The organism is Streptomyces cyaneofuscatus (assembly GCF_042718795.1).
In the GTDB taxonomy this organism is placed as follows: Bacteria; Actinomycetota; Actinomycetes; order Streptomycetales; family Streptomycetaceae; genus Streptomyces; species Streptomyces cyaneofuscatus_A.
Map to the genome: position 1 here is coordinate 1 of NZ_JBHXOX010000010.1, position 54781 is coordinate 54781.

General features: G+C 69.9%; 61 protein-coding genes and 2 pseudogenes (1 of these 63 cut by a window edge). 40 read left to right on the forward strand and 23 right to left on the reverse strand.

What is annotated here, in order from left to right; genetic code table 11:
• Positions 1-299 (reverse strand): annotated as a pseudogene (locus tag ACFWRT_RS13160) (hypothetical protein); the annotation flags it as partial.
• 74 nt (positions 300-373) lie between these two features.
• Here ACFWRT_RS13160 and ACFWRT_RS13165 point away from each other — a divergent pair.
• Positions 374-751 (forward strand): hypothetical protein, encoded by a 378-nt coding sequence (locus ACFWRT_RS13165; protein WP_380949281.1) that lies wholly within the window; start codon positions 374-376, stop codon positions 749-751.
• Between the two features lie 43 nt (positions 752-794).
• Here ACFWRT_RS13165 and ACFWRT_RS13170 read toward each other — a convergent pair whose 3' ends face one another.
• Together ACFWRT_RS13170 and ACFWRT_RS13175 are read right to left on the reverse strand one after the other, a co-directional pair.
• Complete coding sequence (locus ACFWRT_RS13170) at positions 795-1085, reverse strand: hypothetical protein (protein WP_381121270.1); 291 nt, start codon at positions 1083-1085, stop codon at positions 795-797.
• Between the two features lie 295 nt (positions 1086-1380).
• Entirely contained in the window at positions 1381-2073 is a 693-nt protein-coding gene (locus ACFWRT_RS13175) for a TetR family transcriptional regulator (protein ID WP_380949279.1), read from the reverse strand.
• A gap of 663 nt (positions 2074-2736) precedes the next feature.
• Between ACFWRT_RS13175 and ACFWRT_RS13180 the strand changes: the two genes are divergently transcribed.
• Positions 2737-3708, forward strand: coding sequence for an ATP-dependent DNA ligase (locus ACFWRT_RS13180; protein ID WP_380949278.1), 972 nt, complete (start codon positions 2737-2739; stop codon positions 3706-3708).
• Between the two features lie 434 nt (positions 3709-4142).
• Positions 4143-4910, forward strand: a pseudogene (locus tag ACFWRT_RS13185) (transposase).
• A gap of 26 nt (positions 4911-4936) precedes the next feature.
• Here ACFWRT_RS13185 and ACFWRT_RS13190 read toward each other — a convergent pair.
• Both ACFWRT_RS13190 and ACFWRT_RS13195 read right to left on the reverse strand, forming a co-directional pair.
• Positions 4937-5494 (reverse strand): immunity 21 family protein, encoded by a 558-nt coding sequence (locus ACFWRT_RS13190; protein WP_381121272.1) that lies wholly within the window; start codon positions 5492-5494, stop codon positions 4937-4939.
• 359 nt (positions 5495-5853) lie between these two features.
• On the reverse strand, positions 5854-6384 hold the full coding sequence (locus tag ACFWRT_RS13195) for a hypothetical protein (protein ID WP_380949277.1): 531 nt from the start codon (positions 6382-6384) through the stop codon (positions 5854-5856).
• A 716-nt stretch (positions 6385-7100) separates the two neighbouring features.
• On the opposite strand from ACFWRT_RS13195, the gene ACFWRT_RS13200 reads away from it, so the two are divergent.
• From ACFWRT_RS13200 to ACFWRT_RS13225, 6 genes are all read left to right on the forward strand, one after another.
• Positions 7101-7655, forward strand: a complete 555-nt coding sequence (locus ACFWRT_RS13200; protein WP_380949276.1) for a hypothetical protein — start codon at positions 7101-7103, stop codon at positions 7653-7655.
• Entirely contained in the window at positions 7652-8848 is a 1197-nt protein-coding gene (locus ACFWRT_RS13205) for a M20 family metallopeptidase (RefSeq protein WP_380949275.1), read from the forward strand. Before ACFWRT_RS13200 ends, ACFWRT_RS13205 begins: the two co-directional genes overlap by 4 nt.
• Positions 8849-9217: 369 nt before the next feature.
• On the forward strand, positions 9218-10336 hold the full coding sequence (locus ACFWRT_RS13210; RefSeq protein WP_380949274.1) for a 3-dehydroquinate synthase family protein: 1119 nt from the start codon (positions 9218-9220) through the stop codon (positions 10334-10336).
• Positions 10333-11268: a hypothetical protein gene (locus ACFWRT_RS13215; protein WP_380949273.1), complete on the forward strand. Its 936-nt coding sequence runs from the start codon at positions 10333-10335 to the stop codon at positions 11266-11268. The genes ACFWRT_RS13210 and ACFWRT_RS13215 overlap by 4 nt, the downstream gene beginning before the upstream one ends.
• Complete coding sequence (locus tag ACFWRT_RS13220; protein WP_380949272.1) at positions 11265-11807, forward strand: flavoprotein; 543 nt, start codon at positions 11265-11267, stop codon at positions 11805-11807. The genes ACFWRT_RS13215 and ACFWRT_RS13220 overlap by 4 nt, the downstream gene beginning before the upstream one ends.
• 67 nt (positions 11808-11874) lie before the next feature.
• Complete coding sequence (locus ACFWRT_RS13225) at positions 11875-12450, forward strand: uridine kinase family protein (protein WP_380949271.1); 576 nt, start codon at positions 11875-11877, stop codon at positions 12448-12450.
• Positions 12451-12803: 353 nt separating this feature from the next.
• Here the strand turns inward: ACFWRT_RS13225 and ACFWRT_RS13230 are convergent, their stop codons facing one another.
• The 9 genes from ACFWRT_RS13230 to ACFWRT_RS13270 form a co-directional block, all read right to left on the reverse strand.
• Complete coding sequence (locus ACFWRT_RS13230; RefSeq protein WP_380949270.1) at positions 12804-13067, reverse strand: hypothetical protein; 264 nt, start codon at positions 13065-13067, stop codon at positions 12804-12806.
• Positions 13068-13069: 2 nt separating this feature from the next.
• Positions 13070-13297, reverse strand: coding sequence for a hypothetical protein (locus tag ACFWRT_RS13235; protein ID WP_380949269.1), 228 nt, complete (start codon positions 13295-13297; stop codon positions 13070-13072).
• A gap of 14 nt (positions 13298-13311) precedes the next feature.
• Complete coding sequence (locus ACFWRT_RS13240; RefSeq protein ID WP_380949268.1) at positions 13312-13482, reverse strand: hypothetical protein; 171 nt, start codon at positions 13480-13482, stop codon at positions 13312-13314.
• Positions 13483-13484: 2 nt separating this feature from the next.
• Positions 13485-13613, reverse strand: a complete 129-nt coding sequence (locus ACFWRT_RS13245) for a hypothetical protein (protein WP_380949267.1) — start codon at positions 13611-13613, stop codon at positions 13485-13487.
• 2 nt (positions 13614-13615) lie between these two features.
• Entirely contained in the window at positions 13616-13903 is a 288-nt protein-coding gene (locus ACFWRT_RS13250) for a hypothetical protein (protein ID WP_380949266.1), read from the reverse strand.
• A gap of 274 nt (positions 13904-14177) precedes the next feature.
• Positions 14178-14339 (reverse strand): hypothetical protein, encoded by a 162-nt coding sequence (locus tag ACFWRT_RS13255; protein WP_380949265.1) that lies wholly within the window; start codon positions 14337-14339, stop codon positions 14178-14180.
• 11 nt (positions 14340-14350) lie between these two features.
• The gene (locus ACFWRT_RS13260) at positions 14351-14602 is read right to left on the reverse strand and encodes a hypothetical protein (RefSeq protein WP_380949264.1); all 252 of its coding nucleotides are present in this window, start codon (positions 14600-14602) and stop codon (positions 14351-14353) included.
• An 11-nt stretch (positions 14603-14613) separates the two neighbouring features.
• Positions 14614-14832 (reverse strand): hypothetical protein, encoded by a 219-nt coding sequence (locus tag ACFWRT_RS13265; RefSeq protein ID WP_380949263.1) that lies wholly within the window; start codon positions 14830-14832, stop codon positions 14614-14616.
• 14 nt (positions 14833-14846) lie between these two features.
• Positions 14847-15164: a type II toxin-antitoxin system Phd/YefM family antitoxin gene (locus tag ACFWRT_RS13270; protein WP_380949262.1), complete on the reverse strand. Its 318-nt coding sequence runs from the start codon at positions 15162-15164 to the stop codon at positions 14847-14849.
• 90 nt (positions 15165-15254) lie between these two features.
• On the opposite strand from ACFWRT_RS13270, the gene ACFWRT_RS13275 reads away from it, so the two are divergent.
• The 3 genes from ACFWRT_RS13275 (at position 15255) to ACFWRT_RS13285 (ending at position 16914) form a co-directional block, all read left to right on the forward strand.
• Positions 15255-15401: a hypothetical protein gene (locus ACFWRT_RS13275; RefSeq protein WP_380949261.1), complete on the forward strand. Its 147-nt coding sequence runs from the start codon at positions 15255-15257 to the stop codon at positions 15399-15401.
• 16 nt (positions 15402-15417) lie between these two features.
• Positions 15418-15837 (forward strand): hypothetical protein, encoded by a 420-nt coding sequence (locus tag ACFWRT_RS13280; protein WP_380949260.1) that lies wholly within the window; start codon positions 15418-15420, stop codon positions 15835-15837.
• 120 nt (positions 15838-15957) lie between these two features.
• Positions 15958-16914 (forward strand): transposase, encoded by a 957-nt coding sequence (locus tag ACFWRT_RS13285; RefSeq protein ID WP_381121274.1) that lies wholly within the window; start codon positions 15958-15960, stop codon positions 16912-16914.
• 359 nt (positions 16915-17273) lie between these two features.
• Here the strand turns inward: ACFWRT_RS13285 and ACFWRT_RS13290 are convergent, their stop codons facing one another.
• Together ACFWRT_RS13290 and ACFWRT_RS13295 are read right to left on the reverse strand one after the other, a co-directional pair.
• Positions 17274-18197, reverse strand: coding sequence for a methyltransferase domain-containing protein (locus tag ACFWRT_RS13290; protein ID WP_380949259.1), 924 nt, complete (start codon positions 18195-18197; stop codon positions 17274-17276).
• A 9-nt stretch (positions 18198-18206) separates the two neighbouring features.
• Positions 18207-18347: a hypothetical protein gene (locus ACFWRT_RS13295; RefSeq protein ID WP_380949258.1), complete on the reverse strand. Its 141-nt coding sequence runs from the start codon at positions 18345-18347 to the stop codon at positions 18207-18209.
• Positions 18348-18993: 646 nt separating this feature from the next.
• On the opposite strand from ACFWRT_RS13295, the gene ACFWRT_RS13300 reads away from it, so the two are divergent.
• Both ACFWRT_RS13300 and ACFWRT_RS13305 read left to right on the forward strand, forming a co-directional pair.
• A complete protein-coding gene (locus ACFWRT_RS13300) occupies positions 18994-19947 on the forward strand; it encodes an SAM-dependent methyltransferase (RefSeq protein WP_380949257.1) in 954 nt (317 codons plus the stop codon).
• Between the two features lie 12 nt (positions 19948-19959).
• Positions 19960-21189 (forward strand): cytochrome P450, encoded by a 1230-nt coding sequence (locus ACFWRT_RS13305; protein ID WP_380949256.1) that lies wholly within the window; start codon positions 19960-19962, stop codon positions 21187-21189.
• Positions 21190-21197: 8 nt separating this feature from the next.
• Here the strand turns inward: ACFWRT_RS13305 and ACFWRT_RS13310 are convergent, their stop codons facing one another.
• Positions 21198-21407 carry a hypothetical protein gene (locus ACFWRT_RS13310; protein WP_380949255.1) on the reverse strand — a complete coding sequence of 70 codons (210 nt, stop codon included), beginning with the start codon at positions 21405-21407 and terminating at the stop codon, positions 21198-21200.
• Complete coding sequence (locus ACFWRT_RS13315; protein ID WP_381121276.1) at positions 21365-22132, reverse strand: terpene synthase family protein; 768 nt, start codon at positions 22130-22132, stop codon at positions 21365-21367. The genes ACFWRT_RS13310 and ACFWRT_RS13315 overlap by 43 nt, the downstream gene beginning before the upstream one ends.
• A gap of 553 nt (positions 22133-22685) precedes the next feature.
• On the opposite strand from ACFWRT_RS13315, the gene ACFWRT_RS13320 reads away from it, so the two are divergent.
• The 3 genes from ACFWRT_RS13320 to ACFWRT_RS13330 all read left to right on the forward strand — a co-directional run bounded on the left by ACFWRT_RS13320 (position 22686) and on the right by ACFWRT_RS13330 (position 25222).
• The gene (locus tag ACFWRT_RS13320) at positions 22686-22850 is read left to right on the forward strand and encodes a hypothetical protein (protein ID WP_380949253.1); all 165 of its coding nucleotides are present in this window, start codon (positions 22686-22688) and stop codon (positions 22848-22850) included.
• On the forward strand, positions 22843-23916 hold the full coding sequence (locus tag ACFWRT_RS13325) for a response regulator (RefSeq protein WP_380949252.1): 1074 nt from the start codon (positions 22843-22845) through the stop codon (positions 23914-23916). Before ACFWRT_RS13320 ends, ACFWRT_RS13325 begins: the two co-directional genes overlap by 8 nt.
• A gap of 616 nt (positions 23917-24532) precedes the next feature.
• Positions 24533-25222, forward strand: coding sequence for a GntR family transcriptional regulator (locus ACFWRT_RS13330; protein ID WP_381121278.1), 690 nt, complete (start codon positions 24533-24535; stop codon positions 25220-25222).
• Positions 25223-25349: 127 nt separating this feature from the next.
• Here ACFWRT_RS13330 and ACFWRT_RS13335 read toward each other — a convergent pair whose 3' ends face one another.
• The 3 genes from ACFWRT_RS13335 to ACFWRT_RS13345 form a co-directional block, all read right to left on the reverse strand.
• Complete coding sequence (locus ACFWRT_RS13335) at positions 25350-25856, reverse strand: hypothetical protein (RefSeq protein ID WP_380949250.1); 507 nt, start codon at positions 25854-25856, stop codon at positions 25350-25352.
• A 154-nt stretch (positions 25857-26010) separates the two neighbouring features.
• Positions 26011-26913 carry a phosphotransferase family protein gene (locus ACFWRT_RS13340; protein ID WP_380949249.1) on the reverse strand — a complete coding sequence of 301 codons (903 nt, stop codon included), beginning with the start codon at positions 26911-26913 and terminating at the stop codon, positions 26011-26013.
• Positions 26914-26944: 31 nt separating this feature from the next.
• The gene (locus ACFWRT_RS13345; protein WP_380949248.1) at positions 26945-28330 is read right to left on the reverse strand and encodes a helix-turn-helix domain-containing protein; all 1386 of its coding nucleotides are present in this window, start codon (positions 28328-28330) and stop codon (positions 26945-26947) included.
• A 280-nt stretch (positions 28331-28610) separates the two neighbouring features.
• Between ACFWRT_RS13345 and ACFWRT_RS13350 the strand changes: the two genes are divergently transcribed.
• From ACFWRT_RS13350 to ACFWRT_RS13360, 3 genes are all read left to right on the forward strand, one after another.
• Positions 28611-29123 carry an ATP-binding protein gene (locus tag ACFWRT_RS13350; RefSeq protein ID WP_380949247.1) on the forward strand — a complete coding sequence of 171 codons (513 nt, stop codon included), beginning with the start codon at positions 28611-28613 and terminating at the stop codon, positions 29121-29123.
• Positions 29120-29674, forward strand: a complete 555-nt coding sequence (locus ACFWRT_RS13355) for an AAA family ATPase (RefSeq protein WP_380949246.1) — start codon at positions 29120-29122, stop codon at positions 29672-29674. The genes ACFWRT_RS13350 and ACFWRT_RS13355 overlap by 4 nt, the downstream gene beginning before the upstream one ends.
• 198 nt (positions 29675-29872) lie before the next feature.
• Entirely contained in the window at positions 29873-31705 is a 1833-nt protein-coding gene (locus tag ACFWRT_RS13360) for a glycoside hydrolase family 15 protein (protein WP_380949245.1), read from the forward strand.
• A 562-nt stretch (positions 31706-32267) separates the two neighbouring features.
• On the opposite strand, the gene ACFWRT_RS13365 is transcribed toward ACFWRT_RS13360, so the two are convergent.
• Entirely contained in the window at positions 32268-32759 is a 492-nt protein-coding gene (locus ACFWRT_RS13365; protein WP_380949244.1) for an SAM-dependent methyltransferase, read from the reverse strand.
• Positions 32760-32831: 72 nt separating this feature from the next.
• Positions 32832-34220, reverse strand: a complete 1389-nt coding sequence (locus ACFWRT_RS13370; protein ID WP_380949243.1) for a Tat pathway signal protein — start codon at positions 34218-34220, stop codon at positions 32832-32834.
• A 562-nt stretch (positions 34221-34782) separates the two neighbouring features.
• On the opposite strand from ACFWRT_RS13370, the gene ACFWRT_RS13375 reads away from it, so the two are divergent.
• The 20 genes from ACFWRT_RS13375 to ACFWRT_RS13470 all read left to right on the forward strand — a co-directional run.
• Complete coding sequence (locus tag ACFWRT_RS13375) at positions 34783-35898, forward strand: ATP-binding protein (RefSeq protein WP_380949242.1); 1116 nt, start codon at positions 34783-34785, stop codon at positions 35896-35898.
• Positions 35898-36341 carry a roadblock/LC7 domain-containing protein gene (locus ACFWRT_RS13380; RefSeq protein ID WP_380949241.1) on the forward strand — a complete coding sequence of 148 codons (444 nt, stop codon included), beginning with the start codon at positions 35898-35900 and terminating at the stop codon, positions 36339-36341. Before ACFWRT_RS13375 ends, ACFWRT_RS13380 begins: the two co-directional genes overlap by 1 nt.
• On the forward strand, positions 36328-36699 hold the full coding sequence (locus ACFWRT_RS13385; protein WP_380949240.1) for a DUF742 domain-containing protein: 372 nt from the start codon (positions 36328-36330) through the stop codon (positions 36697-36699). The genes ACFWRT_RS13380 and ACFWRT_RS13385 overlap by 14 nt, the downstream gene beginning before the upstream one ends.
• On the forward strand, positions 36665-37291 hold the full coding sequence (locus tag ACFWRT_RS13390; RefSeq protein ID WP_380949239.1) for a GTP-binding protein: 627 nt from the start codon (positions 36665-36667) through the stop codon (positions 37289-37291). The genes ACFWRT_RS13385 and ACFWRT_RS13390 overlap by 35 nt, the downstream gene beginning before the upstream one ends.
• The gene (locus tag ACFWRT_RS13395) at positions 37288-38616 is read left to right on the forward strand and encodes a cytochrome P450 family protein (protein WP_380949238.1); all 1329 of its coding nucleotides are present in this window, start codon (positions 37288-37290) and stop codon (positions 38614-38616) included. Before ACFWRT_RS13390 ends, ACFWRT_RS13395 begins: the two co-directional genes overlap by 4 nt.
• A gap of 59 nt (positions 38617-38675) precedes the next feature.
• A complete protein-coding gene (locus tag ACFWRT_RS13400) occupies positions 38676-39926 on the forward strand; it encodes a cytochrome P450 family protein (RefSeq protein WP_380949237.1) in 1251 nt (416 codons plus the stop codon).
• Positions 39923-40783, forward strand: a complete 861-nt coding sequence (locus tag ACFWRT_RS13405; RefSeq protein ID WP_380949236.1) for an SAM-dependent methyltransferase — start codon at positions 39923-39925, stop codon at positions 40781-40783. The genes ACFWRT_RS13400 and ACFWRT_RS13405 overlap by 4 nt, the downstream gene beginning before the upstream one ends.
• A gap of 74 nt (positions 40784-40857) precedes the next feature.
• Positions 40858-41769: a Scr1 family TA system antitoxin-like transcriptional regulator gene (locus ACFWRT_RS13410; protein ID WP_380949235.1), complete on the forward strand. Its 912-nt coding sequence runs from the start codon at positions 40858-40860 to the stop codon at positions 41767-41769.
• A 195-nt stretch (positions 41770-41964) separates the two neighbouring features.
• Positions 41965-42843: an SAM-dependent methyltransferase gene (locus tag ACFWRT_RS13415; RefSeq protein WP_381121296.1), complete on the forward strand. Its 879-nt coding sequence runs from the start codon at positions 41965-41967 to the stop codon at positions 42841-42843.
• 235 nt (positions 42844-43078) lie between these two features.
• Entirely contained in the window at positions 43079-43915 is an 837-nt protein-coding gene (locus tag ACFWRT_RS13420) for a hypothetical protein (protein WP_380949233.1), read from the forward strand.
• A complete protein-coding gene (locus tag ACFWRT_RS13425) occupies positions 43912-44772 on the forward strand; it encodes a Scr1 family TA system antitoxin-like transcriptional regulator (RefSeq protein WP_380949232.1) in 861 nt (286 codons plus the stop codon). Before ACFWRT_RS13420 ends, ACFWRT_RS13425 begins: the two co-directional genes overlap by 4 nt.
• A 142-nt stretch (positions 44773-44914) precedes the next feature.
• Complete coding sequence (locus ACFWRT_RS13430) at positions 44915-45607, forward strand: hypothetical protein (RefSeq protein ID WP_380949231.1); 693 nt, start codon at positions 44915-44917, stop codon at positions 45605-45607.
• Positions 45607-47544, forward strand: coding sequence for a helix-turn-helix domain-containing protein (locus tag ACFWRT_RS13435; protein ID WP_380949230.1), 1938 nt, complete (start codon positions 45607-45609; stop codon positions 47542-47544). Before ACFWRT_RS13430 ends, ACFWRT_RS13435 begins: the two co-directional genes overlap by 1 nt.
• On the forward strand, positions 47541-48317 hold the full coding sequence (locus tag ACFWRT_RS13440; RefSeq protein WP_380949229.1) for a Scr1 family TA system antitoxin-like transcriptional regulator: 777 nt from the start codon (positions 47541-47543) through the stop codon (positions 48315-48317). The genes ACFWRT_RS13435 and ACFWRT_RS13440 overlap by 4 nt, the downstream gene beginning before the upstream one ends.
• Positions 48314-49279 carry a hypothetical protein gene (locus ACFWRT_RS13445; RefSeq protein ID WP_380949228.1) on the forward strand — a complete coding sequence of 322 codons (966 nt, stop codon included), beginning with the start codon at positions 48314-48316 and terminating at the stop codon, positions 49277-49279. The genes ACFWRT_RS13440 and ACFWRT_RS13445 overlap by 4 nt, the downstream gene beginning before the upstream one ends.
• A gap of 16 nt (positions 49280-49295) precedes the next feature.
• Entirely contained in the window at positions 49296-49550 is a 255-nt protein-coding gene (locus ACFWRT_RS13450; RefSeq protein WP_380949227.1) for a hypothetical protein, read from the forward strand.
• A 62-nt stretch (positions 49551-49612) separates the two neighbouring features.
• Positions 49613-50644: a Scr1 family TA system antitoxin-like transcriptional regulator gene (locus tag ACFWRT_RS13455; protein ID WP_380949226.1), complete on the forward strand. Its 1032-nt coding sequence runs from the start codon at positions 49613-49615 to the stop codon at positions 50642-50644.
• A gap of 420 nt (positions 50645-51064) precedes the next feature.
• A complete protein-coding gene (locus ACFWRT_RS13460; protein ID WP_380949225.1) occupies positions 51065-51304 on the forward strand; it encodes a hypothetical protein in 240 nt (79 codons plus the stop codon).
• 119 nt (positions 51305-51423) lie between these two features.
• Positions 51424-52842, forward strand: coding sequence for a hypothetical protein (locus ACFWRT_RS13465; protein WP_380949224.1), 1419 nt, complete (start codon positions 51424-51426; stop codon positions 52840-52842).
• Positions 52839-54781 carry the 5' portion of a hypothetical protein gene (locus ACFWRT_RS13470; RefSeq protein ID WP_380949223.1) on the forward strand. It continues 232 nt past the right edge of the window, so the window shows 1943 of its 2175 coding nt (coding positions 1-1943); its start codon is at positions 52839-52841; the stop codon falls past the right edge of the window. The genes ACFWRT_RS13465 and ACFWRT_RS13470 overlap by 4 nt, the downstream gene beginning before the upstream one ends.

Genomic DNA, 54781 nt, shown 5'->3' on the forward strand with positions numbered 1-54781 from the left:
TTAAAAGTGTCGGGGGCCCCGGGCGGGGTGGGGTTGCGCGCCACCCGCCCCACATCCCCCGCGGGGGGGGGGGCCGCCGCGCCCGCGCCCCGCGACCGCACCCCGATCCCCTTCCGTCCGAAGGTGACCGCCGCCGGCGCCGACCACGGCCGCTCCACCACCCCCGTACTACGCAGCATCCGCAGAAACGCCTTCAGCTTCGGATGCGCGAACCGCTTCTTGATGTCCCGCTCCAGCTCCTCAGTGCTCACCCGGTGCGGGGCCCGGACCACCACCGGCCTGCCGATCACCACGTCCATGCCCAACCCCCTCCACCCAACGAATCCGCGTGCGGCCACCGTACGCACACCGCCCGAACACCGAGGAGAATCCCGTGCACCGCCGTCTGACCCACCCCAGCCTGCTGCCCGCCGTACCCGTCCAGGAGGCCCTGCGGCGCCCGCTGGACCTGGGCGTCCACGTCCAGCGCATCCAGATAGACGACCTGGTCGTCACCGACCACCGCCGAGTCCTGGCCCACGGCCGCGACGCCGCCCGCCAGGACCCCGAGACCGCCGCCCTCCTCGGCTACCGGCCCTCCGCCCCGCTCACCCTCCAGGCCGCCGCAGCCCTCCTCGCCGCCCTCCACACCCCCGACGAGCTGGCCGAGATGGGGATGCGTACCGCCCGGCACCTCACCCGCACCACCGCCGCCACCCAGCACCGCGCCTCCGTCGTCCTCGAACTGGCCGACGCCACGGAGGACGACTGACCCCCTCGCGTTCCGCTCAAGGCCCCGCCAGGTGTCCGGTCAGTCAGTGAGGGGCTTGGTGTCGTTGTAGATCGCGTAGTCGCCGTCCGCGTGCCACCTGTCGTCCCACAGGCACAGGCCGTGGGCGCGCAGGCCGCTCGACCACCTCGGCCTTGCCCGCCTCCAGGGCGCTGACGCTCGTACCGGAGGGGGTGGCCAGGGTCTCGTGGAAGATGTCGCCGCCCTCGATCTCCTCGTACCCGCCGGGGCCTTCGCCTTCGTAGCTGACGCGGCGTACCTCCAGCTCCATCCGGCCGTGTGTGTAGTCCGAGTGGTAGGTCAGCAGGGCCTGCACGGACTCCAGAAGGCTGAAGTCCTCCTCCAGGTCCTCCAGGTCGTTGCCTTCCGGGCCGTCTGCGCCGTCAGGCGCGGGGGTCGGGGGCCCGGCCAGCGGGGCGGTCAGGGTGGCGTACTGGTCTGCGGTGATCAGGGGCTGTATGACGGGCGATGGGAGGAACGTTCCTGGTACCCCAGGTTGAGCCGCCGCGCGGGCGACTGCCTGGATACGGGGAGGCCACGAGGGCAAAGCGGCGTTCGGCTGGCGCCGGGCTCCGGAAAGCCCCTTGGGCTGAGGACGTGCGCCGTCCTCCTCAGTCCGCGTGCGGCGGTGGCGCGTTACTGGAGGATGTGAGGAGGTGCTCCGGATGATGATCTTCTGGAGTATCGGAAACCGGCCGCCCCAGGCTGAGGTCGAGAGTGTGGACCAGGCCGGGTTTCGCGATGGCAGGCAGGAGGAGGTGCCACATAGTGGTGATCCGCTCGGCTTCGCCCTCTCCAGCGGTCGGGACTGGCGTGTATCGGCGCATACCTGCCAGGATCGTGGTGAGCAGCTCGGCTGCCTTGGCCGGCTTGACGTGACCCAGCAGTTCTCCGGCGTCGGCGGCTTCGCTCAGGAGCCCGCTGATCGTGAGCTGGAGCCGTTCCTGCCAATCGCCGCCCTCGTATTCCTGGAATTCCTGCTCGAGGGCAAGGCGCAGGGCACCGTGCAGGATGGGATCGGTGGCGGGTGGAGCTGCGTAGCCGTTGAAGAGCGTGATGAGTGCCTGCAGCCGCACGGGATAATCGGCGGCCGCTGTGGGGTGTGCATCCTGAAGTCGGGCCAGGAGGGACTCAGCTATTGCTGCCTTGCCGGGGAAGTGGAAGTACACGGCTCCCTTGGTCATGCCGGACCGCGCGATGATGTCGTCGACAGAGGCCCGATGGTATCCAAACCCGGCGAAGACTTCTCCTGCCGCGCGCAGGATTTGCTCCCGCGTGATAAGCGCTCGTTGCTGTTTGGCCACGGTGGTTCCTGCCGATCATGCGGATGGACGATGGGGGCGGACTGTGCCCCGGGGGTAGCGGACTCGTCCTGAGCGGGCGTCGCGGGTCCGCAGGGAGTGTGGGTGGGCATGGCGGAACAGCGCGGCCTTCTCCGTCAAGGGTGGCGCGTGCTGGTGTGTGCAGTCGTGGTTCGCAGGTGCACTGCCTGATCCGCGCGTGGTACGCAGCGGCCCGGTTGATGGGTGCTGGGCTGCCGGTGCAGGATCGTGGACCATGAGTCGAGCGTATCGGGCAGGTCGGACATCGGGCTGGGTGTTGGTGCGGCGCCCGGGCGGGCTGCACCTGTACCTCGACCAGAGGGTGACACCTCTGTTGTCGCCGCTGACTGGTGGCTGGCCGAAGCTGTGGAAGCTGTGTTTGCCGCACTGGGCTGCTATCTCGTCGGAGCGGAGCAGGACCTCGACGGCGATCCGCACTGCAGCGGCGGGGGCTGGACCTCACCTCTGTGGTAGCCCCGACTGCGAGCTGTGTCACCTCGGGCGACGGAACGGGCGGAAGAGGCGCAGGCGCCGGGGCCGGTGCGGTCGGCTTGGTCGGTGACGCCCGTCGACTGGCAACACGCTCGTTGGGGCGGTAGAACCCGAAGGATGAGCCCCGATCCTCTCCGCCCGCCGGTGGAGCCCATGTTGGCCCAGGCCCGAGAGACAATGCCGGGCCCGGGCGCGCTGCGCGGCGGAATGGCCATAGAGCTCAAGTGGGATGGCTACCGCATCGTCCTCTTCACGTCGAGCCGACCGGGCGGCCCGGTCCTGCTTCAGACGAGAAAGGGCGCGCTGATTCAGGACCGGTTCCCCGATCTGGTGGCGGCTGCCTCCCAGCTCCCGCCCGGCCTGGTCCTCGATGGTGAGCTGCTGGTGCTGACCGGCGACGGAGTTATGGACTTCGGGGCACTCCAGCGTCGAGCCGCGTCCGGAGCCCCGCGGACGGTGCAGGCTCTTGCGACGACGTTTCCGGCGTACGTCGTTGTCTTCGACATTCTCCAGGTGGATGGGCAACCGGTCCTTGCCGAGCGGTACGAGCGCCGGCGCAGCCTGCTGGAGTCGCTGTTCGCCGACCAGGCGCTGACGCCGCCGTGGACCCTGTGCCCGTCGACCAGAGACCCGGCGGTCGCCCGGGAGTGGCTGGAAACGTGGAGCCGGACACCGGGGATCGAAGGAGTGGTTCTCAAGGGCCTTCGCCAGCCCTACCGGCCCGGCGCCAGGGGGTGGCTGAAGGTGAGGGCGCGGGAGACGACCGAGGCCGTGATCGGGGCGATCACCGGCACCCTGGGCCGTCCTCACTTGCTGGTCCTCGGGCGCTACGACTCTGAAGGACGGCTGCGGCACGTCGGCAAGACGACCGTCGTCTCGCCAGCTGCCGCCCGGCAGCTCGCCGACCAGCTCACTGCGGCCGGCCCGGGCACACACCCGTGGGAGGGGGCGCGATTCTCGGCAGGGTGGGGGTCCAGCAGCGTCCTTGATACGACGCTCGTTGTTCCGGACCGGGTGGCAGAGGTCAGCGTCGACACCGCCCGCGACCGCGGGGTCTGGCGCCACCCGGTCCGACTGATCCGTCTGCGATCCGATGTACCGGTGCAGGACGTGAGCACCTTCTGATCGCGTTCACTCGGAGAAGGGGAGCCAGCGGTTTTGCGTGGGGGGGGGTGCTCGGGGCCCGAGACGGCGATCCCAAGAGCCCAGGGCATGATGGTTCCCAGGGTCGGACCGGCGATCACTCCTCGCCGGTCCGATTCCGCGAGTGCTTCCCGGGTCCGTTCTGAATTCAACGCCCAGGCCTCCACTCCCATCCCTCTTCGGCGCGGCCTGGCACCTTGCGTGGGGGCCGCCGCGCGCCTGGCCGTAGAGCAGGTGGTGCCTCTTGGGCGCTGGTGTTCGGTGCCGAGAGAGCGGAACCGCGAGAGGGGGTGGCGCCGCTGGAGCCGCGGCAATCCGGTCGCCAAGGTTGGGTTGGTTGGTGCGACGTTCGGCGGCAGAACATCGCGGCTAAGGGCTGTCCCGTAACGGCTGACCACAGGTGAGATGATCTTGATGTGGCTGGTGTGATCACGGCATCGGAGCCGTCTTGGATAGGCCCGTTCACCGGCTTGAGCCCGCGCTGTTTCCGTATGTTGGTCACTGCGCTGCGCCGCGAAGGGGCTGATGCAGTGCGTCGGGGTCGGCCGTGGAGCCTGTCGTGGGAAGACCGGGTGTTGCTGGTCACGACTTACTGGCGAACGAACTTGACGATGCGCCAACTGGCTCCGCTGTTCGGGATCTCGAAGTCCGCGGTTGACCGGATCATCGATCAGGTTGGCCCCCTTCTCGCGCTGCGGCCCCGACTTCGCTTCGCCAAGGGCACCGTGCTCATCGTGGACGGCACCCTGGTTCCCACCCGCGACCACACGGTGGCCGAACAGTCCAAGAACTACCGGTACTCCACCAACCACCAGGTCGTCGTCGATGCAGACACCCGCCTCGTCGTCCTAGTCGGCCGGCCCCTGCCGGGCAACCGCAATGACTGCAAGGCATGGGAAGAATCCGGCGTGAAGGCCGCCGTCGGCAAGACCATGACCATCGCCGACGGCGGCTATCCCGGTACTGGTGTCGTCATGCCACACCGTCGACGGCCGGGTGAGGAACTACCCGCCTGGAAGCAGGAGCACAACCGCTCGCACAAGCAGGTCCGCGCCCGCGTCGAGCACGCCTTCGCACGGATGAAGACCTGGTAGATCCTCCGCGACTGCCGGTTGAAAGGCGAAGGTGTCCACCACGCGGTGCTCGGCATCGCCCATCTGCACAACCTTGCGCGCAGCACGTGACCGCACTCAACCAAAGCAGCTGCCGCTCAAGATTCGATGGGCAGCATCTGGACCAGGCCGACCCAGTTCTCTTCGTCCGCCTTGGTATGGGTGGCTCGGACCCTCCAGCGGCCGGCGGGCAGCGCAACCGACGCCTGGGAGGGCATCCCGCCACCGGGATACTCGCTGTCCAGCGCGGAACCTGCTTCGTCAGAGTCCATGAGTGTGGCTGGACCGTCCGATGACCACGTGCCGCACTCCTCCCACTCGGTGGCGGGGTCTGCAAGAACAGCCCTGGCCGCCGCCTTCAGCTCGGCCTCGGAGTCAGCCGCAAGCCACCGCAGGAAGGCCCGATGCTCGGGTAGAAAACAGCTAGTGGCTGGCTCGTCCGCCAACACCAGTGCCTGCGCACCGTTCTCGCCAACGGTGATCACACCGGCCAGACCGTCCACCGCGCAGGCCCGGTCGTAGTCGTCTGGAGCGGTGGCGTCTCCCACCATGACCCCGGTCTCAGTACACCCACGCCATGCAGCCAACGCGGAGACGGGGACGACTATCAAAGGCCCGCCCATCGACTCCACCCAGACAGGAGGTGCTGGACGCATGGGCTTCGGGAGACGAAGAAACGCTCATGACATCAGTGTGCCCTAGCCCACTGACAACGCCCACGGTGGCGACCGGCACCAGGGCAAAACGGCCCAGGGCCCGCCGCACCTGCAGTTACGGGACAGCCCTTAGGCGACCATTGTCGCAACGTCATAGGAAGTGCCGGCCGGTGTGGAGCGGCCGCCCTTGCGGGCGATCTGGGTGAGGTAGCGGCCAGGGCCGCCGGTCGCCGCTTGCTGGTGGTTGCGACACAGAGCGCCGGGCTGTGCTGGTCGCCGTCGCACGGCGCCCTGTCAGCTCCGCGAGCGGACGGCGACCTTGCCGCCGAGACAGCGCGCGCGTTCCGCTGACGGCGAGCTCAGCTTTTGGCGAGCCACTCCAGGGGGTCCTTGTACCAACCCTGGCCAAGTTCGACGGCTTCCGGCTCGGAAAAGGGGGTGACCAGGAATGGTGTGCAGATCTCCTGCGGCTTCCCCTTGGCCACCTTCTTCTCCGCATTGTGTTCCGGGCAGTTGGGCCATGTTGCTTCGCCCCAATAGACGAGCAGGGCCTTGGTGCGGTCACCCTGGGTGGTCCGAATTGCCAGATCGCCGGTCATCACCCGAATCCGCAAGGGATCCCCGTCCGTGACGGTGAGAGTGGACCGCACGAAGATCGGGATCCTGGGGCCCTCCAGGTCGTCCAGGTCTAGGCCGGAGTTCTTCATGTCGGCCTTTGTGCCCGTCTCGACCCGAGTCGGAGTGACCGTGTAGGTCGTCGTCTTACCCTCCTGCGAACTCTCGTGTTCCTGTGGGGGGCTGGCCTCGCCGAGACGGAAGCTCGTCTGCTGCTCCGTCTCTTTCGGCTTACTCTTCGGGTCTTCCGTGTCGTTACAGCCGGTCAATGCCACGGCCAGCGCTATTGCGCTCGCGGTTGATACGACTCTATTCCACCTACGCATGTGTTTGTGCTCCCCGTTGATTGGTGCCCGCCACACTCGACGGCGGCCTGGCACCGCCCTGTCGTCACGACGGGCGGCCCAGGTCGATCATTCCAGAGCTTAAGCGACCGCCGCGGGCGAGGCGAGCCTAGGAATATGGGCTCTGCTCTGCGTTGGGCGTATCTCGCCCGGTGGTTTCATGCGGGCGTCCGGCCAAGGAGGCGGCGTTGATCCTGCGATGCACCACCTCCGCAGCGGCGTCCGCTCGCTCCACCGGGCGCGGTCGCACAGCTACCCTGTTGCCGAAATGGCTCAGAGCTCCGCCGATCGCCGGGCACATGGTCATGATGGGTGTCGGGGCCGATGGGCGACACGGGGTGGAACGTACGAGCGCCTAGCGGCAACCCGCCTTTCGCCTGACAGGCGCTCAACTTGGGAGAGGGGTGCGCAGATCGATGGGTGTGGAGTCAGCACTCAAGCGAGCGCGGCTGGCTCACAGCCTGACGTTGGAGGAGGCTTCCGCCCGTCTGAACGAGCTCACCGGTGGCGGGACGGACGCGAGTCAGCTCAGCGCGTGGGAGTCCGGGCGCAGGCGCCCGGGAGCGAAGAATCGGCGCGGGCTGAGCGAGCTCTACGGAGAACGCCAGGATTCCCTCTTCGGTCACCCGGAGGGTCAGGGCACTTCCGTGCTGGAGAGCACCGGCACGGGTGTGGTCGTGCGGGAGCTCACCCGGTACACCGAGCTCGTCGAGGCCATGGTCGAGGTCGCTGTTAAGGCTCGTGAGTATCTGGTTGTCACGGGGTCTCGCAGCCGGGAGAGGCTGTACCTGGAGGCGATCGAGACCGCCGTGGCCCAGCAGCCTGATCTGGTCCACTACCGGGTGCTCTACGGGCCGCCGCGCCACGAGGAGCTGACCGATCATCTGGTAAGGCTCTTGAAACTGCGCGACCCCGGTGTGCGCCGCAACGGCCTCAGGACGTTGCGCATCGGAGTCGTCGAGCAGCGTGAGGTCATGGAGCGGTACTTCGTGGCCTCGGAGTCGGCGGCGGTGGTGCCGTTGCCGAGTTTCTATGGTGCTGAGGGCTTCGACTGCGGGGTGCTGCTTGGCCGCGAGGCTGCGGCGGGTCTGGTTCAGCATGGTCGGGAGGTGTTCGCCTCGGCGCGGGCGGTGGAGACGTTGGAGGCTGTGCGCGCGCTGCGGGGCTGGCGCGGCGCGAAGCCAGGGCAGGGAGAGATGTGACGGAAGACCTCGTGGTTCATGCCGCAGCGCGGTCGGCGTCGGTGGTCAGGCTGGCCCAGGAACTGATTCGCAGGGCCAGTCGCGGAGGGCTCGACGGCTACGGGCCCGTCCTGAGCGTTCTGGAGAACTGGCTCTCCGCGCACTCCCTGCCCCACCGGCGCCTGCATGACGAGGCGGGCGATCTGGTCGGGCTGCTGGTCGAGATCGCGGGCGGGCAGCCGGGACCGTGGTGGACACTGGACGCGTGCGTCGATACCGCGCCCTTCGGTGATGAGGAGGCGTGGTCCTTCTCGCCGGTGGCCGGAGACATCGTTGGTGGGTTTCTCCGGGGGCGAGGGGCGGCCGACTCGAAGCTGGCGGCGGCGATGTACTGCCACATCGCCGCCGACCTGCTCCCGGTCGCGGACGGTATGTGCGGTGGGCTGGCGGTTCTTCTGGACGTTGATGAACACACGGGCGGCTTCGGAGGCGCGCGCGCGTACCTGAATGACCCGCAGGCCGTTACGCCGGCGGGGGTGATGATCGGCTATCCCGGCATGGACGATGTGGTGGTCGGTGGGCGTGGCCTGTGGCGTGCCACGCTCACGGTGGCGGCGGAGTCCGGTCATTCCGGCTCCAGCAGGAAGGTGCTTGGCGCCGTGTCCCGGGCCGCGCGCCTGATCCGGCTCCTGGATACCGCGGACCTGCCCGGCCCTCCGGGAGCCGGCACGCTGTTCGCCTTGCCTCCGAAGCTGTCCGTCACCGCCGTCCACGGTGGCGAGGGATTCTCCGTGACGCCGGATCGATGCGATGTGAACGTCGACGTACGTACGACTCCGGCATTCGGCGCCGACGACGCCGAAGCTCTGGTCCGTCAGGTGGCAGCTGAGCTCGACGCCGAGCTGCCCGGCCCTGCGGCAACCCGGGTCACGTCCGTGGCCAGCTGGCCGCCGTTCCAGCTCCAGCCGCACGAGCAGCCGGCAGCCGCCATGCTGGACGCCGCAGCCTGCTTGGGTATCACGGTGCGGGCCAAGACGGCCGGACCGTCCAATATCGGCAACTTGCTCGCCGGACGGGGCATTTCAGCCACCGCTGGCTTCGGCGTTCCGTACTCGGGGCTCCACGGGATCGACGAACGCGCGAGCCTCGCCGAGCTCCCCCAGGTCTACGCGGTCTACCACCGTGCCGTCCTCACACTGCTGCACACCCCCTGACCTCGGCACACTCCAAAAAAGCATCAAGTTTCTCCCAACCCACCCACCAAAAAGTCTCCAACTTTCGCTCTGGTGCCTCTAGTTGAGGCGCGGTGTCATGGAGGCGTCCGAGAGGCCGCACGGGCGCTGCAGGACACCCCGTACGGCCGGCGGACATCCGAGTGAGCCCTCCCAAAACCGCGCGAAGACGACGCGGGCCGGGGCCTGGGTTCCCTTCCACGGCACGTAGCGGAGGAGGTGTTGGCCATGTTCTCGATCGATGAGGAGTCCGCGGGTGCGGGACGCCCCTGCTGAGCAGGCATGACCCGCCGGTGGGGCCGATGAGCGGTCTCACCGGCGGGCAGGACGACACGGGATGGAACTGTGAACATGGACCACACCGAAGCCACGGGTGAAGGTGTCACCCTGACCCCGGCGGAGCAAGGGGTGCGCGCCGACATCGTGCGCCGTGACACGACCCATCTCTTCGTGCACAACGACGGTTTCGCGGCCGCTGTACACGAACGCATCCGGCGCGGAGCGTTCGTCCTGATGGACCGAAACGTGCGTGACGCCTGGCCCGAGCTCAGCCTCCCCCCGGGCCGGCACCTGCTGATCGACGTCGGCGAGAAGAGCAAGGCACTCGGCCATGCCGAAGACCTGATCGGCCAGCTGCACGCGCTCGGTGTCCACCGCTCGCAGCCCCTGGCCGCGGTCGGCGGCGGAACCACGACCGATCTCATCGCCCTGGTCGCCGCCCTGTACTTCCGCGGCGTCCCCCTGGAACTGATGCCGACGACCCTGCTCGGCATGATCGACGCCGGCATCGGCGGGAAGTGCGGGGTCAACCACCCCGAACAGAAGAACCTGATCGGCACCTTCTACCAGCCTTCCGCCGTCCACATCCACCTCGATGCCCTGCGCACACTGCCGCGCGAGGATCTGACCAGCGCCCTTGGCGAAGCCGTGAAGATCGCGGTCGCCGATGACCGCGAGGGGCTCTTCGCGCGCCTCCAGCGCGGAACGTCGGTCCTCGACGATCCGGCCGAGCTGCGCAGCATCGTCCTGGCCTGTGTAGCCACGAAACTGCGGCTCCTGGGACCAAACCTGTTCGAACGCGATCTGGCCAGGGTGCTGAACTTGGGACACACCGTGGCCCACCCCCTGGAAGACATCACCAAGTTCCGCATCCCCCACGGCACCGCCGTAGCCATCGGCGTCGCCGTCGCCTCCCACATCTCCTGGCAGCGCGGCCGGCTCCCCCACGAGGACCTCCACCGGATCCTTGCCCTGCTGCGCGCCCTGGGCCTGCCCACCATGGACGACGGCTTCGCCGTCGACGAGCTCATCGGGAAGGTCGACCGCCTGCGCCTGCAGCGCGGTGGAGCCTCCCTGCACTACGTCCTGCCCACCGGCATCGGCACAACCGAGTTCACCGACACGGTCGAAGCGGACGAGCTGCGGCGCGCCGTCGCCGGCCTCACCGACCACCGAGGAATCCCGCGATGACGTTCACCACCGACCGGTCCGCACTGCCATACGTTCCGGAACTGATGGCCCGCCCGGAGGTGGAGGGCATCGCGCTGTGCGGATCGCACCGCCAAGGCAGCGACGACACCTTCTCGGATCTGGACCTGTGGGTATTCGTCGAGGACTCGGTGCCGCTCAGCGAGGCGTACGTACTGGAGCAGATGCTGCCCGCCACCGCCCGGCAGGAGATGCTCTTCGAAGGCCGGGACGACACCCTCACTCCCCACCTCGTTGTCAACCTCCTCGCCGAGGACGGCGTGGTGAACATCAAGGCGCTACACACGGGTGTGCTCAGGAAGTTCGCCGAGGAGGCGCGGCCCAGCCTGGACCCCCAGTTCCTGGAGGATCTGGAGAACTACGCCACCATGCATGTCCTGCACGACCCCCACGCGATCCTGTTGGAACACCGCACCGCCCTGCGGGAGCGGTTCGTCTCCACCACCGGCGAGTGGCTCGTCCCCGCCCTCACCGCCCGGTACGCCTCCCTGTACTGGCGGAGCGTCTACCAGGGCTACCTGCGTGCGGAGGCGGCGTGCTGGCACCACCTGCTGGGCGAGATGGTCGAGCTCCTCGCCCAGTTGGAAGCCGCGTGCGACGGGAGGCTCCCGTCCCCGGCCAAATGGCTGCTCTCCGAGACCGTGACGGGGCGCGCTCCGCTCGTCCGAGCGCTGAGCACCATCCAGGCCGAGATTCGCTCGGTGAACTGCGCCGAGAAGCCCAGCGTGCTGCGCGTCTACCATTCACTCGCACGAGTGGAATCCGAGGTGCTGGCGACCGCGCTTCCGCCCCACGGCCTGTGGTGGCGCAAGGTCTTCACCGAACGGCTGCCGAACCTCGCCCTGCTCCCCGCCCACCAGGCGCTGCAACAGCGGGCGATGGCCGCCGCGACGCTCTTCAGGGACCTGGTGTGAACCGCAGGCTCCTCCTCGGAGTGTGCGGCTCCAGCTCAGCGCAGAACACCCCCGCGCTGATCGACGAGTCCGGCCGCCTCGGGTGGGAGACCACTGTGGTTGCGACCCCGGCGGCTAAGCGCTTCCTGCCGCCCCTGCCCGTGCGCCTCTACACCGACGACGACTGGCACACCAGCCCCTACCCGCTTCACCTGGCACTTCCCGAAGACAGCGACGCGATCCTGATCGCACCCGCCACCGCCAACACCTTGGCCCACTGCGCGACAGGACAGGCCCAGACCCTCCTGGCCGCCATCGTCCTCGGATCCGAGCACGTGTACTTCTGGCCCTCCATGAACCGCCGCATGTGGAACGCCTCCGCCGTCCAGCGAAACGCTGCCCAGCTCTGCATGGACGGCCACACGATCCTCAGCCCCGACGCCACCGACACCCTGACCGATCCGGACCGCTCCACAGGCGTCGGACCGATTCCCGGCACAGCACTCCACCAGCTGCACGCCAGCCTCACAGCCGTCAACCGAACGGCCCAGCGAACCTGAGACCCCCGCGCTGCCCCCTACGCTGTGCCCTCCCCCGACCTCAAGCTCAGCCTGGGAGGGCACCCCCTTGCACCCCGACGCCCCGCCCCGGAATCTCCTCGCCCTCGCCGGCGGCGCGGGTTCGGGCAAGACCACGCTCGCGCAGTCCCTCGCAGGATCCCGTTCGACGACCGTGCTCCTGCACCTCGACCGCCTCTTCCACACGCAGGCCGACCGCGCGCCGTCGGTGCCCAACCTCAACGGCACCGGCCGTGTGATCGACTTCAGCGATCCCCGGTCCATCGACTGGGACCGCGTCCGCCAAGTCATCCACGCCACGTCGGACGACGAACTGCTGGTAGTGGAGGGCACGTTCGCCCTGGACGAGCAGATCCGTCGCATCGCGCGCTGGACCGTCTACCTTGACACCCCGGCTGATCTACGCCTCGCCCGCAAGACGCTTCGCAAGATCGATGCAGGTGCCGACCCCCGGGTCGGTCTGCTTGGCTACCTCGCGCGCGGCCGAGACGGCCACCATGAGCACGTCGCCCCCATAAAGCACCGTGCAGACCTGGTCCTCGATGGCACCCTGCCTGTGAAAGAGCTGACCGACCAGCTGAGCGGCCTACTGACTCCCGCCACTTCACCTACCGGGGCCCGCTAGCGTCGCGGTCTCCGACGCCGCAAGCCGGGCGGTCGTCCTGCAGATGAACCGGGGCACTGCGAAGGGCGGCGGACGTGCCGACGCGGCCGCCGCCGGGGCAGGCGGCGAACGGCTAACCGGGCGGCGGCGTCCGGCGGTCGGGCAGGCGGCCGCAGCTCAGCTCCCCCTCCCCCGGCACCGTGGCAGCGTGGTTTCCCGTGCGGCGAAGTCGCCGTCGGTGAGCGGGCCACCTCATCACGCCAGGTCAGCTCGGTGAGTACGGTCGAGGCGGACAAGGTCTAGCGGGCCACCTCATCACGCCAGGTCAGCTCGGTGAGTACGGTCGAGGCGGACAAGGTCTGCCGAGCGGAGCGCTAAGGAGCTGTCGCCTCGACGGGTGGGACCCCGTCGAGCGTCACGTCCGGTCGGCAGGCAGTGCACCAGCGCTCCCCCGGCTCAGAAAGCGCGTCGGGTACGTCGCGCAGGCCGCCGGGCACGCTGATGCCCGGTTCGCCGCAGGCAATGGGGTGGTAGTCGCAGTCACCGTCGCACGAGGCGGGGTCGGCGGGCCGGTGCCAGATGATCTCCACCGGTCCGAAAGGACCCTCGGGGTGAAGGCGTTCGGCGGTCGCGAGCATGCTCAGTCCTCCGGGCAGGTCGGTGCGGCAACGGCCTGATCCGGTGCCAGGGCACTGCTGGGCAGCTCAGTGCGCAGCACTTCGTTCAGCTGTGTTCGCAGAGGGTCACGGCCGTAGGTCAGCACAGCGTCGTCGCCGCGCACCTGGCGGTGCTCGGTGCGGAACTTCTCGGCCAGCGGCAGACCCCAGTACAGGGTGGCGAAGCCGTCCGGCAGTGCGGGGTCGGCCACCAGGCCGTCGGTGGTCAGGCACCAGTAAGGCGGGTGATGTCACCGGAGACTTTGCGTCCGTCGATGGGCGGGTTCGCGGCGATGTACGCGGCCTGCGTGGCCAGCCGCTCGGCCTCCTCGGAGAACTGGGACTGTTCACGCCTGAGCGTGTACTTGAGGGCGTCGTGGGCGGTTACCAGTGCCATGGTCAGCTCTCCTTGGTGGTGGGCCCGTACCGGGCTCCGTCGTCGTAGATCGGGTCGGTCGGAACGTCCTGCGGGGACTGGGCGTCCGGGTTGGGGCCATAGGTGGCCCCGTCGTCGTAGATACCGCTCATGGTCAGCTCTCCTTCACGGTGCGCTCAGGGTCGATGTAGGCGCAGCTCGGCTGGTGGGCGGTTGCGCAAGGGGCGCTGCGGTAGTCCTCCGTGCACGTGGGCTGCGGGTCCCTGGTCTCGGTGACGGGCACCCAGGGCGTGCCGCCGGTGCGCTGGACGAGGTAGACGTCCGGCCAGGCGTCGCGACTGTCGGCGATGCGGGCTTCGGCGGCCTGACGGTTCAGCCGGCCGAGGGGCTCGATGTCGTCGGGGCGGGACGGGGAAGCGATGCCGTACTCGGTAGTCGGCATGGTCAGTTCTCCTTGTAATTCGGGTTCTTGCGGTCGCGGGGCTGACCGTGCTTCTCCATGACGCGGTAGAGCCGGGAGGGGGCATGGCGGCGGCGGTGGCGATGGCCTTGCGGTCGGCGGCGGTGATGGCCAGCTCGCGAAAGGCTTCCAGGTGCTGGACGGCGCCGCACCCCCCCTGATGGGCCGTCCTCGGGTCGTCTCAACGGACAAGCAGCAGCACTTAGACTGACACGACGTTGCCCCCTGGCCGGGGCAACGCGCTACGTGGGGGTCCTCACTGCTCGGTGGTGATGGGTGCCGGGTCCCAGACTTCGACCCCGCACTCGGGTCGGGCGCAGTGCCACTGGATGCCGTGCTTGCCCTCGTGGTCGATGACGACGTCGTGGTCGTAGGCTTCGCCGCAGACCTCTTCGTTCGCGCTCGGCTCGTTCTCCATGGTCGTTGTCCTCACTGCTCAGTAGTGGCCTGGTTGTGCTGCTGCTCATTCCAGTCGACCCGCAGGTTCCGCAGGTCATCGCAGATCCCGTCGTACAGGGACTTGGCCCGGATGTAGGCCTTCTTGGCGTCCGCAGCGTTCGCCTCCAGGCGGCGGTACTGCGCCTCGTACTCCTTGCGGGTCATCGGCCGCGCTTCCGGAAGGCCTTCCACAACGTCACGCGCGGCCTGCAACTGAGAAACGGCGGGCTGTTCACTGCTCATGGTCGTGGTCCTCACTGCTCGGTGGTGGCCAGCTGCTGCTGGATGGCCCGCAGGTCGTCGAGGGTGATGCCGGTGCGAACACCACTGCCGTAGATGTTGTTCGTCGCCTCGACGATCAACCAGCTGCCGTCCGTGTCGGCGTGAGCGGCGAGCGTGTGGGCCAGCCGCTCAGCGGGGGTCGTCGGCTCGGGGCCGAGCCGCTCGATCGTCTCCTGGCGCGCACGGTTCATGGGCGAGGCCATGGTCAGCCCCCCTCGGTCTCGGTGATGGCGGCGGCTTCGTCGACCGGCAGCTCCTGGCGGTGTCCGTCGTCGAGCAGCACAACAACGGTCTCGTCGTTCAGCTCAGTGATCTCTCCGGTGCAGGCCCAGTCCTCGGGTACGGCGTAGTCGGGGATGGTGACGCGGGTGCCGACTGTCATGCCGGTCTCCATGGGGGTGAGTTGGGCGATGGGCTTGCCGTGTCGGGTGAGGGTGATCGTGTTGCCGGTGTAGCGGACTTCGTTGGCGAGGTCTCCGAGGGTCTTGCGGGCTTCCTCGATGCCGACCATCCTGTTCGTCATGTAAGAACCTTAAGATTCTAGAGGATTCGGGTCAAGGGGGTCACGGCCACCCGGGGCGGCAACTCGCCCCACCAGGCGCACCCTTGAACCATGAGCACCGACCTGATTCCCCGCGAGGTCGAGGCGCCCAGCCCCGACACGGACACCGCCCACCCCGGCGAACCACCCGACCCGCCGGAACGCCCGCACGAACCGGGCGCTCGGCCGGCCCCGCTGTCCCGGCTGCTGTACCCGTGACGCGGATGCTGGGCGCGTGGTCGACGCCGTGGTGCCCGTACTGCCGTGGCCCGGCGCGGGTCGACTGCCCGGCCCGGTCGTGGTCGAAGAAGCAGCAGCGGGCACGGGAGAAGCGGGCCTGGCGGCGGGAAGCAGCCCGCCACCGGATCCCCCTGAGAGCTGGGCCGAACGGCACGGCATCGACACCGCCCGCCGGCTGGTCGATGCCGAGAACCTCGCCGACGCAGTCGCGCGAGAGATCACCCCTGACAACACCATCGACACCTACGCCAAGTCGTGGCGCGTGTGGGAACGGTTCTGCGCGGACCAGAACTTCCCCCTCACCGAAGGAACCCGCGGTTCCCTCGTCGCCTTCGCCGTGTGCGGTCTTCTGCGGGGTACGGGCGTCAGCCAGGTTCCGTACGGGCGTCAGGACTGCGGGGGTCGAGTCGGCTGAGGGTGTGTCGGATCGGAGGTGGCCTGGCCGGACTGCAACAGCATCATTAGCAGCTCGCTCAACCGGAAGCTGCACCAAGCCTCCTGGGCGCAGCTCCACCGCTTCCCTCGCGCGTGGTCCATGCTGACCACCGCCCTGCCGGAGACGACGGGCGGCGGCGCGCCGGTGCCGATCTGGTCGGGGGATGCCGTCGTGCTCGCAGGGCGCTGGTCGCCTCAACAAGTGGTCCAGGCAGTGGAGATGATCACCCTGCCCTCCCTCATCGGAGAGACGGTACCTACGGTCGTACTGCCGACCCTCAGCGATACCCCGGATCCCGCGCTGGAAGAGGGGAGCCGCGCTCGGGTTCTGCGGGCGGCGGTGACGGCAATGTCCGTGGCAACCGCTCGCATCCAGGGCTCCCGTGCGGTGAACGGCACCCCATCCTCGGGACAGCAGGATGATGACGACGTGCCGTTCGTCGGCATGAGCGATGCGCAGTGGCGGATACTCCGTCGCGTTCTCCCGCCCGAGCCGGTACGGCCCCGGAGCGGACCCCCGTGTGATCTGCGCCCGTACCTCGAGGGCATGCTCTGGTACGAGCGGACCGGACTTCCCTGGAAGTGCTTGCCCGCCCAGCTCAGGAGGCCGAAGGCCACCTTTCGGCACCGCAACCGGTGGAGGGCCGACGGCACCCTCGAAGCTCTCTACCAGCTGCTCGTCCCCTACCGTGCTCCGGCCGCCGACGGCGGGATCACCGGCGGGGAGATCACGGACGCGGTGTGGTCGGCGCTCGAGCCTTTGCTGCCGCCGCCTGCGAGGTGCTCATACACCCGCCTCCGGGACCACCGGCAGGTCCTCGAAGGCATCATCCACAAGTTCCGCACCGGGCAGTCCTGGTCGAACCTTCCGGAGCGGTTCGGCCCGGGCACGACGGCCCAGACGGGGTTCGCCCGCTGGGCTGCCGACGGAACGTGGGACCGTCTACGGGCAGCAGCAGAGACGATCCCCGACGCGACTTCGTTGGCTGCGATCGACCCCACCTCACTCCGCGTTGCCCGCAAACCCGCCACCCCGGCCTCCCTCTCCGCCCCCTGACCGGAAGCATTCTCAGCGGCCGCATCGGGCCCGGGTGCCACACCGGTACGTACGGGCCCTACCGGCCGTGCAGGGATTCTGAGCTCTCTGCAGCCGAAAAACGCTGAACGGATGCTCCGCCGTCTGGTCAGGCGGCGCGAACAGGAGCGGGGCACGGATGAGTTGCCTGAGCCCAGTCCTCAAGAAGGACCGTGTACCTGCGGGCGCGTTCGACATCGTCGAGGTCCGGCCGGTCCATGAGCTCGCGGATCCTCGCGTTCACCACGGCAGCCTGGGAAAGCGGCTGCATCGGGCGGCCGGCGGCGTACGGGGGCTTCATACGAACAGAATACCGACGGGGTATGACAGGAATCTGAGAATTATGGCGTGGAGCTCTCCGCTCGGCTCTGTGCGAGGGGTCGCGGGGGTGCGGAGTCGATGATCTGCTGGCGGTGCGGTCCCGCCTCGACGCGCAGCTCCTGCCAGCGCTCGACGCTGGCACTCTCAGGCCATCCCAGCTCGGCGTACGGACGGGGCTCTCGCTGGCCGCGGAAGCGCATGAAGTCGGCCGCCGCTACGAAGTGCCCGTGGGCGGTGCCGTTGCCCGCTCCGGTGAGGCGCACCAGGAGGTCGCAGCCGAAGGGGCTGTCGAGGGGGGCGAGGAGGACACCGCCGGGGCGCAGCTGGTCCAGCCACGGCTGGGGGATCTGGCGGACTGACGCGGTGGCGACGACCCGGTCGTACGGGCCGGCCGCGGGGTGTCCCAGTTCGCCGTCGCCGGTGATGACATGCACGTCCAGGCCCAGCCCGTCGAGGGCCTGGCGCGCACCGTCTGCGATGGCGGGGTCGATCTCGATGCTGACGACGGTCCCTGGTCCGGTGCGGGCGGCCAGCAGAGCAGTGGTGTACCCCGTCCCGGTGCCGAACTCGAGAACTCGTTCGCCGGGCTCCGGCGCCAGGTGGCGAAGGAGTTCGATGATGACGCCGCTGGAGGAGATGCTGGAGGTCAGGGCGCCCTTCGCCGGGCCGTCCGGCGAGATGAGGCCGTCGTCCATCTGAGTGATGAGCGCGACGCCTGGGCTGTAGAGGGCCTTCAACCAGGCGTTTGGGCGCTCGTCCCGGTCGATCAGGCTGTACAGGCCGTCCTCGCGTGGTGAAGGCCACCACACGCGCGTGGGCGCGAAATGCTCGCGGGGCACGGTGAGGAAAGCGTCGCGGAGCCAGGAGGCGTCCCCGAACCCGCGGGCTGCGGCGCCCATTTCTTCCGCGCAGCGGCGGCGGAGGGTGTCAGCGTTGATTGGCATCCGCAGGGCCTAGTCGTCCGAGTCGGAGTCGTCGGGTTCGGGCATCGGGTTTCCTGGATCGCCTGGGCTGGAATAGGGGCCGCCGACCTGGCCGTCGCCGGACTGCCGGTCGCCTCCGTGGGCCAGGACGCACATCCGTGGGGGCTTCATCTGCTCTCCTCCGCCTGTAGGCCTCGCAGTCAACGGTAGTGGTCTGTCGCCGAGTTCGTGGCCGTCTTCTTCGCTTCGATCGGCAGGGTGCTGAACCGCGGCTTCGTCGGAGGACGGGCGCGGCCCAGGGGCCCCCGCATGTCGATGCTCGCTCTGTCACGACACCCGGACTCGGCTGACCGGCAGGCGCTCTACTCGCCCATCAGCGCTGTCGCGCCCTGCCTACCAGCCAGCCGACGGTGCACGCGTCGCCGGTAGACACGTGCGGTCCACGGTCCACGAGAGGTGGCCAGCGCTGAGGGATGTCCGCGGGCGGCCGGTCGCCCGCCTCTCCAGGCCACGGATCGGACGGTCGTGGAGGTTGACCGCGCGGCGTCCGCCCTCCACGCGCCGATCGCCCGCATTCGGGTGGCGTCGACGGCGGTCGTGGCGGCCATCCCATGCAGGCCGCGGCGAGGGCTCTGCGGGACGGCTGTTGGATTCTGGCGGTCAAGCGGCTGTCGCGGGCGGCGCGAGCGCAGCGCGGTGAAGCGCTTCCGCGCGCCCTGCCGATGCGCTCCTGCGCGCCTCCCTTGCGGGTATAGGCCTGAACGGGAGGCGGGCTTGTCGCCGATATGGACCAGCTGGGTGTCCCGGAGGGACTGCCGTGGAGATATACGAGGTGGCCGCGGAGCGTCCGAACCCGTACCGGCCGAAGGTGGAGAGCACGTACGAGGACCCGCCGTGGATGTGGGAAGCGGCGCTGGGTGCGGACAATCTCCTCTTCCAGTTCGGCCTGTTCGACACCTCGGAGCTCGTGTCCGGTCCGGTAGCGGGTTCGGTGGGGCCGTCCGAAGTACGTCACTTCGCGGCGCAGTTGACGATCGCCGGTCTCCATGCGGCCGGGGGACGCGATGTGCGGCGCATCATGGATCTGGGAAGCGGCTGGGGCTTTCTCACCGGATATCTCGCCGAGCGTTTCCCTGAGGCCCGGAGGGTGGACTCGGTGAACGTGAGCCGGCGGCAGCTGGAGTACGCGGCGGTACGGCTGTCCGGTTCCCCTGCCGCGGACCGTATCCGGCTGTACCAGTGCGACGGGCAGGACATCGGCCTTCTGCCGGAGCCGGAGACACCGTACGACCTGGTGGTCGTACGCGGCGTGTACACGCACTTCCCGGACGATGTGTTCGAAGCGTCGGTGGCGGCCGTCGCCGCACGGATGCGGCCCGGCGGCCTCCTCATCATCTCCGACACCCTCTATAAGACGGACATCTCCCGGTACCGCTCTGCGGTGACGGACACGGTGGACCGGCTGGCCTGCCGCCACCGGAAATCACCGGCTGCCTTCCTGTCGGTGCTGGAGCGCAACGGCATGATGCTGGAGGACATGAGGGTCCTGCCGAGCAACCGCGAGGTGATCCACTGGTTCGGCAAGGTGGCGGCGAACATCGATGCCCGGTTCCCGGAGGGTGTGGGGGGTCCGATCGGTGAGCTGCGGGAGATGTGTGACAGCTTCTCCGCCACCCTCGCCGCGGGCCGGGCGTCCGTGTGCAGCGTCATCACCCGCCGGGCACCGGACGCCGTGTCGTCGCCTCTGCTTCGCGCAGAGCATCACGCCTAGGGAGAGCGGGCGATGGCCGAGAACGCGGACCAGGGCGCGGAGCCGGCCGCGGGGTTTCCGTGGGAACGTGAGCACGCGCTGGACCCGCCGCTGGAGCTGGCTCGGTGGCGGGAGCGGGGCGCCGTCGCTGCCGCGGTGTTGCCGGACGGCACACGGGTGCTGCTGGTGCTGGGGTACCACGAAGCACGGCAGGCTCTGAGCGATCCCCGCCTCAGCCGCGAGGCGCTGTCCCGCAGCGGACCCGGTGAGCTGGTCGCGGGCTCTGCGCGCCTGCCGGCGACGAACGGCGAGGCGGAAGAAGAGCACTCGACACCGTACGAACTTGTAGCGGGCATGGTGTCGCCGCGCGGGGCCGAGCGGCTGCGGCCGACCGTGCGGCGTGAGGTGGCCCGGCTGCTCGACGGGATGGACGAGGCCGGCCCGCCCGTGGACCTGATCGCACACCTGGCCCGCCCCCTGCCCGCCGTGGTGACCGGGGAACTGCTCGGCATTCCGGTCCCCGACCGGGCCTGGGTACAGCAACTGGCGTCCTCCACGGTGGTCTTCGCCCCGACGGCGGACAGCCGCGGCGCGGTGGCGCAACTACGCACCTACCTCGGCGGTCTGCTCGACGCGGCGAAGCGGACCTCCCCCGGACCGGCGGAGCAGGAGCGGCCCGGCATGATCCGGCAGCTGGCCGGTGCCCAGCGCGGCGACGGCACCCCGGTGCCGGTGGAGGGCCTGGTGACGCTGCTGCTGCGGGTGGCTGCGGCGGGCGGTCACTCCGTCCAGGTCAGTCTCGGCAAGGGTGTTCCCCTGGTGCTGCGCGACCGGGCTCTGTACGCGGCGCTCGCCGAGCCCGGCCCGGTCCGGGACGGCCTGGTGGAAGAGCTGCTGCGCCGCACTGCTCCGGCGCCCGCCGCGCTGCCCCGCCTCGCGGTCGAGGACGTGCGGCTCGGCGGCGAAACCCTGCCGGGCGGCTCGGTGGTGCTGATCAGTCTGGAGTCCGCCAACCTCGATCCGGCCCGCTACCCGGACCCCGGTCATCTGCGGCCGGAGCGTGGCGACAAACAGCATCTGTCCTTCGGCGCCGGTTCGAACTACTGCATCGGCGCAGGGCTCGCGCGCATGGAATTGGCCGAGGCCCTCGCCGGGCTGTCCCGCCGGTTCCCCGCCCTGCACCTGGCCGTCCCCGAGGAAGCCCTGCGGCTGAGGGAGGGCGGCATCGCCCCGGACCCCTTGGAGGTGCCGGTCGGCTGGTGACCGCCAGATCAGAGCATCCCCTGTTTCCGGCACGTGTCGGGGTCGTGGAGCCACCACCAGCCCACCGGGCCCCAGGCTTCCCTCGGGATAGCGCCGCCCGCGCCGGTGCGCAGCGCGGCCGGGTCCTCACTGACCTGGACCGCGGCACCCGCGTCCTCGCGGTAGCGCAGGGAGCCTACGGCCCAGTCGACACCGCCGCGCACCAGTCGCTCCAGCATCCCCACGTACCTCGTCGCCTCGCTCCCCTGCTCGTCGAGCACATGACGACGAAGGCGAAGGAAGAGGCCCCGAAGGTGTGCGCCACCACGTCGATGGCGTTGTGCCCGTCACCACCCGCCCGCTGTTCCCTGCGCCACGACAGCAGCCCGGTGTCCCAGGACAGCAGCCAGCACGCCATCTCCGTCAGCGCCCGGACGCGGCGGTCCGCGCGCACCCGTCCGGGGACGCCGTACCCCTCGGCCCAGGGGGACAGCACGGTCCACACCTCCGCACTGCCACTGATGAGCACAATCGCGGAATACTCGCCGAGGCGCGGTAGGCGTCCCTCGGCGACGTTGCCCGACTTCCACGCCTCGGCGAGGAACCAGCCTCGCATCGACGCGGCCCAGGCCGTCACCTGTTCGGGCGGACCGAGGTGCTGCAACCGCATCCTCAGGTCGTGCAGCGCGACGCCGTAACGATCGCCGAACACCGCTTCCTCCGGCACCTCGACCGAGCGCTGGAGCAACCCCAGAACGCGGACGAACCTCCCCGGAGAACGGCCCAGTTCGCCCTCGTCGCAGTACTCGTCGTCGAACGCCACGTTCCATGTCGCGAAGTCGGCGGCCAGCTGGAGCTGCTCCTGGTCGGCGTCGGGGACGAAGTATCCGCCGAGCAGCCCGCACTCCGCCGCCACCAACCGCTCCCGGTGCGCGGCGTCGGCGTACAGGCCGAAGCGGTCCATCCAGACCACGGCAGCCGCCTGCGCCTGCCCGGCCCCGCTGTTCAATCGGGATGGAAAGGGTAAGTACAGCACCACGCCAGCCAGTCCCATCGCACCCGCCCCTCCTCCGTACCGTCCGGCCCACAAAATCCCTACACCGGGATACCCATCCAGGGCGCCGCCCAGTGCGCTGCGGGCCGATCCGCCGATCTGATGAAGGGCGGAGCGCCGGCATTGCACGTGAGGTCGGCTGCCCGAGGCGGCAGACTCGCTCTGATCGGACGACTGTTGCCAACGAGGCCGCCAACATTGCACGACCACGAAATGGCAACGGGCTGTCCTGCGGCTCAGATGACCTGGGCGAACATCAGGATTGCGTGATGCGGAGCCCTGCTGTTCCGTTGCCACCGTCACGATCACGGAACGCAACGGTCGCGCCACACTCCATGCTGGTCCTCACCCACCTGGCGCGGTGCCGGGTAGGGCGATCCCGCTGTCATGAGGGCGGGATGGATGAGAGGGGTGAGCTGTGTACCAGCCGTTATTGCCGCTGAGGTCGGCGTTGGTGTTTCTGATGGCGGTGATCAGCGGCCTGGTGGCGGGGTTGCTGTGCTGGATGGCGGAGGGAAGTGTTCCGGGCGGTGTTCTCGCCGGGCTCGGCGTAGTCGGGCTGGCGGTCCCGTTCTTCAACTGCCTGATCGCCTCCGAGGCCGCCGGGGAGGTGCACGGCCGTGGGTGAGTTGCGCCCCCTGGGAGAGGATCTGACGCAGGAGTCGCGGGCCCTCGCGCTGGCCCTGCGCGAGCTGTTCGAGGGCCTGGGCGTGTCCGTCCGCCGGTATGCGGCCCGGCACCGTCGCGACCCGGGCACGTTCTCGCGCTACCTCAACGGGACCCGGTTGCCCCCGTGGGAGGTGATCATGGGGATCATGACGGACCTCGCCGAGCACCGCGGTACGACCGTTACCGCCGAGGCCATCGAGCTGATCCGCGGCCTCCACGGCTCCGCGTTCGACTCCAGTGCCTCCCCGATGCACGCGGTGGAGATCATCGAGCGGCAGCTGGCCGACGCGGATCACGTCTCGCGGCGCTCCACCGTGCGCGGCGATGTCCTGGGCGATGCCCTGCTGGAACGTCAGAACCGCATTGCCAGCCTGGAAGTGCGCCTCAACCAGATGGAGGCGGCCCTCACCTCCGAGCGCGAGCACGCCGGCCAGCTGGCAGCGGACCACCCCGACGTGTCGGAACTGCTCGGGGAGCGCGAGGTGCTGCGTCAGGAGGTGACGCGCCTGGGCGGCGAGCTCCAGGCGGCCCAGGCGCAGAGGGATGCCGCCGAGGCGCGCTGCGATCTGCTGGAGCGGCAGCTCGCCGCCGTCGAGCACCCCGTCCCTCTCCCGGCGGCCCCACCGCTGCGGCTGCCCAAGGTGCTTGTCATGGACGACCAGCCCGACAACCTGCTCGCCCTGACCGCTGTGCTGGAGACGCTGGACCAAGACCTCGTCACCGTCTCCTCCGGACGCGACGCCCTCAGGGCGCTGCTGGACCACGAGGACTTCGCCGTCATCATCATGGACGTGCAGATGCCCGGGATGGACGGCTACGAGACCGCCGCCCACATCAAGCGCCGGCCCCGTACCCGGGACGTGCCGATCATCTTCCTCACCGCGATGGGCATCGACCCCGAACACACCGCCCGCGGATACGCGGCCGGCGCGGTCGACTACATCAGCAAGCCCTTCGACCCCTGGGCCCTGCGCGCCAAAGTCGCCGTCTTCACCGAGATCCACCTCGAACGCCGGATCGCCTAGTAGCGGGCGACCTCATCGTCGCGGATGAGTTCCCTCACGCCCCTGCCCCGCTCGGCGGCCGGCGGGCTCTTCGCGCGACCTGTTCATGCGTGGCCGGACGGATCCACCTTGCCCGCGGCCAGCTCGCCCACGTGCAGCCGGACGCGTACCGGCGCCAGTCGCACCAAGCCAGCGCCATGGCCCGCCACTCGGTCACCGGGCCGATCCGTGGACAGCACCTGACCGTGTTGCTGGACGTGGCCCGGGAGAACCTGGGCTCGCCGAGCAGTACGAACACGCAGCGCCTGCACGACGCCGTCCACGAGTTCCGCAGCGCTTCGTCGTCACAGGCTGACAGGGCGGCGGAGCCGTCTTGCACAGTTGCGCCCTGCACAGCCGCCCTCTTCGGATCGTCGGGTGTCACCACGCCGCTCGTGAAGGCACCCTGGGAACCCTCGATGGCCACGCGTGCGGCCAGCGCGCCAAGGAACTCGCCCGCTTTAAAGGCCAGTTGGCACCAATCCCCGAAGTATGCTCACGAGCGGGTTGCGCCTGGCTATGCTGACCGCTCGTGGCAGAGTTACAAGATCTACCAGACATCATGTACAAGCGTCTGAGCCCCGATGATCATTTCCGGGTGCACGCTCTGTACGAGAACATCCGCGACTGGATCAAGCGCGGCGAACTTCCACCGGGGACCAGGCTCACCTACGCGGAGCTGTACACCTGGCCCGGCTCTCCGTATTGCCCCATCGTGTCGAGCGCGCTGTGGCTGCTGCGCAGAGACGGCCTGGTGGAGACCAGGCGAGGGGTCGGGTCACGGATCGTGGTCCCTGGTCAGGAGTGGTCGACCCCCGAGGAGGACCGGTACCTGCCGCTCAGGCTGTGGGTCGAGAAGACCATGCGCCAGCGGCTCGCCGACGGGGTGTACCCCCCGGGCACGCGAATACCGCCGCTGAGGGAGTTGCACGAGGAGTTCGCAGTTTCCATAGGGACGGTCCGGTTCGGTCTGGCCCCGCTGATCAGGGCGGGTTATCTCGTCACGCAGAGCTTCAACCAGCCGGGGAAAGCGGTCACCTACCGGGCTTCGGAGGTGGGGACCGTCGTCACCGAGGCCGTCACGAAGACTGACCGCGATGAACTGCTGCGACCTGAGCAACGAGACGACCTCCCGCCGGACAGCATGTTCAAGGCGTGGGGCGAGTCGAACACCCTGATCGCCTGGAGCCGACACCGGCGCTGCAAGGTCTCCTACCACGTCTTGTACACCCGGATCCATCGGTACTACTGGCCCTTCGAGGCCGCGATGACGACGCCGAAGAACTGACGGCACACAGGCTCGCAGGATCCGGTCGCTGTGACAGGACCGCGGGGCCTCCCCTTCGCCGCCAGTGCCGACTCCGGCTCACTGGCCGTGAAAGCGCAGGAGATTCGGAGCCCGCTCGTCGCCCAGCTCAGCGCTTGCTGGGGTAGCAAACGGTGGTGTACTTGTCCTGCCCGGCCTCGGCCCACGGGGTGTGGCGCAGGGGCCGGTGGTATTCGAGGCCGGGCACTTCGAATCCGGCCTGGATGAGCTGCCGGGTGGCCTGCGAGGCCGAGAACGGGTCTTTCGACGCCCCGTAGGGCTGGCTGGTCCCGTCGTCCACGACGAGGGTCCACCGGCCGTCGTCGAGCCGTACGTGGGCGGTGTGTGAGGCGGCCTGGGTGACTGGGTGAACCGGTGTGGTGTAGGAGTCGCCGTCCTCGGCCCGGTCCCAGGGGGATCCGCCGTTGAGAACCGGGTGAACGTTGGAGGTGTAGTAGCCGAGAAGTCGCCGGAGATGTTCGGTGAACGTCTGCGGGTCGAAGCCCTCCCGGTGCTCCACCTCCACAGTGGTGGTGGTGCCGTCTGTCACGGTGATGGTCCACCGGCCCGGTGCTAAAGGGGCGGCGCTGGCGGACTGGTCCTGGGCAATGGTCATCGTCGAAGTCCTCATCGGAATAGTCAGGCGGGAGCCGGTAGGCCTCATTGCGATCGGCATTATGCACTTCATCCTGCTCCCGACGGTCGGCGTTGTGCCACGCGGGACGGGTGGGTACGTGCTGGGCGCGCCGATCTCGGCATGGGCGGCGAGCTTAGAGAATGTGCCACCGAAGCTCGGTGTCGTTGTCACGCAGTCCCTGCACACGCCGCTTCACTTCAGTGATGGTCTCGGGGGCGTGGTGAATCTTGCGTGCGTTGGTGGTCACCATGCGGAGCTCGCGGATGGCTGCGAGGGTCTTGTAGCCGGGGTCCAGGATGATGTCGTGGCCGTAGGTGTCTGCGAAGGCCTGGTAGTGAGGCATGCCGTAGCCGAAGCGGCGGCAGTGCACTTCGACGGTGATGAGGTCCCATTCCGGCTGCCCGACGGCGAGGGTGTCCCAGTCGCATAGGACGACGTCGTCTGGGGTGCGCAAGGCATTTCGGTGCTGCGGGTCACCCTGGATAAGGGCTGGTGGAAGGGCGAAGTGAATGGTGCTGAGTTCGGCTTCCAGTTCGTTGACGCGATCGGCCAGGAAGCTGGTCTCCTCGGCTCGGAGTGCCGATATCGCCGAGAGAGACCTGCGGATAGCCCGGATGTTGTCGTGTGCTGGCAACTTCATCTGCGGGATGTCCAGGGAGTGGAGCGCCCGCAGCGGCCGCGCCAGTTCCTCGGCCGAGATCGGTGGGCCGGGCTGGGGAAGATACGTCCAGATGGTGACGGCGTGCTCATCTACGAGGATCGGCTGCTCGACAGCGTGGAGGGAAACCGTCGGGAAACCGAGGCGGGAGAGGTGACGTACGGCTTGCACGGTGCGCGAGACATGGGCCGCAGGGGTGCCCCTCCGGGCAATCTTTACGACGACTCCCTCGTTCTCCAGCAGGATGACCGCGTTCGTGTGACCCCGAAGGAGTTGTGGATTCGAGCCGTTCAGGCCGGCGGCCGCGCATGCCCGCGCGAGAATTGCTTGTACTTCAGGACCGTCGTATCCGCCGGGCGCCGGCGTCGGGTTGCTCATGGCTCCAGGCTGACGGACGCGGCGGCTGCTGTCACATCTCGCCTGGGGGCAGCGCGAGGAGCTGGTTGAGGTCGCGGGCTGAGCGCGACTTACGGACGGCGGGGGGCAGAGCCGTCAGAACGTCGCGGGCGCGCTCGTCCACGATGGACGTCCGGTGCGCGGCGGCCATCCGGAGGTAGGTGCTGCCGGCCATTTCGCAGGCTTCGGCGGGGCTGCGGTCCTTGGCGAGGCAGATAGCTCCTTCGAGAAGAAGCAGCGCGGGGTCGATTCCCGTCTTCGCCGGGTAGAGGGCAAGGGCCTGCGTTTGGGCCCGACGGGCCTGCCTGGTGCGCCCGAGGGCGGTGTAGGTTCCGCTCTCGTAGAGGTGGAAGCGTCGTTCCGGGAAGCTGAAGGCATCGGCGTCGTGCCCGCCCGCGCCGCTCTGCTCGAAGACCCGGGTGGCGTGGTTGATGGCTGTGAGAGCGGCCTCTTCATTTCCGAGTTTTGCGTGTGCACGGGCTTCCGCGGCTGCGGCGAAGGCTCCGGTTGCGCTCGGGCGCCCGTGGCAGAGCATGCGGGCCTCTCGTGTGAGGGCTACGGCGGTTTCGACGGGGCCGTAATAGAACGGCAGCATCGCAGCCTGGGCGCGCACTCGGGCCCGGAGTTCGTTGTTGCCGCTGTCGTCGGCGGCCGCCCTCGCGGTGCGGTACCAGTAGCGGGACTGGCTGAGCCTGCCCAGCTTCATCAGGCCGTCGGCGATGAGCGTGGAAAGCATCGCCGTCAGCTCCGATAAACGGACCTGCACTACGGCTGGTTGGCGGTCGGCAGCGAGGCTGTTCACCTCTCCCAAGTGGGTCAGGAGCGCGGTGAGCATCGGCGCGGGTGGTGTGTACACGTATTGGTGCCGGGCTTCGAGGACCTGTTCGTCCAGAAGGTCGAGCTGCCCGGCGCTGACACTGGAGGCGGCCAGTGTCCGGTCAACAGCTCGGCGGGCCTGGTCGAACTGTCGGTCGAACATGCTGTCGTCGTCTTCTGCTGGCGCCGCGCCGAGGCCCGGGGCACGCATAGCGACTGGAAGGCTCGCGGCCGTGTCCGTGAATCCGAGATCTTCGGCAGAGCAGCCGTAGAAGCGGCAGAGGAGACCGACGGTGGCGGCCTTCGGCGTGCGATCGCCGCTTTCCCAGTGTCCCAGCTGGATCCGATCCAGCCTTGGCGCGCCTCGGCTCCCGGCTCCCGGGAGAGCGCGCAGAGCTGTCGCTGCTTTCTCCAGCGTCAGGCCGAGGGCGAGGCGTTGGGCTCGCAGAAGTGAGACGCCGCAGTGACGGTGGATGTTCTTGGCGATCTGCAGCGGCGGAAGCCCTGCCTCCTCGCCGTCCCGCCGCAGCGCTTTGGCACACCCCGGCCCGTGGGGCGTCGAGAGCGGTACAGGCTCCACCATGCGGCCCTCCTGATCGATCGCGAGATAAAGCCTAGTCTCACGCCAGCTCGACGGCGTCAAGAATGTGCAACTTCCTCTGTGGATTGTGTAATCGGCCTCGCCCTGACTCACACATGTGTAAGCGGTGGCACTTGGCGAAGGCTGCCTCGGCGCAGAACTCTTACCTCCGATTCGGAGACACTCCAGACCCGTGAGCGACGGGCCCGCCCCGGAGCCCTCCGAATGTCAGAGCGTGAGAGTGCGCAGAGCACGGCGATCGTTGGCATCTGGAGGTTCTGTCATGGTATTGACCGCAACAGCACCTGATACACCGGCGGAGTTCCTCTCGTATTTGGCCCCCACCGCCGCCCTGCGGCAGTTCTCGGTCGACTTTCCTCATGAGCCCCGTTCCGCCGGCCGCGCCAGGCAAATCGCTCGGGAGCGACTTGCTGCATGGGAGGTCCCCCATACCGGCGGTCTGGTGGATCGCGTCGTTCTGACGATCAGCGAGCTGATGAGCAACGCGATTCAGCATGGAGCCTCGGGAGTCGACGGTAGGCCGGAGATCGCGTTCTCGATCCGGTTCCTGCCAGGTGTGGCTATCGGCGTGAGGGTCGAGGACCGGTCGTCGGCCATGCCGGTCCTTCGGGAGCACCGGTCGGCTGAGGCCGTTGACGGACGAGGAATGCAGCTGGTGGCGTTCGAATCCACCTGCTGGACGGCCGAGCAGCTGGGCGAGGGCCGCGGCAAGGCGGTATGGGCGTTCTTCCGATGCGTCTCCACCTGTCCCTCCTCGGCGGTGTGCGGCCTGTGATCATCTACCTCCACGGATCACGCGGCACCGGGAAGTCGGTCCTCGCACGGGGGCTTGCTGACAAGCTCGGCGCCCATCTGTTGAGCAAGGAAGAGCTGCACAGGGTTCTTTTCCCTCGCGATGGCCATCCGCTGTCTGAGGAGAAGGACGGCTGGCTGTGCGACCTCCTGCTGCAGGCCACGGCCTGGAACCTGGACATCGAACCGACGCGGACCATCGTTCTCGACGCCCAACGGGCCGGACGCACGGCAGAGGTCGTTGGATTGCTCCGCTTCTCCCGAGCACTCGGCCAAGAGCTCCACGTCGTGGAGTGCGTCCACCCGGGCAGGGAGAGCGAGCGACGACCGCGAAGCCGTCGCTGCCAGCCCGTAGAAGGCCACCTCGACGCCGTACCCCGAGACCGCACGCACCTGGTCGACATGAGTGCACCAGCGTCGGCCGCTCTGCAGATCGCACTGTCCTGTCTCGGCGCTCCAACCCGCGTCGAACCGTCGCACGACGGAAGCCAGGGCCCCGATGGAGTGCGTGCAGCCATGTCCGAGGCGCACTGACGCGTTCCGCGTGCACCTCCAGCCCGCCCGAATCCTGCCGCTCCCCCAACCTGGTGTGCCCATTCGCCAGGCATCATACGAACGAGATCGGATCTCATGAACAGCCGTCTCCTCCCCACGAGCAGAGCCCTTCCTCAGGCGGTCGCTACCCAAGGAGGACTCATCCCCTCCCCCAAAGCGACCGGCGCGGGCGCTCCTTTGGGACGACCCGGCACGACGCAGCGCGCAACGCGCATCGAGGACTACGGCCTGATCGGGAATCTCCGTACGGCCGCGCTGGTCGACCGGGCCGGCAGCATCGATTGGCTGTGCGTGCCCAGGTTTGACTCAGCTGCAGTCTTCGCTCGCCTCCTGGGCTCGGAGAAGCACGGACAGTGGACCCTCGGACCCGTGGGCCTCAACGGGACCACGCCGACGCTGAACCGTCGGCGCTACCTCGACGGCACACTGATCCTGGAATCCACCTGGCTCACCCCGGCAGGCACCATTCAGCTCCTGGACTTCATGCCCGTCGGCGACGAGACCGCCCAGCTGGTCCGCATCGTGAAGGGCATCAGCGGGTGCGTGCCGATGCGGTCCCTCCTGCGCGCCCGGCCCGGTTACGGCTGCCGGGTGCCGGACCTGGCATCGGACGGGGTCAGGGCCAGTGTCGACCTCGGAGTCGGCAATCTGTGGCTGGATGCTCCCACTCCCGTTCTGATCTGTACGGAGGGCGGAGATCTGAGCTCGGATTTCACTCTCTCGGAGGGGGAGACGCTGGCCTTCTCTCTCTCCTGGCAGCCGGGGACCGACGCCCCTCCGGTGCCGGACGGCAACCGGCTGCTGAATCAGACGCAGGCGTTCTGGCAGGACTGGATTTCGCGGAGTACCTACGCCGGGCCCGACCGTGACGCTGTCGAACGGTCGCTGATCACGCTCAAGGCCCTGCAGTACGAGCCGACGGGCGCATTCGTGGCGGCGCCCACGACGTCGCTGCCCGAGGAGATCGGCGGGGTCCGCAACTGGGACTACCGGTTCTCCTGGCTCCGCGACTCCGCGCTGATGGGCGAGGCCCTCCTCAGCTGCGGCTACGTGGAAGAGTTCACGAAGCTGGTCAAGTGGCTCCAGCGGGTCTTCGACGGCCGCCCGGAGAGCCTCCAGATCATGTACGGGGTCGGGGGCGAGCGCGACCTCACCGAGCAGGTCCTCGACTGGCTGCCGGGGTTTGCGGGCTCCGCGCCCGTACGGATCGGGAACGCCGCAGCCGGGCAGCTGCAGATCGACGTCTACGGCGAAGTCGTCGATGCCCTCTTCAAGGCGCAGCTGCACGACCCGAGCCTCGCGCCTGTCGTGGCTCCGCTCGTCACCGGACTGGTCACCTGCCTGGAGGACGTCTTCGAGAAGCCGGACATGGGGATCTGGGAGGTCCGCGGGCCCCGCCGGCACTTCGTCCACTCCAAGATCATGGCCTGGATCGCCTTCGACCGCGCCGTCCGGCTGATAGCAGCAGGCCACGGTGACGGCCCCGTCGACCGGTGGATGGGGATCCGCGACCGGCTGCACACGCAGGTCTGCGACCGTGGCTACGACCCGGACCGGAAGACCTTCACCCAGTCCTACGGATCGCGGGAGCTCGACGCGTCGCTGCTGCACATCGTCACCAGCGGATTCCTGCCGCCGCACGACCCGCGGATCGTCGGCACCGTCAAGGCCATCCAGAGGGAGCTGTCCACCCAGGGCGGGTTCCTCCTGCGCTACCCCACCGAGGGCGATGACAAGGGCGTGGACGGCCTACCGGGAGACGAGGGCGCGTTCCTCATCTGCATGGGATGGCTGATCGCCGCCCTGGCCGCGATCGGCCGCCCGGAGGAGGCCGAGATCTTCATGCATCAGCTGCTCCAGATCCGCAACGACCTCGGCCTGCTCGCGGAGGAATGGGATCCGGAGACTGGCCGCCAGCTGGGGAACTACCCGCAGGCCTTCTCACATGTCGGGGCCGTCCTCGGAGCGATCGCAACCGTCCCTCGTCCGGTCAGCAGCGGGAAGAGGTGATCATGGCATGAACGTCGGCGACTCGATCGATGACCTCTTCCCGCTGGCTCGTACGGCCACCATCCCGTTCGAGATGCCGGTCGGCAAGAAGTTCACGGCGCTGCGGCTGCCCCTGGCTCTGGCTCTGGACCTGTTCACCAACCCCAGTCCCACCCGCGACCAGTACCTGGGAGCGGCCATCTGCGAGGGTGACGCCTGGACCCTGATCCTGCCCCCGTCCTCCCACCTCTTCATGGACTGGGGCCCGCAGGTGGAGATCCTGAGCAGCGGGATGATGTTCGTGCCGCCGCTGAGGTTCACCGACGAGCACGCGATGTACTGGGCGAGGCGCGGGAATCTCCACGGCCGCGCTTTCAGCGCTCCGTTCTGTCTCCACCCCTTGGTTGGCGGAGTCGTTGAACCCGTCCAGGACGTTCCTGGTGAGCGGCAGTCGACTCGGCTGGCCGATGGGCCCTTGCCGATGGTCTCCGTCGTGCGGTCCCAGCCAGATTCGGAGTCGCGTGACCTGCTGAACTCCCCCAGGTGCGGTGCACTTGAGGTGGCCGAGGTGTCCGTCGGCGGCTTACCGGCTCTCCGCGTCCCGCCAGTAGTCCTTGAGCATTTCGCCGGGCCACGCGGGCTCCTTGACCGGTCCGCGTGGCCCCATGGCAGTGAAGTACGGGCCGATGTCGACCACGGGGGTGCCGTCGACGGCGTCGAGATCGGTGACGAGAAGGTCGCGGCCGTCGATGTCGAGCAGGCGCGGGTAGGTGATGGCGAGCTGGTTGGGCCGGCGGTGGTTGCGGTGGGCGAGGGGGCCGGTCGCGGGCCAGCGGGGGTTGTTGCGCGGGCTGCGGGCGTGGAGATGGACGTCGTCGGGGCTGGCGCGGTGGAAGTGCCATGTCACCGTGATGTGGCTGAATTCCTCGAGTCCTTGGAACATCTCGTCGGGCGGGTAGGTGTCGTGGAGCCGGATGATGGACTCGACGCCGCCCTGGTAGTCGTCGAGGACCTCGGTGTGCCCCCCGACGACGGTGGCGATCGGGACGACCTGGAGCGGTTGCTGCGCGGTCAACTCGGTGCTCTCCCTGCTTCAGCCCTGGCCGCTCCCGTAGAGCTGGCACGGGGTGGTGTTCCCTTGATGCGCTCAGCCTATGGCGCGGAGCATCTCCCGGGCGCGCTGGTCAAGTTCGGTGAGCTGCCGTCCGCCTCGGCGGCGGACCGGGGAGAGGTCGCGCTGCATCTGGACGATGACGTCTCGGGCGCGGCCGGAGCTGATGCCGTCCATGGCGTCCATGGCTTGGCTGTACGTGGCGCATCCTTCGTCGAGTCCTCCTCGGCGGATCTGGACAGAGCCGAGGTAGCCGAGGGTGACGCTGTGGGTGCGGGCGAACTGCTGCCTGCGGCGTGTGGCGACGCTCTCCTTGAAGTGGGCCTCGGCGTCGCGGAGGCTGCCGAGGTCGCGCAGGGCGCAGGCGGTCTCGTGCGACAGCGAGGCGCTGGCGAAGAAGGAGACGCGGTCGGGGGCATCGCCGGTGTCGCGGCTGAGGTCCCGTTCGGCCTGGCTGATCGCGGCGAGGGTGCCTCTGCGGTCGCCGGTGGCTGCCAGGGCGCGGGCGTGGACGATGCCCAGCAGGGCTTTCTCCCGCCAGCTGGCCTGCCCGTACCGGTCGGCGGCCATGGACGCTACGGCGAGGTCGAGTGCCTGGCTGGGGTGCTTGAGGTCGACCGCCTGGTGGGCCATGGCCCGCAGTGTGTGTCCGGCGAGCGGACCGTCGCCGGCCTCGGCGGCGAGTTTCACCGCGAGGGTGAAGTATCTCTGGGCGCGGCGGTGTTCACCCGCGTCGAAGGCCATCCAGCCGGCGAGGTAGGTCATCTCGGCGGTCGCGGAGTACAGCTCGCGGCGCAGCTGTTCGCTGGGGAAGCGGCTGGAGAGGAGCGGGGCGGCTTCCAGGCTGAGGTGGGCGGCGAGCGCCGAGCGGCCGGCGGCGCCCCCGCGGCGCTGGTCGCGGGCGGAGAAGAACGCGGTGGTCTGGCGGATGTCGTCGACGTCGGCCGGGGTGACGGTGGTCTGGGAGTGGACGCGGCGCTGCGCGGCTACGGAGGGGGCATCTTTCCACCAGGAAGTTGCCGGGACGGCGAGTCCGGCGACGGAGTAGGCGGTGTCCGCCAGGAGTTGGCGTCGGTGGAGCATGTCGAGGTCGTCTCTTCCCAGCTCGGTCAGCGCGGTCAGGGTGTCGGCCTCCCAGTCTTCTTCCCCGGTGACGTCCTGGCTCTGCACGCCGGGCAGCCCGATGTCGGTGAGGGTGATGGTGCGGCCGAGCTTTCGCGTCAGCGTCTCGCAGAGGATATGCGGCGCCTGCCCGCTGGGACGCGTGCCCATGATCCACATGGCGATGTGAGAGCGGCTGACCGCGGCCAGGTCCCGGGCCCCGACCTCCTCGGCGACACGGCGGACGGCCGCCGCGGCCTTGGGCTGTGTCCAGCCGGCCTCGGTAATCCGGGCGGCCAGCGCCTCGTTGCGCATGCGAGCCATGGACGATCCCCGACCTCGAAATGATCTTTGACGCCTTTGACGGGGTCCACCCCCCACGAAGGCTGTTCGCCAAGGGTAGTTGGCGGTTTCCTCAACGTAGCCGGTGCGTGCAACCCGCACTGCTGGACATGATCGCCCGCCGTCGCCCGTCCTCTGGACGTTCCCCGTTTTCTTCACCTCTTGGAGTTGCCGTGTTGTTCCCCAGCCATCAGGTCCACCCGGGCCTCCCGTGGGCGATCTGCACCGGGCAGGTGGGCTGATGTTGGTCCACGCCGTCTACGCCGCTCTCGGGCTGGCCGTTCTCGCAGCGGTGGTGTTCGGGATACTTCTCCGCCGTGCCCGCGCGCAGGCGGTACGGGCCAAGGCGGACGCGCAGGCCGGGCGGCAGACGATGGAGGCCACCGCCCAGACTCTTCGCAAGGCGGCCGAGCAGGCCCGGGCGCAGGCGGCCCGAGCGGAGCAGCACAGTCAGGCTGTGGTGACTGAGGTGAGGCACCTTGCCGCTGTTCGGCTTCCTGCAGCGGTCGAGGGGCTGCGTCGCCCTGGTGTTCCGGTGTCCGGCATGGCAGATGAGCGTCTGCTGGCCGGCCCGGTGGCCCGGGCGTGCGAGCAGGTCTTGGCCGTGGTGACCGAAGCGGTACGGGAGGACCGGATCCGCACCGACCAGTCCGCCCAGGAGGTCGTTCGGTCCGTGATGGGCACGACGCGTGCCCTGGCAGCCCAGGCGGTACAGCTCGTGGAGCAGGCCCAGTACAAGGCGGTGAACGCCCCGGACCTTCTGGGAGACCTGTACGGGATCGATCACCGGCTCGTGCTGCTGCACCGGCAGGTACAGCGCACTGCGGTGGTCTGCGGTGACCTCCCGGGCACCGCGCGGGAGGACACCACGATCATGACCGCCCTGGAGACGGCCCGCTCGCGGATTGTGAAGCACCAGCGGGTGTCGGCGGTCAGCCACGTCCCTGCGGAGCCCGACGGCCGGGACCTGGGTCTTCAGGCTCCGGTTGCCGAACCGCTGATCATGGTGCTCGCCGAGCTGTTCGACAACGCGGTTTACTGCTCGGTCGGGTCCGGGCTGGTCAGCGCCGAGGCCCACCCGACCGCTACCGGTGTGCTGATCACCATCGCCGACAGCGGCCCGGGGCTCGACACGGTGGAGAAGCAGCTGTTCGTCCGGCAGATGCTGGAGTCCCCGCGCCTGCTTCTGCGGGATGCCGGTTCCCCGCCGCGGCTGGGACTGGCGGCGGTCGGCCGTCTCGTCAGCCGGTTCGAGGGGCTGAACCTCACGCTGGACCCCTCCCCGGCCCGCGGCCTGCGGGTGAACCTGCACATCGACGCGAGTCTTCTCGTTGCGGTGAGCGGGCGGCAGCGCCCCGAGGGGTCCGGTGTGCGGCTGGACCCGCTGCCCCAGCCGGAGCCGGCACTGGTCCAGGCTCCGCAACTCCAGCAGCCGGCCGACCCGTCCCGTACCGCGCTTCCCACGCGCGACGGCTTCCCCCAGCGCCAGCGCAAGAGCCCCGGCGCGCCCGTGGACCACGAGCCCGAGCCTCTGCCGCTCCGGGACGCCGCGGCCGTGCAGTCCGCCTATGCCTCCCTCCAGTCCGGAACCCAGCGGGCCCGTCACGAGCCCTCCCCCCACACCGATCACCCGTCCGACGTCGATTCCCGGGAGTCCTGATGAACACCAGCCCGCGGTTCACCGCGCCCACCGAACAGACACCCCTGCAGAGCAAGTACAACGGCCACGCCCAGCGTCTGCTGGAGACAACCGACGCGCGGCACGTCGTGCTGTGCTCCGGGGACGGTCTGCGGCTGGGCACCGACGCGGGCGCCGACCGGGACCCGTCCGACGGCGCCTCCGCCCTGGGCGCCTCGGTCTTCGGCACCATGCAGGCCCTCGCCGAGCTCTTCCCCGCCTCGGATGACAAACAGACGGCGGGTCAGGTGACCGTCGAACTCCATGGTGGCGGCGGCGGATACCTGATGCTGGAGCGGGTCGGCCCGGGCGTGCGGGCCTTGCTGTGGCTGTCGGCGGGAGCGGACCTCGGCAAGGTGGCCTACGACATCGTCAAGTTCTCCGAGTGGTTCGCCCCGGAAGTAGCGGACCGTGCCCAGGCGTGAGCGTCCCCGGGAGATCCCCACCTACCTGGCGACCGAGGGGCGCACGCAGCCCCGCAGGGTGATCAAGGGCCTGGAGGACCTGCTGACGCGCCTGGTGTGGCTGCGGGGGGAGCCCCGACCGGACCAGCGCCTGAGCCCCGCGCAGCAGGACCTGTTCGACGCCGTGCGGGGCGGCTCGCTGACGCTGGTCGACGCCGCGGCGTATCTGCGTCAGCCGCCCCTCGCGATCCGGATCCTCGCGTGCGACCTCGCGGACCTTGGCCTCGTCCAGGCCGTCCCTCCCGCCGCCCGAACCGACATCGATCTCATGGAGAGAGTCATTCATGGCCTCCGCAAGCTCAAGGACGCAGCCGCCTAGTGTCCCCGGCTATGTGCCGGAGGAAGCGCCCCTGGTCAAGATCGTCGTGGCGGGCGGCTTCGGGGTCGGCAAGACCACCATGGTCGCGTCCGTCTCGGAAATGCGGTCGCTGCACACCGAGCAGCCCTTGACCGCCGTCAGCGCTGCGGTCGATCTCCTCGACTACACCCCGGAGAAGACCACCACGACCGTGGCCACGGACTTCGGACGCCTCACGCTGGACCCTCACGATCCCACCGCACCGGTGATCTACCTGTTCGGCACCCCCGGGCAGGAACGCTTTAAGAGCGTGTGGGACGACGTGACCTTCGGGGCGCACGGGGCGCTTCTGCTACTGGACCTGCGGCGTCCCGCGGCGTCCTTCGAGGCCATGGACCTCGTCGAGCGCTCCGGCCTTTCCTACATCGTCGCCGTCAACGAGTTCCCCGGGGCCCCGTACATCGAGGACTCCGCGGTGCGCGCGGGCCTGGACCTGAGCGGGGAGACCCCGCTCATCCACTTCAACGCCTGCGATCGCAATTCCTCCATCGATGCGCTCATCCAGCTCGTCGAGCACGTCATGACCACCTACCCCCGGGACGCCGCCCGATGAGCACACCGCCCCCGCCGCCGTACTACCGACTGCACACCGACCACTTCGCCCAGGCCGGCAACCGGCCCGCCTACTACTCCAGCATGCGCGAGCACTACGGCCCGGTGGCCCCCGTGGAGATCGTGCCGGGAATCCTCGGCTGGCTGGTCGTCTCCTACGAGGCCGCCCAGGAGGTGCTGCTGGACAAGGAGAGCTTCAAGAAGGACCCCACCGACTGGGCCGCACAGCTCCCCGCCGACCACCCGGTGCTCGGCATGCTCGGCCCGCGACCGAATCCGCTGTTCACCGACGGCGCCCAGCACGCCCGCTACCGGCGGGTCATCTCCGACGCGCTGGCTTCCGTCGAACCCCACCACCTGCGCGACACAGTGCGGGTCGTCGCCGACCACCTCATCAATCAGTTCGTCGACGACGGCACGTGCGACCTGATCCGGCAGTTCGCTCGGCCGCTGCCCAGCTACCTGTTCAACCGGCTCTTCGGACAGCCCGACGACCAGGCCCCCCGGCTGGTGTCCTCCCTGGCAGGACTCATGGAGGGCGTGGGCGCAGAAGTCGTCGCCGCAACCCGGGAATTCGAGGGCTACATGGGCGGCCTGCTCGCCTCGAAGAAGGCCCAACCCGGCCCGGACCTCGCCACTGCCATGATGCAGCACCCCGCACGGCTCAACGACGGTGAACTGCAGCACCACTTCGTGCTGACCGTCGCCGCCGGGCAGGAACCCACCACCAACCTCCTCGGCAACAGCCTGCTGGAGTACTTCGTCGACGACGACATCTACACCGAAGTCGTCAACGGAACCCTCGACGTCATGCCCCTCATCAACCGTGTCCTGGCCACCCGCCCGCCGATGGCGAACTACGGGGCCCACTACGCCCGCCGCCCCGTGACGTTCCACGGCCGGCAACTGGTGCCCGAGATGCCCATCCTCATGTCCTACGAGGCCGCCGCCCAGGACCCCGCCGTCCTGGGCACCGGCGCCCACATGGCGTGGTCCCTGGGCCCGCACACCTGTCCGGCCAGCAGCATGGCCACCACCATCACCACGATCGCCCTCACCCAGCTCATCCACCGGCTCCCCGACCTCCACCTCGGCGTGGACGCGGCCGAGGTCCGTAACCGGCCCGGCCCCTACCACCACGCGCTCGAAGCCCTTCCCGCCCGCTTCACCCCCGTCACGGCGACCACCCGCAGCGAACCGCCGTGGCCGTCGAACCCGTACACCACCGCACCGCCGGCCGACCAGAGGCGCGAAGCCGCGCCCACGCCCGCGAGCTGGCAGACGTGGCTGCCGGCCACCTGCCCGGCCGGCCACACCGGCCCGTAGCTCCTCTCCACCGCCCGCCTGCAGATGCCCGCGCCGCTGAACTGATCGAGGGAGCACCCATGACGCACGTCTTCACGCTCGACCCCGCAGCCACCGACCGCACCGGGGAGGACGCCGCGCTGCGCGCCCTCGGCCCCCTCACCCAGGTCGACATCCTGGGCGTCCGGGCATGGGCCGTCAGCGACCCGGAGGTCCTCAAGGAGCTGCTCACCGACAAGCGGGTCTCCAAGGACCCCCGGCAGCACTACCCCGACTTCGCCTCGGTGGTGGCCCAGTGGCCCCTGGTCACCTGGATCGCGGTGCAGAACATGTTCACGGCCTTCGGTGACGACCACCGCAAACTGCGCAAGCTCATCGCCCCGGCGTTCAGTACCCGCCGCACCGAGCAGATGCGGCCCGTCATCCAGGAGATAGCAGATCAGCTCCTCGACGCACTGGAGGAAAAGGCGCAGCACAACGAACCGGTCGACGTCCGGGCCGAGTTCGCCCACCAGCTGCCCATCCGGGTGATCTTCCGGCTCATGGGCGTCCACCAGCGGTGGGAGAAGCGTCTCGCAGGCCCGGTGCACAAGGTCTTCGCGACCACGCTCGGCAAGGAGGAGCAGCAGGCCAACTACCAGCTGCTGACGGAGCTCCTCACCGAGTTCGTCGCCGAAAAGCGCGAGCAGCCCGGCGACGACCTGATCTGCGACCTGATCGCCGCCCGCGACGAGGGCACCAAGCTCACCCAGCGCCAGCTCGTGGACACCCTGGTCCTCGTCATCAGCGCAGGGTTCGAGACCACCGTCGGCCTGCTCACCAACGCCGTCCGCAACCTCCTCACCCACCCCGACCAATTGAGCCTCGTCCTCGCCGGGCCGCCGGAGCAGTGGGACGCCGTCGTCGAGGAGACGCTGCGCCGGGACGCCCCCGTCGCTTTCCTGCCCCTGCGCTACGCCGTGGAGGACATCCCCATCGCCGGTGCACTCATCGGTAAGGGCGAGGCGATCCTCGCGGCCTACAGCGCCGCCGGACGGCACCCCGCGGCCCACGACCGGGCCGACGAATTCGACGTGGAACGGGTCGACAAGGCCCACCTCGCCTTCGGCCACGGCGTCCACTACTGCATCGGCGCACCGTTGGCCCGCGCGGAGGGCACCATCGGCCTCTCTTCCCTCTTCCGGCGCTTCCCCCGTCTCCGGCTCGCTCACCCCGGCGCCGGCCAGCCGCCGACGGAATCGATCATCAGCAACAGTCCCCGCGAGCTCCTCGTCCTCCTGGACCCGGCCGACGAGCAGTCCACTGCCGTCTCCGCGGGAGCACGCACATGAGCCCCGCCATCAGCGACCACACCGAGATCGCCGATGACCACGGCGTAGATGTGCGGTCGGGCTGCCTCGACCGGGCCATGAGCTACCTCACCGGCGGGCCCGTGCCGCACTTCCCCCGCGATCGTGCCCTCGCTCACCGTCTTCAGGCGGCCACCCCCTGGCTGGTGACCTCTCTCGAAATCAACCGGGCCTTCCTGCACCGGACCGCCCAGGACTTCGCCGGCCAGCTGGGGATCGGGCAGTTCATCACCCTCGGCGCCCGTGCCGAGCTCCCCTGGCCCGGACAGCCGGAAGACGTCCAGCCGGCCTGCTCCGCCGTGCCCAAAGCGTCGTTCACCCACCTCGACATCCTGCCGCCCACGGCAGTCACACGGCAGGCACCCGGGTGCCACCATGCCCGCCGTGTCATGCGCCTCGGTGACATGCTCACCGTCCTGCGAAGCCTCCATGCCGTCGACCGGACCCGCCCCGTCGCCGTCCTCGTCGACAACGCCGGAGCGTGGACCGGCAGCGACGCCGACCTCAAGTTCGCCCTCGATCAACTGCGGGCCTGGCTCCCGCCGGGCAGCGCGCTCTGCATGACCCACGCCACCACGGAACTGGCCCCGGCGGCAGAGCAGCAGGCGGCGCTGCTGCGCCGGAACGGATCCACCGCGCCCTTTAGCCCGAGGTCCCGCGAGGCCATCGCCGGGCTCCTGGAGCCCTGGGCGTTGTCCGAGCCCGGGCTCGTCCCCACCAGCACCTTCTACCCCGGCCACCGGCACGTCCAGCTCCCTGCCCGCTACTCCGGCGCCTACGCCGCCATCACCCTCCGCACGGAAGCGACAAGACAACCCGAGGTTGCACGCCGCCCCTGACAACCCGCCGCTCAGCCCCTGGCTGCGGCCCCTTCCCTCGGTAGCACGCCTTTCCCATCCAGCAAGGACTTGTGATGCACGCTGTCGTGCCTCCCCCGGCCGAAACCCTGAAACCTCCAGCCCAGATCATGATCGCGCTCTACCTGCGGCTCGTACGCGAGGCGCAAGGCATCCACCAGGAGAAGGCCGCAGACCTCCTCGGGGTGTCCATCTCCGCCGTCAGCCGGTGGGAACGAGCAGAGACCCCCATCCAGCGCCCGGAGACCCTGCGCGCACTGCTGCGCCTGTACGGGGTGAAGAACCCGCACAAAGAGTTCCTGGTCCAGAGCCTGCCTCCCAAGCGACGCGACCGGGTGGAGATCGGCTTCGCCCGGCGTGCCCTCCACGATCACTGGGCGGATCCCGCCGATGCCGAGGCGACCGCCCGCCACATCGCGGTGATGCGATCCGCGAGCGAGGTCGTCGAGTTCTGTATGAGGCCTCCGGCGGGACTGCGGACCCAGGCGTACGAGCAGCTGGTTCTGGCCCCCGAGATCTGTGCCATCCCCGACGTGCCCGTACTGGGGCTGCCAACGTGGGTGCACCAGGTCGACTGGGCACCTTGGCAGCGGCGGACCGTGATCCTGGACGAGGTAGTCCTCACCCAGGGCGGCAATCACGCGGCCGTCGTCGCCGGTCAGCTGCGCCACCTTGCCACTCTCATCGACCAGGAGGACCCCGCAGGGGGCGGCCTGAGGGTCCGCATCCTGCCGATGAGCCAGGTGCTGTTCATCACCACCGTCGGCCCGGTCGCCGAGGTCACCGTCCTCGGCCAGCGCATGGTGGCCAGCGTCGGCCTGTTCCCCTCCTACGAGACAGGTTCCGGCGCCGCCCGGAGCGTCAGCGCCGGTCTGCGGGAAGCGCTGGACAAGGCGTGGAGCCGGGAGGAGACGCGCGCGCGGCTGGTGAGCGCGGCCGAAGCCATGGAACGGCGGGCCGCTTCGTGACCTCCATCCCTCGTCGGGGACTTCGGGCAGCAGGAGGCCGGGCCGGGCAAGGCCAGCCCGGGCCCGCCCGACCTGACCGTATGCCCGTCGTCCCGGGCAGTTGACAGCCGCGTTCGACCTCAGCGCCGTCAAGACCGCCCCTGCCTGAGCACCGCCATGCCCCCGTCCTTTGGAGAGACCGCCCTCATGTCCAGCATGTCGCTCGTTCCGTCTCGCTCATCCGGCACCGGGCCAGGAGGCCGGCCGCCCCATGTCGCCGGCGTCGTCGACCACTTGACCGGCGGATCGGACAACTACGCGGCGGAACGGGACTTGGCGGCCCAGCTGCTCACCACGGCCCCGTGGCTTTCGCTGGCGGTGCGCGCTCACCGCCGGTACACCACCCTTGTGGTGCAGTGGCTGGCAACCGAGGGCTTCACCCAGTACCTCGACCTCGGCTGCGGGCTGCCGTACGCAGATCCGGGAGACGGGGCCCTCCACCCGTACGACGCGGCCCGCTCGGTTCTCACCGGTGCGCAGGGCGCCCCGGCCGATGTCCGCACGGTGTACGTCGACAACCACGGTCCGGCCTACGGCCACGCCAACACGATGCTGGCCGAGGAACGCGGGACCCTCGCCGTCCATGCCGACGTCCGCAGGACCGCCGAGCTGCTGGCGCTCCCCTCCGTGACCTCGAAACTCGACCTGGGCCGGCCCGTCGCGGTCCTGGCGCACGACCTGCTGCCCTGGATGGGCGACCACGACGCGGTCGACCTCATCAACGACCTCCGTCGCCTCCTGCCGTCCGGCAGCGCGCTGTCCCTCACCCACGCCGCGACCGACCTCGTTCCCGGCCCCGAGGGCGAGGACTGCATCCGGACACTGTCGGCCATCTACGCCGAAGCGGGCATCGGCTTCCACCCCCGATCGGCCGGACACCTGCGCGCCCTGCTCAACCGGTGGTCCGTGCAGGCCCCCGGCGTCGTACGCACCGAGCTCTGGGGCTCCGGCTACGGCCCCTTCGCCCAGCGCGCCCCCACGCCCGGCGACTTCACCGGCGCCTACGCCGCGATCGCCCTGACCACCGCCCCCTGACCGCGTTGCCCCGGCGGGCAGATCGTGGAGCCGCACCGGACGAGCCCGGCCTGCCGAACCCGGACCCTGCCCCCGGCCTTGAGGAAGCGGACAACCGGCTGAAGAAGCCGCCGCAACCAACACCACGCATTCGTCGCCGACCGGCTCAACCGGCGCCCCGCAGCTCGGACACCGGACGCCGCCGCGCCCCGCACCGGGCGCACCCCTGTTTCTCACCGCTCAAAGGGATCCGACCATGACCACCACCATCAGCGAAGCAGCCGACCGCGGGCCCCGGGAACTGCTCCAGGCACGTAATCGCCTTGCTGACGCGCTCGCTCTCGCCGGCGTGCAGCACGCCGTCACGATCCAGACGGACACCTCCACCGAGGAGCCGGTCCTGCAGCTCCGGCCGCTGGATGGCCCGGACGTCGCCCGGCTGACCGCCCTGGTGACCGCGGGCTCCCATGTCCCGCCCACGCCGGCGGCCCTTCAACCACGGCTGTTCGGCTCGATGGCCGCGGGCGAAGAGGAACTGGAGGGGTTGCGCGAACAGCTGGCGACTGCCCTGGATGCGGCGGGGGTGGCCCTTGAGCTCGGGCCCGTGCGCACCCTGCGCGGCAGCCTGTGCGTGGAACTGGTCAGCGTCAGCATCGACGCGGCGAACCCCCTGGCCCGTCTGATCCATACCGCGGTAGAGGCATGCCAGGAGGCAGTGAACGCCCTGGAAAAGGTCTTCGCCCACCTCGCCGCCACGGGCCTGGACGACCTTCCCGTACCGAAGTGGGACCACCGGCTCGACCGTGTCGCTCTGGGGCCCATCAGCATGCCGACCGCCCTGGAGCTCGGGGGCCGCCTGGGAGCACCGGTCATGACGGTCGAGGAGCCCGAAGAGCCTCACCACGCGGAGGCGGAGGCGATCGGACAGCGCCTGGAAGACGCCGTGCGGGCCGCAACCGGCGGCGGGCTGATGGACATCCGGTACAAGCCGGCCTGCGACTGCAAGCCCTCGCGTCTCCAGCTCGCCGACATCGCCTTCACCACTGCTCTGCTTCTGGCCCGAGCCCTTGAGCCGGGGGTCGAGCCGTCATGAGCAGCCCGAGCCCGGCACCGGCCGGACACCTCGTGCTGGGTACCTACCTGCGGCACCTGCGTCTCGCGCGCGGTCTGACCGCGGGGCGGGTGTCCGCCGACCTGGCCCGTGAGCAGGGGATGTCCCTCTCGGTTCCCGTGCTCAGCCGCATCGAGTCAGGGCAGCGGCCGGTGAGCGAAGCGGAGGCCGCCACCCTGCTGAGGACCTACCGGTGCAGTCGTACGGAGAGCTTCTCCCGGGGGAGGCGGCAGCTCGGCGACACCACCTACGCCACCGGCGGACCCGAGCAGCTGCCCGTGGTCGACTCCGTGGCGGGCTGGCAGGATCGGCTCGCCGCCGTCGAGCACCGCGCGAACCGGGCGCGGTTCTACAGCCAGTTCCTCATTCCCGCGTTCCTGCGCACCGACGCCTACGCCGCCCTGGTCGAGAACGGGCTACCGGAGCCGCAGATCGGGCGCCCGGGTGTCCTCGGCGCGGGCACCGTGCCGGTCGTGATCCTGGACGCGAGTCTCCTCTCCCGCCCGTGGGGCGGGGCCAACCTCTTCACCGCCCAGGTCCAGCACCTGCTGAACGCCATGGGCACCGGACGGCTGGACCTGCGGATCCTCCCCGTCGACCGGAACGTCCACCCGCCGGCACACCAACGGGCGGAGTACCACCTTCAGCGCGGGCAGCGGCTGCACGCGGCCGAGCGGGCCTCCGGGGTGGCGTACTACGCCGGGAGCGACAACGACGCGCGGCTGGGCGCCCACCTGGACCGGGCCGCCGACCAGACGCTTGGCCCTGCGGATTCCCGCCGTCACCTGGAGCACGCCCGAGCCGCCGCGTCGCAGGGCCGGCTCCCCCCGCCCTGCTGATCCCCCGCCGACCTGCCGCTGCCCGTACCTGCCCCGAAACGGATCATCGCCGATGCTCACCTCCCTCACCCCGGGCCCCGCCCCCAGCCCCGCGGATCCCCCCGGCGACCCGCTGGCAGTCTCGGCCAGGCACATGCCGTTCATGGCGCTCACGACAGGCGAACGAGGCCTGCACGTGCCGCCGCTGACGCCCGGCGAGGACGGCTGGATCACCTACCGCAATCCTTCCCCCTACGACCGGTACCCCGGCTTCGATGTCCTGCTGATGCGGACGCTCGGCTCCCCCTCCGGGCGGCCGGTCGGCGCCCAGGTCTCCCCCTTCCGGCAGGCGCTGTGCATGATCGAACTGGCCTGCCAGGGCTGCCGGCGCCCCGCAGCACGCAACCCTGCGGAGCCCGACGAGGGCTATGGGCACCCGCTGTTCGTGCTTCCCCGGCGGCGCGCGGACGGTTCGCCGCGCCCGGTGGAAGGGCTTACGGACATGCCCCCCTCGTGCGCGGCGTGCGCACTGCGCTGGTGCCCGGTCCTGCAGGACCGGGGCCGGCAGCTGGTGTGGGCGGGCCAGGCCGAACTCGTGGGGTTGTACGGGTCCCTGTTTGTTCCCGGCGCGAGCAGCATGCTGGAGGAGCAGTACGTGGAGCTCGCCGAGGACGCGGGCGACGGGGACGAGGAACCCAGGCCGTCCGTCCTGTCCGCGGTGGTCGCGGAACGGTTCGTGCGCAATCTCCAGAACGTCACCCCCGCCGACCCCGCCGTCGTCCGGCAGCTCGCAGCCCAGCAGGACCGTGCCGCGGCCTGCCTCTCCCCGGCTCCTGTCGCCCCCGGGAGGCTGTGATGCGCAAGCGCACGCTGGGCGAGCGGCACCGGCTGCCGGCGGAACGGATCGCTGCCGGGATGATGCCCCAGCAGGCCGCGGAGACCTTGGGCATGGCGCCCCAGGCGATGACCGCACTCGTGGACGATCTCCAGCGCTCCTTCGGTGTGTTCACGCTGCGGTCGTTGTCCTTCCGGCTCGTCTCCCAGGGCTTCGTCCCTTTCCCGGGCCCGCACTCGCGGCCGCGGCTCGACCCGGTGACCGAGCAGGTGTGGGCGGCCCTGCGCTGGGACATCCTCGACGTCGAACTCGTCCCCGTCCTGGCCACCACGATCCGGGTGCGCCGGAGCCACATCCAGATGGTCATCGACCAGCTGTGCGAGACCCATGAGACCAGCCTTCACGGGCTGATCGGCCCGGGGTTCGCCCGCGGTGTGCTGTCCGGGAATCAGAGCGTGACGCCCCCGCAGAGCACGGCGGTGCGCCCCTCTCCTCCCGGAACCGGTGCCTGGGATCCGGCACCGTCTCAGCGCCGGGTGCTGGCCCTTCGCGCGTCGGGCCGGGACACGGCCGCCTGCGCCCGCGAGGAAGCCACCACCACCAGCGCCATCACGTGGAGGATCGGACGCTGCAGGGAAATGGCGGGCGTCGACACCGGCCGGGCCCTGATGCACGCGGCGCTGCGCGACAGGGTGCTGCTGCCGCCCGAGGTCACCCACGGTCTGGAACCGGCGGGCGGGGAGCGGGCCGTGTGGCAGTGCCTGCCCCTGGACGTGCCCGACATCCGGCTTCCCGCGGTGATCAGCAACCACACCGGCCTCAGCATCAACACCGTCCACGGATATCTGCGCAGGCTCCGCGTCCGCTACCGGACTGACGAGGCCGCGATCTACGCGGGGTGGAAGCTCGGCGTGATCACCGCGGACACCCGGACACAGCTGCCGGACAGGCAACCGCCTCCGCCGCTGCCGGCCCCCGCCCCACGGCCAGCAGCCCAGACAACGGCCACGGCGGCCACGGCGCCGATGAAGGTGAGCGGGCGCCAGCACAAAGTCCTCACCCTGCTCACGGTGGAAGGCATGAGCCTCACCGAAGCCGCCGCGCACCTGAAGGTGCGGCCCACGTCCGTACGGGCGCACGAGAGGTCCTGCCTCCGACGGGCCGAAGTAGCGACGCTGCGTGCCCTCACCCACCGGTCCCTGAGCATGGGGCTGCTCGACCCGCTCGACGCCGGCGATCGCGACCCGGGGGCGGTGCCCGGCGACGCCGAGGCGGTGTGGCGGTGCCTGCCGGCGGACGTACCGGACGGCAAGCTGATCGCGCGGATCGCCCGCATGACCGGGCTGAGCGAGACCCGGGTGATGGAGTGCCTGGATCTGCTGCGTGCCACCGGGCTGACCGACCCTCAGCTCATCGCCGTGGGATGGCACCGAAGAATCCTCACCGCCCTTCCCGCCGAACCGGCCGGGGCCGGGCCGGTGATCACCCAGCAGACCCGCCCTGGTCCACCGGCCCGCCCGGACGACTCCCGGCTCGACCCGCTGCTCCTGCTTCCCGGCACGCCCCCCGAGCTCAGCGGCGGCCTCCCACCGTGGGGAACGAGTGCTGTCGCAGGCCGGAAGCTGGACTTCGTACGGATCAGCGCGTCGACCTGCCGCCTGTTCCTCTCCCGGATCCCCGCCACCCGGTGGGGGCCGGTCCTCGGTCTCCCGGAAGTCCGCGAGGCCCTGCTCCTCACCCGGGCCGAGCCCCGGCCCGTGCGCCGCGGACAGGGCGCGCGCCTGGTCCGCCCGGGTGCCGACGTCGCCCTGCCCGCCCCAGATGCCCGGACCGGGCCCGGGGGCCGCTACTGGGCCGTCGGCCCCCAGGCCCCCCTCTGGGAACAAGGGGACTTGGCGTGGCTGCTGGAGCACAGCACCTTGCCCATGCCCGCTCTCACCGGCGGGACGGCCCGATGACCCGCCCCGGGCACCCGGTCGCCCACGTCGTCGGCGCGATCCTGGGCGACGCCCGCCAGCACGCCCGGCTCACCCTCGGCGAAGCCGCCCGCCGCCTGGGCACGCACGCCGAGCGGCTCGATCACATCGAATCCGGACGCCATCCCGCCACAAGCGCAGAACTGCGCCGCTTGTGCCGTCTCTACGGGGTGGCCGACCAGGCGCCCGCCCTGCACCGGCTGGCCGAAGGGCCACCGACAGCTCGAACCGATTCGCGGGCGGTGCACCGGACCGACCGTGACACGGGATTCGCCGACCGGCTGGCCGCAGTTGCACGCCAGTGCGTCCGGGTGCGGTGGCTGTCCACCCACCTCGTCCCCCCGCCCCTGCACACCCCCGCCTACGGCGCCGCCGTTCACCAGACCTCCCCCACCCGACCCTGGCCCGAACTGCGCGGACAGGACGTCGTCGTCCTGGACGAGAGCGTCGTACGACGCGGCAGCGCCACACCCGCGCTCATGTGCGAGCAGATCAGCCACCTGCTGACCGCCCAGCACAACGGAGCGCAGATCCACGTCGTCCCCGGCCTCTTCCCACCAGGGTCGTACGCCGAACTGACCCTCGACAGCGCCATGACCGTCGTCACCGGCGGCTTCACCGATGCCGTCTACCAGGCCACCACCGCCCTCACCACCCACATCGACCACGCACTCGACCAACCCGACACCGACCGCAGCCGCCGCCTACTCACCGAGGCCTACGCCCACCACCACAGCCTCCGGGAGGTCCGGTGACCCGCGCGAAAGCCGTCGATTACGTGGTGACGCTCCTGGACGTCCTCGCGTCGATCATCACGGCCGCGACCTTCCAGCCCCGACCGTCAGATCGGCACTCCATGACCCCCTCCGCCGCCGCCCCCAGCCCGGACCGCAACCTGCGCCCCCGAACCGACCAGCGGTACACCGTCCTTGCCGGTGAACTCGACGAACGCGTCAGGGCAGGCGACTTGGGAGAAGGAGGCCAGCTCCTGGACCCGGTCGGTCTTGCCCGCCTCACCAGCCGCACCCCCACCGCCGTCCGCCACGCTCTGGAGCAACTCGCCCGCACCGGAACCGTCGAACCCCGCGGCCAGCAGTGGCGCATCCCCGACGACCACGCAACGCCCCGCGCCGCCCGCCGCGCCCGCCACCTCCTCGAAGCGATGATCGACGCCGGTGGATACCCGCCGCACACCGCCCTGCCCCCAGCCCCGCATCTCGTCGAAACGCTCCTCACCCACCCCGACGCCCTCGCCCGCGCACTGCAAACGCTGACCAACAGCCACATTCTCGAACCCGTGCGACAGGGGTTCGCCGTACGGGCCCCGGAAGAGGGCCGGGGCTCCTCCGCCCTGCCACCACGAGGCGGGCGGGTCGTGCCACTGGGACCGGATACCGCGTGGAACCGAGACGCCATCCGTCACCTGCGCGACCTCGCACGCAAGCAGTGGCACCACGCCCCTTGCCCCTCCCACCACGTCATCTCCCGGACCGAAGCCCTCCAGCACGACATCCTCCACCGCCTCACGCTGGCCGCCGACCGCCAGCACGCCACCACGCCCGCGGCGGCAGCCGCACAGCGGGCGGCGCGAGGCCGCGCTCTCGCCGCCCGCGACACCACCGTCATCAGCCTCGGCGAACGGCACTGGCGCTCCGCCGTCCTCGCCGGCCTCCTCGCCGACTTCGCCGACAGCCTCTCCGCCTCCGCGCGGCCCTGACCAGAACGGAAACGCCGTGTCCTTGAGTGTCCGCCCCTACCCGAACCGGCCTTCTCCGGACGACCCGGTGCCGGTGATCCGCCAGCGCCTTGCCTCCGGCGGGTACCGACCCGGCCAGGCCCTTCCCACCGGGCTCATCGCCCACCGCCTGCAGACCACCACCGAGGCCGTGAAAGCGGCGCTGACGCAGCTTGCCGTCAGCGGTGAAGTCGAATACCGGTTCGCCGGTGAGCACGGCCCCGGCTACTACCTGCCCGGAGACGGCCGATGACCCCGTGGACGCCGGTGACCCGGGTGGTCGGCGCGTGCCTGCTACACGCACGTGAAAGCCGCATGATGCTGCCCGAGGAGCCTGCCGAGCTCCTCGGCATCACCCCCCGAGCGTTGCTGGCCCTGGAGGAGGGCCGGTGCGAGATCAGCACCGGCACTCTCACCAAGCTCACCGGCCTGTACCGGTGCGAGGCCGACGAACCGGGCCTGCGGCGCCTGCTGGCGCAGCGGCCCGAGTGGAACGGCATGACCCGCGACCGGGAGCCGGGCCACGGCCGCCGGCTCGCCGCGTGCACCCAGGGCGCCGCCCGGGTGCGCTGGCTCTCCTTCGAGCACCTGCCCGCCCCGCTGCAGACCTCGCACTACGCCCAGGCCGTCGCCGAGCCGGACGCCCACCTGCCCGGCGGACCCACGCCCCCGGCCGCCAGCGCGGTGTACGTGCTGGACAACTGTGTCCTCCACCACGGCAGCGGCACCGCCCGGCTGATGGCCGCCCAACTCGACCACCTCCTTCACCTCGCCGAGCAGGGCACCGACATCCGCGTACTGCCCGCACTGCCAGCGGGCTCACCTCGCCCGCAACCGGCCGGGCACATCGTCGACATCACCCTGCCCGCCGGGCGCGTCCTGGCCCGCCCCTCCCCCGAGGACGTCGAATACTGCAGAACCCTGCGCTTCGCCGCCGCCATCGACACAGCCCTCGGCAGCACCGACCAGCACTCATCCCGCGAAGCCCTGTACCGGGCAGCCGCCTCCCACCACGAACGCGCGGGGACCTCGACCGCGCACCGTGCCGTGCCGGCCCACCACACCCGGACCACCGACGAACCACCCCGAACACCCGGCCCGGCCAAGCTCCCCGCCCCCGCGCACCGCCCCGCCCCCGCCCGCTCGGTACCGAACGCCTCCGTGGCCCCGCGCGGGCGGCATCTCACGCTCGTACCGCCAACTCCCCTGCCCCGGTGGCCACCGCCCGGCCCGCGCTGGGCGGCATTCCGGACCGCTGTACGCGCCTCCCCTTGGCCCCGCGGTGAGGAGCACCGCCCCGGTAGAAACGGCGCCCAGGAGGGACCCGCCTTCCTCTTCCGCTTCTGAGCGCTGACACACCCACCACGTACGAGTGCTCGCGGCCCGGCCGCTCCGATGACGACGAACGGACATCCCATGCCCTCCTCACGCTCTGGCCTCGCGAACCTGCCGGTCATACCGAAGGGCAGCTGACGGCCCCGGCGAACAGCCCCGTCCCTGACCCGACGCACTTCCTCTCTTCAAGATCCAGAAGGTCATGAGCACTTTCCCTTCATCGCGTCGCAGCGATTCCGCACCCCAGTCCTCCCCGAGAACGCCCGCCCCGCCGGCCCGGGTGCTCACGGGACGTGGGAGCTTCGTACTGCTGGAGACAGCGCGCCGCAGCACAGCCTCCGGCCTGGGCGTGCCGCTGGTCGACAGTCCTGGGAGCGCCTGGGAGTCGCCGGCCGCCGTGCGGAGGCTCGGCGGGGCCGGAGGTGACCTCCGATGAACCGCGCGTTCCTTCGCCGCCGAGGTACAGGCCGCCTGTCCCGGTGGGTGACCGGGGCGCTCACCCGGGCCCTGCTCCTTCTTCTGCATGTGCTCGACCACCCCGAGATGCAGCTCGTAGGCCGTCTTCTGGCCCTGGAACCGCCCTTCTACGCCCCGGTCGGCTCCGCCTCCCTCCCCACGTACGACGTCGCAGGGCAGCCGACGCGTGATCCGTTGGGCGGAGGTGGCAAGTGAACGCAAGAGCAGCGGTGCCTCGTGTCCGTGGCGGCATGGCCGAGTCCCGCTCGGCAGCTCCGTCCTGGTCTACGTCGCGGCATCCGGCCGCCTCTCCCGGGCAACCCACGAGGAGCTCGATGGCTGTTACTGCAATGTCTCCTTCTCGCCCATCCGGCGGCAGCCCTGAGCTGTTGGCGGTGATGAACTCGCTGCGGCTGGCGCCGGGCGTGAGTGAACCGCCTGCCGAGGTGCTCATCCCGCTGCTGTACGAGAAGGGGCTCGGCATCCGCCGAGTGGCATCGCTCTGCCGCCGCGCGCCCCGCACAACTCGGCAGATCCTGGTCAACGCGGGGGTCGAGATCCGTCGCCCCGGTACCAAGGCCACCCAACAACGCAAACCGCTAGATGCGGTTGAGCTTTATCAAATCGGCCTTTCTCTTCGTGCATGTGCCAGAGCTGTCAGGCTTGCACAGCCCACGGTGCGTCGACAGCTGGACGAAGCAGGCGTCCCCGTCCGGGCCAGGGGGGTCGTCCCGGCAGGGCGCCCGACGCTCGTCCACCTGTACCGGCGTGGGCTGAGCCTTGAGCACTGCGGCGTCATCCTCGGCATCTCCCGCAACACAGCTCGAAACCGCCTGCTCAAGGCCGGCATCACACTGCGGCCGCGAGGGAGACGGATCCGGTGGAACAGCGACATGGACGGCCCCCGTCTGGTCTCCCTGTACGAGAGCGGGCTGAGCATCGAAGCGTGCTCCCTCTACTTCGGGATCGCCTATTCGACGGCCCACGCCCGTCTCCTCGACGCCGGGGTCACCGTGCGAGGGCCGGGCCGGAGCGACAACCGCCGCACCCGACCCAAGCTCGTCTCGCCTCCGACGCCGCTGCCCGCCGCTCTGGTTCCGCAGCTGCACGAGCTGAACTTCCTGAACTCTCACATCGCCCTGCTCACCGGGCTGTCCCACTGGGCGGTCCACCGTGAACTCACGCGGGCAGGGCTGCCGGCGCGGGTGAACCCGGACTCCTTCGGTATTTCCCTCGACGGACTGGTGGACGTCTACCGAGTCGTGGCCTCCGTCAAGGACACCGCAACCGCGCTCCACATCAGTCGCGAGGCTGTTCGGGTCCGGCTCCGAGAAGCCCATATGGGCCTCCTCGACCGGCCCGATCCTGATGCGACACCCGTCCGTCTGGGGGACGTGAGCATCTGGCGGCGCCAGGACCAGACCATCCTCGCTCTCGCCGCGAACGGTGAGAGCACGCTGGAGATCGCCCGTGCCGTCGGCAAGCCCGCCGCCGAGGTGGCCAACATTCTCCGTGTCTACCAGCTCCGGGACCGTACGGCAGCTCTGATCCTCCGCTCTCGCCAGCAGGGTGAAAGTCCGGGCGTCACCGCCCTTCGGCTGGGTCTGCGTCTGGACCGCGTTGCCTCGGTACTCGCCCAGCACCCGGTGAAGGGGCGGTCCGCGCCGCTGACCAGGACGCACACGGAGCGCCGGGCCCCGGAGCTTCGCGCCGGGCAGCCTGTCCGGCCGCGCGAACTGGCGGGCCGTCGATGAATCACGTGCCCGGGCCCCGGACCATCCAGGCGACCGAGACCCGAAACAGCATCAGCGGCGGGACCGTCCACGGCCCCGTCGTGCAGGCGAACACCATCACCGGCCTCACGTTCACCACCGCGGCCCCCGAGCCGCCTCCACCCCGGCAACTGCCCCCGCCGCCGGTCTGGTGGGTCGACCGGGATCCCGACCTCACACTGCTGCAGCGGCGGGCGCTCGGTCCGCCCGCCGCCCCCGGCACCCGGCTGATCGCCCTCCACGGGCCCCCCGGATCGGGCACCACCGCGCTCGCCACCCGGTTCCTCCATGAACTCCACCACCTCCACCCCGGAGGCCAGCTCTACGTGGACATGCAGGGCGGAGAACCCGACGGCCCGCTCCCCGCCCGCAGGGCCCTGGGGTACCTCCTGCGGTCCGTGCGCCCCGGCCCACCACCCGTCGACGCCCAGGAGCGGGCGTCGTGGTGGCGATCGGTGACCGCCGCCCGGGCCCCGATGTGCCTGCTCCTCGACAACGCCGCGGATGCGGTGGGCGTCCGCGCCTGCCTGCCGGCCGGCAGCGGCCACCTGGTCCTCGTCACCAGCCGGAGCCCACTGGTCGAACTCGGAGCGGACGGCGCCTTCTTCCACCAGGTCGGGCCGCTGCCACCTGACGCGGCCCGCCGGTACTTGGCGGTCCGCGCGGGCGAGGAACGGCTCCGTGGCGAACCGCGGGCAGCCGGCCGGCTGGTGGACCTGGCCGCCGGGCTGCCCACCGCCCTGTCTCTGACCGCCGCCCAGCTCACCCTCCACCCTCAACGGACCCTGTCCGGCCTCGTCCAGGCACTGACCGAAGGCAGGCGGCACCACGTGCCGGACCGCCCCGCCCACCACCGTCCAGGAGCAACCATGACGACCCATTTCGACGCCGCGTACGCAGGACTGGACCCGGATACCGCCCGGGCCTGTGGCGATCTGAGCCGCCTCCCGGTCCGCGACTTCGACGCCACCCTCGTGGCCGCGGTCTGCAATGCCTCCCCCGAGGACGCCACCAGCCACCTCACGGCACTCGCCGCAACCTCACTGCTGGAGAACCTGGGCTCGCACGAACTGAGGGGAGCGGTCTACCGATTCGCCTCCCCGGAGTTCCGGGAACTTGTCCTGGGACTTGCCCGCGAGCGCGAGACCGACGGCGACGACGTCCTTGGCCGGGCACTGGGGTGGGCGCTCGCCGCCACCGCGGCAGCGGACGCCCAGGCCACCGACAGCCACTACCGCACCCTCAACATCAACCCCGGCGACCTGCCGCACCACCCGCGACACCCCGTACGGCACGCACATCCCGAAGCTGCGATCGAGTGGCTGACCGTACAGAGCGAGAACCTTCTCGCCCTGGTCCGGGCCGCCTACCAGAACGGCCTGCACGCCTACGTGTGGCGCCTCGTCTACAGCATGTGGCCCTGGTGGCGGGCAGCGGGCCGCAGCAACGAATGGATCGAAGTACACGCGCTCGCCCTGGTCTCCCTGGGCCACGACGACAGCGCCGGCGAGCTGGAGGAACGCCACCTGCTCAACACCTACGGGTTGGGGCTGCGCCTGGCCGACGATCCGATCGCCCTGAGCACCTTCACCCGCGTCCGGGAGATGGCCAGCCTCGCGGGTGACGCACTCGCCGAGGGCCAAGCCCTCTACGAACTGGGCGCCACCCATCTCCAACGGGGCGACGCGGAAGAGGCGGTGCCGTTCCTGCAGCGGGCGCGGAGCATCCGCGCCGAGCACGACTACACACGGGGGGTGGCACTTGCGGACATCCTCCTCGGCCAGGCCGCACTGCGCATGACCCCCGCCGACACCGCACACGCCCTGCGCCGGTTCCAGGATGCACGAAACGCTCTGGAAGGCGTCGATGCCCACGATTCCGCCCGGGCTCTGGCCTGGCTGGGCCGCGCACAGACCCAGAC

Bases quoted from the DNA above. Each gene is read 5' to 3' on its own strand.
- ACFWRT_RS13275 (WP_380949261.1), top strand. From the start codon at position 15,255: ATGAGCACCGACCTGATTCCCCGCGAGGTCGAGGCGCCCAGCCCCGAC.
- ACFWRT_RS13295 (WP_380949258.1), bottom strand. From the start codon at position 18,347: ATGAAGCCCCCACGGATGTGCGTCCTGGCCCACGGAGGCGACCGGCAG.
- ACFWRT_RS13265 (WP_380949263.1), bottom strand. From the start codon at position 14,832: ATGAACCGTGCGCGCCAGGAGACGATCGAGCGGCTCGGCCCCGAGCCG.
- ACFWRT_RS13410 (WP_380949235.1), top strand. From the start codon at position 40,858: ATGCACGCTGTCGTGCCTCCCCCGGCCGAAACCCTGAAACCTCCAGCC.
- ACFWRT_RS13315 (WP_381121276.1), bottom strand. From the start codon at position 22,132: ATGGACCGCTTCGGCCTGTACGCCGACGCCGCGCACCGGGAGCGGTTG.
- ACFWRT_RS13430 (WP_380949231.1), top strand. From the start codon at position 44,915: ATGGCGCTCACGACAGGCGAACGAGGCCTGCACGTGCCGCCGCTGACG.
- ACFWRT_RS13190 (WP_381121272.1), bottom strand. From the start codon at position 5,494: ATGCGTCCAGCACCTCCTGTCTGGGTGGAGTCGATGGGCGGGCCTTTG.
- ACFWRT_RS13270 (WP_380949262.1), bottom strand. From the start codon at position 15,164: ATGACGAACAGGATGGTCGGCATCGAGGAAGCCCGCAAGACCCTCGGA.
- ACFWRT_RS13390 (WP_380949239.1), top strand. From the start codon at position 36,665: ATGGCCTCCGCAAGCTCAAGGACGCAGCCGCCTAGTGTCCCCGGCTAT.
- ACFWRT_RS13290 (WP_380949259.1), bottom strand. From the start codon at position 18,197: ATGCCAATCAACGCTGACACCCTCCGCCGCCGCTGCGCGGAAGAAATG.
- ACFWRT_RS13420 (WP_380949233.1), top strand. From the start codon at position 43,079: ATGACCACCACCATCAGCGAAGCAGCCGACCGCGGGCCCCGGGAACTG.
- ACFWRT_RS13460 (WP_380949225.1), top strand. From the start codon at position 51,065: ATGAACCGCGCGTTCCTTCGCCGCCGAGGTACAGGCCGCCTGTCCCGG.
- ACFWRT_RS13425 (WP_380949232.1), top strand. From the start codon at position 43,912: ATGAGCAGCCCGAGCCCGGCACCGGCCGGACACCTCGTGCTGGGTACC.
- ACFWRT_RS13395 (WP_380949238.1), top strand. From the start codon at position 37,288: ATGAGCACACCGCCCCCGCCGCCGTACTACCGACTGCACACCGACCAC.
- ACFWRT_RS13350 (WP_380949247.1), top strand. From the start codon at position 28,611: ATGGTATTGACCGCAACAGCACCTGATACACCGGCGGAGTTCCTCTCG.
- ACFWRT_RS13465 (WP_380949224.1), top strand. From the start codon at position 51,424: ATGGCTGTTACTGCAATGTCTCCTTCTCGCCCATCCGGCGGCAGCCCT.
- ACFWRT_RS13310 (WP_380949255.1), bottom strand. From the start codon at position 21,407: ATGCTGGAGCGACTGGTGCGCGGCGGTGTCGACTGGGCCGTAGGCTCC.
- ACFWRT_RS13230 (WP_380949270.1), bottom strand. From the start codon at position 13,067: ATGCTCGCGACCGCCGAACGCCTTCACCCCGAGGGTCCTTTCGGACCG.
- ACFWRT_RS13345 (WP_380949248.1), bottom strand. From the start codon at position 28,330: ATGGTGGAGCCTGTACCGCTCTCGACGCCCCACGGGCCGGGGTGTGCC.
- ACFWRT_RS13260 (WP_380949264.1), bottom strand. From the start codon at position 14,602: ATGAGCAGTGAACAGCCCGCCGTTTCTCAGTTGCAGGCCGCGCGTGAC.
- ACFWRT_RS13215 (WP_380949273.1), top strand. From the start codon at position 10,333: ATGACGTTCACCACCGACCGGTCCGCACTGCCATACGTTCCGGAACTG.
- ACFWRT_RS13240 (WP_380949268.1), bottom strand. From the start codon at position 13,482: ATGGCACTGGTAACCGCCCACGACGCCCTCAAGTACACGCTCAGGCGT.
- ACFWRT_RS13370 (WP_380949243.1), bottom strand. From the start codon at position 34,220: ATGGCTCGCATGCGCAACGAGGCGCTGGCCGCCCGGATTACCGAGGCC.
- ACFWRT_RS13285 (WP_381121274.1), top strand. From the start codon at position 15,958: ATGCTGACCACCGCCCTGCCGGAGACGACGGGCGGCGGCGCGCCGGTG.
- ACFWRT_RS13455 (WP_380949226.1), top strand. From the start codon at position 49,613: ATGATGCTGCCCGAGGAGCCTGCCGAGCTCCTCGGCATCACCCCCCGA.
- ACFWRT_RS13400 (WP_380949237.1), top strand. From the start codon at position 38,676: ATGACGCACGTCTTCACGCTCGACCCCGCAGCCACCGACCGCACCGGG.
- ACFWRT_RS13380 (WP_380949241.1), top strand. From the start codon at position 35,898: ATGAACACCAGCCCGCGGTTCACCGCGCCCACCGAACAGACACCCCTG.
- ACFWRT_RS13440 (WP_380949229.1), top strand. From the start codon at position 47,541: ATGACCCGCCCCGGGCACCCGGTCGCCCACGTCGTCGGCGCGATCCTG.
- ACFWRT_RS13340 (WP_380949249.1), bottom strand. From the start codon at position 26,913: ATGAGCAACCCGACGCCGGCGCCCGGCGGATACGACGGTCCTGAAGTA.
- ACFWRT_RS13320 (WP_380949253.1), top strand. From the start codon at position 22,686: ATGGCGGTGATCAGCGGCCTGGTGGCGGGGTTGCTGTGCTGGATGGCG.
- ACFWRT_RS13305 (WP_380949256.1), top strand. From the start codon at position 19,960: ATGGCCGAGAACGCGGACCAGGGCGCGGAGCCGGCCGCGGGGTTTCCG.
- ACFWRT_RS13405 (WP_380949236.1), top strand. From the start codon at position 39,923: ATGAGCCCCGCCATCAGCGACCACACCGAGATCGCCGATGACCACGGC.
- ACFWRT_RS13250 (WP_380949266.1), bottom strand. From the start codon at position 13,903: ATGCCGACTACCGAGTACGGCATCGCTTCCCCGTCCCGCCCCGACGAC.
- ACFWRT_RS13415 (WP_381121296.1), top strand. From the start codon at position 41,965: ATGTCGCTCGTTCCGTCTCGCTCATCCGGCACCGGGCCAGGAGGCCGG.
- ACFWRT_RS13210 (WP_380949274.1), top strand. From the start codon at position 9,218: ATGGACCACACCGAAGCCACGGGTGAAGGTGTCACCCTGACCCCGGCG.
- ACFWRT_RS13180 (WP_380949278.1), top strand. From the start codon at position 2,737: ATGTTGGCCCAGGCCCGAGAGACAATGCCGGGCCCGGGCGCGCTGCGC.
- ACFWRT_RS13245 (WP_380949267.1), bottom strand. From the start codon at position 13,613: ATGAGCGGTATCTACGACGACGGGGCCACCTATGGCCCCAACCCGGAC.
- ACFWRT_RS13255 (WP_380949265.1), bottom strand. From the start codon at position 14,339: ATGGAGAACGAGCCGAGCGCGAACGAAGAGGTCTGCGGCGAAGCCTAC.
- ACFWRT_RS13375 (WP_380949242.1), top strand. From the start codon at position 34,783: ATGGCAGATGAGCGTCTGCTGGCCGGCCCGGTGGCCCGGGCGTGCGAG.
- ACFWRT_RS13335 (WP_380949250.1), bottom strand. From the start codon at position 25,856: ATGACCATTGCCCAGGACCAGTCCGCCAGCGCCGCCCCTTTAGCACCG.
- ACFWRT_RS13435 (WP_380949230.1), top strand. From the start codon at position 45,607: ATGCGCAAGCGCACGCTGGGCGAGCGGCACCGGCTGCCGGCGGAACGG.